Source organism: Bacillus sp. ISL-57 (genome assembly GCF_018613135.1).
Taxonomy (GTDB): domain Bacteria; phylum Bacillota; class Bacilli; order Bacillales; family DSM-1321; genus Peribacillus; species Peribacillus frigoritolerans.
In genome coordinates this window covers 288,357-346,027 of the sequence record NZ_JAGGQV010000007.1, presented here as the reverse complement: position 1 = coordinate 346,027, position 57,671 = coordinate 288,357, and the positions used below count along the sequence as shown (strand labels likewise).

Sequence of the window (57,671 nt, the reverse complement as noted above, 5' to 3'; positions counted from 1 at the left end):
GTGGCGCGTCATATAGCTTCCATTCGATCTTTTCATCAATTTCTTCTAAGGGAAAGAGTGACAAATCAGGATCCGTCCATACATATAGAAACGCCAAAGCCGGAACGAAGCCTTCCAAAGGTGTTAAGCATGGAAGAGGTGGAAGCACTATTGGAAGCCCCGAAGAAAATGGATGAATTCGGATTACGCGATAAGGCAATGCTCGAACTGATGTATGCGACGGGTATGCGTGTCAGTGAGTTGATATCCATGGATGTGAGTGATGTCCATGCATCGATGGGTTTTGTCCGTTGTGTAGGGAAAGGAAATAAAGAGAGGATCATTCCGATTGGACAAACTGCATTGGGTGCGATTGAACATTATATGGAAAGTTCCCGGGGGAAAATGGCCAGCCCAAAGCACAGGACAGATTCACTTTTTTTGAATCATCATGGAAATAGGCTGACAAGGCAGGGATTTTGGAAGATTCTAAAAAAACTTGTAAAATCGGCACAGATTGAAAAAGAAGTTACACCGCATACACTGAGACATTCTTTCGCGACACATCTATTGATGAATGGGGCTGATTTACGTGCCGTCCAAGAAATGCTTGGTCATGCGGATATTTCGACAACTCAAATTTATACCCATATTACGAACGTACGGATCAAGGATGTCTATTCAAAATTCCATCCGCGAGCTTAAAGGATTAATAGAATGATAGAAAGGTTGTGAATTTAACTGCGAGGCAGTTGAAGGAGCAGCCTTTTCTGTGTCGGCGAGACGGCTATAAGGGATGCTGATGATTCTAACGCACATCTTATGGCACTTTGTTTCATTCCGAAATATATTATTTGTCTCCATCATGGTAATCGTTTACAATGTAGAGAGGTCAGACTTCTGACGTTCTTGCGATTTCATTTAAATGAAGAGTAACTGAGCAGAATAAGGGTATTATAGAGAGTATAAAAAGTGATTTACTATTTTAGGAGGAATGACTCATGAAAGGGAATTCAGCATTTAAACGAATATTTGTAATAGTTATGGATTCAGTTGGGATTGGCGAAGCACCTGATGCAGATTTATTCGGCGATAAAGGTGCGGATACACTCGGCCATATCGCAGAAAAAATGAATGGATTGAACATGCCGACTCTCGCAAAATTGGGTTTAGGCAATATCCGTGAAATCAAGGGAATTGAAAAAGCTCAGCAACCTCTCGCATACTATACGAAAATGAAGGAAGCCTCTACAGGGAAAGATACGATGACTGGTCATTGGGAAATCATGGGATTGAATATATCGACTCCATTCCGTGTATTTCCAGATGGTTTCCCGGAATTATTAGTCAATGAACTCGAGGCGAAAATGGGTCGGGGGATTATTGGGAATGTCCCGGCAAGCGGCACGGAAATCATTGAGAGGCTTGGCGAGGAACATATGAAAACGGGTGCGCTGATTGTATATACATCAGCTGATTCCGTATTACAGATTGCTGCACATGAAGATATCGTCCCGATAGACGAATTATACAAGATTTGTGAAATTGCCCGTGAAGTGACAATGGCTGATGAGTACAAGGTTGGACGCGTTATTGCCAGACCGTTCACTGGTGAACCAGGCAACTTCAAAAGAACGCCTAACCGTCATGATTATGCATTGAAACCGTTTGACCGGACAGTAATGGACGAATTGAAAGATTCTGGATATGATGTCCTTGCAATCGGGAAGATCTCGGATATCTTTGATGGGGAAGGTGTCACTGAATCATTAAGGACCGTATCCAATATGGATGGAATGGATAAATTAATTCAAACAGTAGAACAGGATTTCAAAGGGTTAAGTTTCCTTAATCTAGTCGACTTCGATGCTTTATACGGTCACCGCCGTGACCCAGAGGGATACGGAAAGGCATTGGAAGAATTCGATGCTCGCATGCCTGAAGTCCTTGATAAACTGAAAGAGGATGATTTATTGATCATCACTGCCGATCACGGGAATGATCCGGTCCATGAAGGAACCGATCACACACGTGAATATGTACCATTGTTAGTCTATTCCAAACGATTTACAGAAGGTGCCGAACTCCCAATAAGAGATACATTTGCTGATATTGGGGCGACGGTCGCTGCTAATTTTGATGTGAAAATGCCTGCCTTCGGAAAAAGTATATTGGGCGATCTAAATTTAGGGGAGAATAAATAGATGTTTAATAAAATAGAGACTGCTGCGTCATTCATAAAAAGTAAAATTGAAGGCTCTCCGGAGATAGGACTGATTCTTGGTTCCGGACTTGGAGTATTGGCGGATGAAATTGAAAATCCGATAACGATTCCTTACCACGAAATCCCGGAATTCCCGGTATCGACTGTTGAAGGACACGCTGGACAGCTTGTCATTGGACAATTAAGTGGCAAAAAGGTTGTAGCGATGCAAGGACGTTTCCACTTTTATGAGGGTTACTCCATGGAGAAGGTCACTTTCCCTGTCCGTGTAATGAAACTTCTTGGTGTTGAACAGTTAATCGTAACGAATGCTGCCGGAAGCGTTAATGAAAGCTATCAACCAGGTGACTTGATGCTCATTACGGATCATATTAATTTAATGGGGGCAAACCCATTGATTGGTCCTAATGAAGAGCGTTTCGGCCCTAGATTCCCTGATATGTCGGAAGCTTATAATAAAGACCTTCGGACGCAAGCAAAAAAAATAGCAGCTTCACTAGGATTGGATATCAAAGAAGGTGTCTATATCGGTAATACAGGACCGACCTATGAGACACCGGCAGAAGTGAAAATGGCAAGGATCCTTGGCGGGGATGCAGTTGGTATGTCGACAGTCCCGGAAGTTATCGTAGCAAGGCATAGCGGAATGAAGGTGCTCGGAATCTCATGCCTTACCAATATGGCCGCGGGCATTCTGGATCAGCCTTTGTCACATGAAGAGGTAATTGAAACGACTGAAAAAGTGAAAAGCAGTTTTCTTGAATTTGTTAAGCAAATCGTTAAAGACATATAAAACGAACCAAAAAAATACAAGTACACCTTAAGAAAATCGGTGTCTTTAAAAAGTGGGGATTCTAATATGAGAATGGTAGATTTAATCGAGAAAAAGCGTGATGGAAAGGCTCTTACTACAGAAGAAATACAGTTCATCATCAATGGGTTTACCGATGGATCGATTCCGGATTACCAAATGAGCGCTTGGTCAATGGCTGTTTATTTTAAAGGCATGAATGAGCAGGAACGTGCTGATCTAACCATGGCAATGGTCGAATCGGGAGATCAAATTGATTTATCGATGATTGAAGGAATTAAGGTCGATAAACATTCAACAGGCGGTGTGGGTGATACCACAACTCTAGTGCTTGGACCATTGGTTGCTGCTGTTGGTGTTCCAGTGGCAAAGATGTCAGGACGCGGTCTTGGCCATACAGGCGGGACGATCGATAAGTTGGAGTCTGTAAAAGGATTTCATGTCGAAATAGAAAATGACGAGTTCATCCGGCTTGTCAATAAAAATAAGATAGCTGTCATTGGGCAAAGTGGTAACCTGACTCCGGCCGACAAAAAGTTATATGCATTGCGCGATGTTACGGGTACCGTTAACAGTATCGGTTTGATTGCTGGCTCGATCATGAGTAAGAAAATCGCCGCTGGTGCAGATGCAATCGTACTTGATGTTAAAACGGGAGCGGGCGCTTTCATGAAAACTCTCGAAGATTCCGAAGAATTGGCGCATGCAATGGTTAGCATTGGAAACAATGTGGGACGAAACACGATGGCTGTCATTTCCGATATGAGCCAACCGTTGGGTTACGCAATCGGAAATGCTTTAGAAGTGAAGGAAGCAATCGATACGCTTAAAGGAGAGGGGCCGGAAGATTTAACGGAACTTTCTTTAACACTGGGAAGCCATATGGTATACCTTGCCAAAAAAGCAAGCTCGCTGGAAGAAGCAAGAACCTTGCTGGAAAATGCGATCAAGGATGGTTCTGCACTTAACTCATTCAAGATTTTCCTGGAAGCGCAGGGAGGCGATGGTTCGGTTGTGGATCAGCCGGAAAAACTACCGCAGGCTGCTCATACTTTCGAGCTGGAAGCGAAAGAGGACGGATATGTATCGGAAATCATCGCTGATGAAGTAGGAACGGCAGCCATGCTCTTAGGCGCCGGGCGGGCGACAAAAGAATCAGAGATTGATTTGGCAGTCGGACTGGTACTTCGTAAAAAAATCGGGGAGACCGTAGCAAAAGGTGAATCACTTGTGACGATTTACAGCAATTTTGAAGATGTTTCAAAGGTAAAAGAAAAATTGTATGAAAGCATTGCGATTTCCAAAGAGAAAATAGAAAAACCTACATTGATCTATAAAGAGATCATGGAATAAACATTTTCCAAAAAAGGCCGCGCTTTTGAGCGGCCTTTTTACGTTTTTCCCATTGAATTCTTAAAAGAGGATGCCCATGCGCATCCTCTTTTAATTTGGTTCACTTTGTTACCCTATATCCAGTATATGTTCAAAATTCATCTTTATTTGTATAAAAATGGTTTTAATGGAAAAAATAAAAAATATAAAGATTGGAGGGTATGGAGATGAAGCGGATTCTTTCTGTTTTTTTAACCGTTTTGGTAGCATTGGGTTTTAACACCCCGCATACAAAAGCAGCTGAAGAAAAAGGAGTCGAACTGGCGGCAAATGCTAAATCCGCTATTTTGATTGAACGGGATACAGGTACTGTTCTCTATGATAAAAATGCAGACGATCGCCTTTCACCGGCAAGCATGACGAAAATCATGACGATGCTGCTGATCATGGAAGCGATCGATAAAGGCGAACTCAGCATGAAGGAGAAAATCAGGACTAGTGAGTATGCAGCGTCGATGGGCGGTTCCCAGATTTTCCTTGAGCCAGGAGAAGAAATGACCACGGAACAAATGCTTAAGGGCATCTCGATTGGTTCGGCGAATGATGCATCGGTGGCGATGGCTGAACGTCTAGCTGGATCGGAAGAAGAGTTTGTCAGGGAAATGAACAAAAAGGCGAAAGACCTCGGGTTGAAAAATACAAAGTTCCAAAACGCAACGGGACTTCCTGTTAAAGATCATTACAGTTCGGCACATGATATGTCGATCATGGCGAAGGAATTATTGAAATACGATAAGATTACAAGGTTCACGGGTACATATGAAGATTATCTCCGTGAAAATACCGAAAAGAAATTTTGGCTCGTCAACACAAATAGGTTAGTGAAATTTTATCCTGGGGTCGATGGACTGAAAACAGGATTTACAAATGAAGCGAAGTATTGTTTGACAGCTACTGCTAAAAAAGGGAATATGCGTGTCATTGCCGTCGTTTTCGGAGCCGTTTCTCCAAAGGAACGAAACGCTCAGGTTACCAAGATGTTAGATTATGCATTTTCACAATACATCACATACCCTATTTATAAACGCGGTGAGGTGTTAGGTGAAGCCAAGGTAAGTAAAGGGCAAAAGAAAACCGTGGTGGGCGTCACAAGTGAACCTATATCAGTTTTGACAGCCAAAAACGGAACGGCAAAGGACTTTACAAAAAAAATCACGCTTGAAAAAGATTTGGATGCCCCGATTAAAAAAGGTGATGAAATTGGTACGCTTGAATTGAAGAAAAACGGCAAGGTATATGTCGAATCTCCGATTGTTGCGAAGGAAACTGTTGATAATGCCAGCTGGTGGCAATTGTATAAACGGGCTTTCGGCATGTTTACCCAAGCGAAATAGAATAAATTGTCGCATTGCCTGTTAATCGTACTAATTTAGGCGAAACTCCACTAGTTTTGCTAGTAGGGAGGAATCGGCAGGTGAAAAAGAGAATTTGACTCTTTATAAGACAGTGAAGGAGGCTGTATATAATGAGTCTTACGATTAATATGGAGGCGAAAAACCGCGTATTGTGCATTCGTCTCAAAGGTGATTTAGATCATCATACAGCAGAAAAATTGAAGAATCAGGCAGAGGCAGCCATTCAAAAGCATAATATCAAGCATATCATCCTCAACATGGAAGAACTGGATTTTATGGACAGTTCAGGGCTCGGAGTTATTTTGGGGCGTTATAAGCAGGTAAACAAAAAGCAAGGTGAAATGGTGGTCTGTGCAATTTCTCCAGCAGTAAAGCGGTTATTTGAGATGTCAGGGTTGTTTAAAATTGTTAAAATGGAACTATCCGAAAAAAACGCTTTGCAAAGACTGGGGGTTGCCTAATATGAAAAATAAAATGGAAACGAAATTTTCTGCACTTAGCCAAAATGAATCTTTTGCCAGGGTAACTGTTGCGGCATTCATTGCCCAACTGGACCCGACGATGGATGAATTGACAGAGATCAAGACTGTCGTGTCAGAAGCCGTTACGAATTCGATCATCCACGGGTATGAGAGTGACCCGGAAGGTTGGGTCTACATTTCAGTGGTCATCGAAGGCGATACTGTGGAATTGACCATCCGGGATGAAGGACTGGGCATTGAAGACGTCGAGGAGGCTAAACAGCCGTTATTTACGACAAAACCCGAACTTGAACGTTCCGGTATGGGATTCACCATCATGGAAAACTTCATGGATGAAATCAATATAATTTCCCATAAGGGCGAAGGCACGATCATTCGATTAAAAAAGCACTTAACTACAAGCAGAGCTTTGTGCAATTAAGGGAGACTTGCATATGGATGTGGAGGTTAAAAACGAGAAGAGCAAGAAAGGCCAGCCCCATTTAAAAGATGAGGAATTGCGGAATTTAATCCAACGCAGCCAGAGCGGTGACCAAGATGCGAGGAATCTGATTGTCAATAGCAATCTGAGGCTTGTATGGTCAGTAGTGCAAAGATTCCTCAATCGAGGTTACGAACCGGATGACCTTTATCAAATAGGCTGTATAGGTCTGTTGAAGTCCGTGGATAAATTTGACTTATCGTTTGAAGTGAAATTCTCAACGTATGCTGTGCCTATGATCATTGGTGAAATCCAACGTTTTATCCGTGATGACGGAACGGTTAAAGTAAGCCGGTCATTAAAGGAAATGGCGAATAAAATTCGCAGGGCCAAAGAGGAACTTTCAAAGACGTATGGCCGCGTCCCGACTGTCAATGAATTGGCGGAACATTTAGAGCTATCGCCAGAGGAAATCATCATGGCCCAAGAAGCTAGCAGGAGCCCTTCATCGATCCATGAAACGGTTTACGAAAATGATGGAGATCCGATTACTCTTCTTGACCAGATTGCCGACCATAATGAAACATCCTGGTTCGATCAAATCGCTTTGAAAGAAGCCATACATGAATTGAATGAACGTGAAAGGCTGATTGTTTTCCTGCGGTATTATAAAGATCAGACGCAATCGGAAGTGGCGGCAAGGCTTGGTATTTCCCAAGTTCAGGTATCAAGGCTGGAAAAGAAGATTCTTCAGCAAATGAAAAACCACATGAATCAGTGATTCATGTGGTTTTTTTATTGAACTGAAAATAAATACTGATTTTAGGAAAAAGTAAAAGTGATTTAAGATGAAAATAGGGATGGGGTCGAATTTTTAGTTGAATTTAGGAATAAAAACGAATATTATAGTAAAGGTCGCGTTTCTCATTCGTTTTTTTTATCTTTCTTTCAATGAATATTGAACAGTTAAAACGTCGATGCAATACAATATTAGGACACCTTGTCTTTTCGTGCAAACGGTTGTCGGTGATTCCTTTAGATCTGGAGGTCTAAAATGTTTATGGAAAAGTTTTTCTCCCTGAAAGAAAATGGGACGGATGTCCGTACAGAAGTCATGGCGGGTGTTACGACATTTTTAACTATGGTTTATATCCTCATTGTGAATCCGGCTTTATTGTCTTCAATCGGAATTCCATTTGAACAAGTTTTCATGGCAACGGTCATATCAGCGGTGATAGGTACCCTAATCATGGGGCTCGTTGCAAAATACCCGATTGCGATAGCACCAGGGATGGGCTTGAATGCTTATTTTGCCAGTGTGGTGGGGGCACAGGGCCTTTCATACCAGACCGTATTCGGTACGGTTTTCATTGCTGGTTTGCTATTTCTATTAATTAGCGTGACTAGCTTGCGTAAAATGATAATTGATGCGATTCCTAACTCATTAAAATACGGCATCACATCCGGAATTGGTTTATTCATTGCGTTTATCGGATTGAAAAATGCTGGAATCGTAGTGCCAAATGAATCAACGATGGTGACGCTTGGCGATTTACATCAGCCAGGAACCGTTTTAGCGTTAGCAGGCTTATTCATTACCTTGATTTTTATGGCCCGTAATATAAAAGGGGCCATTTTCATTGGCATGATCGTTACGGCAATCATTGGCTACTTTATCGGTTTGCTCAACTTCGATGGGGTCTTATCTGTACCTCCAACCCCGGTATTTTTCGATATCGATATTGCTGGGGTCTTCACGAATTCTTTATATTCGATTGTTTTCGCCTTTTTACTTGTAACGATCTTCGATACGACAGGCACCTTGATTGGCGTGACAGAACAGGCAGGACTAACGAAGGATGGGAAAATCCCTCGTGCCAAGAAAGCCTTTTTAGGTGATGCGATTGCGACTACAGTCGGCTCGATGTTTGGTACAAGCCCATCGACTGCCTATGTGGAATCGAGTACGGGAGTGGCTGCAGGCGGACGTACGGGATTAACCGCTACTGTCGTGGCCATCTTGTTTGCTGCATCGATTTTCTTTTCTCCATTGATATCGGCAATTTCTTCAGTTCAAGCAATCACAGCTCCCGTTTTGATCATCGTGGGATGTTTCATGATGGAAGGGCTGGCTAAAGTCAATTGGAAAATTTTCGATGAGGCATTTCCGGCATTTGCGATCATTTTAACGATGCCGCTTACTTCAAGTATATCTACAGGGATTGCAATTGGGTTCATCACATATCCCCTAATGAAGGTATTCAGCGGAAAAGGAAAATCGGTACATCCGCTCATTTATATTTTTGGGTTGATATTTTTGGTTCAGCTGATTTTCTTCCCCACTCATTAATAGTTGAATGTAAACCAAAAAGACATGCTGTCATTGCAGCGTGTCTTTTTTTGGTTTCAAATTAGTAATATTTGGACATGGTTCACTTCCTGCATTTTCAAACTGCTTCCAATCCATACTACTAGCATAAGGAAATAAAAGGTCGGGATGTGATGATAATGACAGTTGTATATATCAGGATGAGGAACCGTGTACAAGCAAAGGGAAATCAAACGGTGAGGATAAAAGATATTGCAAGGATAATCGGACCTGAAGAAGTGATTACCAAAATTGAAGAAATCATATTATTAACGGTCAAGAAGGAAGATAAGAATATTATTGTCATTGATTTAGCTCAAGTTATCATGTCCATCCGCAAGATGGATCCGACTATTGAAGTGGAAACATTCGGCCCTTCCCAAACGATCATCGAAATCATCCTTTCGAAAAAGAAAATGTCATACCTGACATTCGCCTTAGTTTGGTTTTTGTTATTTGTCGGCGGCGGGATGACGATCATGAATTTTCATGTGGATGTCAGCATGGGGGAAGTGCATCAAAAAATCTTTACTATAATAACGGGAAAAGTGGAAGATAAGCCGTTATTGATCCAAATCCCATATAGCTTCGGCCTTGGTATGGGCATGATTCTATTTTTTAATCATTTCTTTAAAAAACGCTTCAATGAGGAACCTAGTCCGCTCGAGGTTGAAATGTTCAACTATCAGCAGGATTTGGACCGTTATGTAATCATGAATGAAAATAAGGAAAACGTGCGCCACCTTGATGACCGGTAAGATCATCTTCGGAATCTTTGTCGGTTTAGCCGGGGGGTTTGCAACAGGTGCCGGTTTTGTAGCGTTTTTAACTGTACTTGGGGTGATTCCAAGACTGACTCAGCTGACAAAAACAATGAAAATGATACATTACTATGAAGGAGCCATCATTGCCGGAGTTGTCGCAGGAACATGGTTAGGATTACAGGAAACGGAACTTTCCCTTCCGCATTTTCTTTTAATTCCGATCGGTTTGGCTGACGGGATATTTAATGGGATGCTTGCGGCTGCCTTAACTGAAGTCCTGAATGTATTTCCAGTTCTTTCAAAACGAATCGGAATTCAAGAGAAGATCATTTATTTGTTAATGGCACTCGTATTGGGGAAAATAGCCGGATCATTATTCCAATGGATTTATTTTGTCGACTTATAAGTGTAAGAGGTAACTATTCCTGATGATGAAAGGAAGGCCCAAGATGGTGACCAAACGAAAAGTGATATTGATTACGGATGGAGATGAGTATGCGAAACGGGCTGTCGAGCATGTAGCCAAGGAAATAGGGGGAAGATGTATCTCCATGTCCCAAGGTAATCCATCACGATATACGGGATTGGAGTTAGTTGAATTAATAAAAAAGGCGAAGTATGATCCTGTATTGGTCATGTTTGATGATAGCGGTTTTATAGGAGAAGGATCAGGCGAACAGGCAATGAAGGTAGTTGCCGGACACCCTGATATTGATGTCCTTGGCGTGATAGCGGTCGCTTCAAAGACTAGAAGGGAAGAGTGGACCAAGGTGGATATCTGTATTGACCGTGATGGTAATTTGACACCGAACGGGGTCGATAAATACGGCGCCGAGGAATTTGAACTGGGGAAGATAACAGGAGATACGGTGTATTGCATCGATCAATTACATGTTCCCATAGTAGTTGGGATAGGGGATATCGGAAAAATGTCCCATCAGGACGATTTTAAAAGAGGAGCACCGATAACGAAGCTAGCGGTGGAAATCATATTGGAAAGAAGTGGTCATGGTGACTTCAGAAAAACCTGAAAACATGATGCCGATTCCGAGTAGGGTAGCGGAAGTTGACGCATACATGGAAGAGAAAGTAGGTCTAGGCGTTAGCTTTGACTTAGGAGTAAGAAAGATAAAGGTCTTAAGAAAAGATGTACATCTTTACTATATAAACGGACTGACGGATACGGAGTACATCATTGATATCCTCGATTCTCTCATTCATAACAAAAATGCCGATATCGTGTCTACTAAAGTTTTTGATGTAGTCAAAGACTTGCTCGTACACCAATCCGTTCAGGAAATAAAGACGATGGATGAGCTTGTTGATCAGGTATTATCCGGTTTAATCGTCGTTGTTGTTGATGGTAAACCAATAGGGCTGGTCGTGGATGTCAGGAGTTATCCCGGGAGACAGCCAGTAGAACCCGATACCGAAAAAGTCGTCCGTGGATCAAGGGATGGTTTTGTCGAGAATATCATCATTAACACAGCGATAACCAGACGAAGAATCCGGGATGAAAGATTGCGTTTCGAAATGTTGCATGTGGGGGAACGATCGAAATCGGATATATCCATCGGCTACATTAAAGATATTGCCGATCCGGATTTAATAGAAATCGTTCGTAAGGAATTGAATAATATTGAGGTTGATGGCATCACGATGTCTGATAAAACGATCGAAGAGTTCATCGTAAAGCAAAGGTATAACCCATACCCGCTTGTCAGATATACGGAACGGGCCGATGTGGCGGCAACGCATTTGCTTGAGGGTCATGTCCTTATTTATGTGGATACTTCACCGAGTGTCATCATTACCCCGTCCACCCTTTTTCATCACATGCAACACGCCGAGGAGTATCGGCAGGCACCTGCGGTCGGTACCTTGGTGCGCTGGGTCCGTTTTCTTGGGATTTTCGTTTCGTTATTCTTGCTGCCGATATGGTTATTGTTCTGTTTAGAGCCTTCCCTCCTGCCGGAGAAGTTCGAGTTTATCGGGCCGAATGAAAAAACACATATACCCATTGTGATCCAAATCTTCATTTCCGATATTGGGATAGAATTTTTAAGGATGGCAGCCGTCCATACCCCGACCCCGCTTTCCACGGCAATGGGCTTGGTTGCGGCGGTTTTGATAGGACAGATAGCGATAGATGTTGGCCTATTTGTTCCTGAAGTGGTTCTCTATGCTTCCGTAGCGACAATAGGTACATTTGTCACTCCGAGTTTAGAACTAGGAGTTGCAAATAAAATTACCCGTTTAGTATTGATAGTCTTGGTCGCATTATTTAAAGTGCCTGGTTTAGTCATAGGCATCACACTCTATTTGATCATGCTCACTAGTATAAAAACATTAAATACACCTTATTTATGGCCGCTTCTCCCGTTTCAGCCGAAGGCCTTGTCACATATAATATTAAGAAGACCTTATCCTGGTACTATAGAACGTCCGAGCATTGTACATCCCCAAGATCTATATAGACAGCCGAGAAAATCTAAAGGTTGATGTTGTCGAAAAGTTGTGGTAATTTATTTTTATTCGGATAAAGCGATAAAGTTGGGCTTAACAAAGAGATAAAGCTACTATGACTCTTTGGAGTTTAAACAATCTGTCTTTCCCTTCGAACTACTAAGCAGTCATAGATAACAATATTTACATGGGATAATTGATTCGGATGAGGCAGGATTATATAGAGGACCTTTTACAGCGGGTTTTCTTTATTTGAGGCTGCCTCATTTCTTATTAATAGTTTTAAGTCAGGAAGGTGAGGCTATCATGCATTTGTACGGAACCGGTGGTGTCAATGAACGTGGACATCTGGAGATTGGCGGAGTGGACACGATCGAATTGATCGAACAATTTGGAACACCATTATATGTTTATGATGTAGAGCTAATTCGCGAACGGGCGAGGGGGTTCAAGAGAACTTTTGAGGAATTGGGGGTTTCAGCACAAGTTGCTTACGCAAGTAAGGCCTTTTCTTCGATTGCCATGATCCAGTTGGCTGAGCAAGAGGGACTGTCTCTCGATGTTGTCTCAGCGGGGGAATTATATACGGCAATTAAGGCAAATTTCCCAACAGAACGGATTCACTTCCATGGAAATAACAAAAGTGAAGAAGAGCTACATATGGCTTTGGATCATGACATTGGCTGTATAGTAGTCGATAATTTTTCAGAGTTGACACTGTTGGAAGAAATTTGTACAAACCGTGAACAAAAGATGAAAATCCTTCTTCGTGTAACACCGGGTATTGAAGCCCATACGCATGATTATATTTTGACAGGGCAAGAAGATTCGAAATTTGGTTTTGATCTTATTAACGGCCAGGCCGAAGCTGCCCTTCGACAAGCGCTTCATAGTAAGTTTCTGGAAGTTCTTGGATTGCACTGCCATATCGGTTCCCAAATCTTTCAAACGACCGGTTTCCTTCTGGCAGCCCAAAAAATTATCGGCAAGCTGAGTGATTGGCACGGTTCGGTAGGGTTTCAACCACAGGTATTGAATCTCGGAGGGGGATTCGGGATCCGGTATACACAAGAGGATGACCCGCTACCCGCGTCTCAATATGTTGAGGAGATCGTTAGGGAAGTGCAGAACCTAATTGCTGATTCTGATTTAGTGATGCCTGAAATCTGGATCGAACCTGGCCGTTCATTGGTCGGAGACGCCGGTGTGACACTGTACAAGGTGGGTTCTGAAAAGGAAGTTCCTAATGTCCGTAAATATATTGCCGTAGATGGGGGCATGAGTGATAATATACGTCCCGCTCTTTACGAAGCTAAATATGATGCCATTCTTGCAAACCGGCCGCTCGACCCTGTGGAGGAGACAGTGTCCATTGCCGGCAAATGCTGTGAAAGCGGAGATATGTTGATTTGGGATTTACCATTGCCAAAAGCCGGCCGCGGTGATGTCTTGGCGGTATTTTGTACAGGGGCATATGGATACTCCATGTCGAATAATTACAATCGCATTCCGAGACCGGCTGTCGTCTTTGCCGAAAAGGGAGAAGCCCGGTTGGTCATCAAACGCGAAACTTACGAAGATCTTATCCATTTGGACTTGGCCCTTCATGAAGCGGCAGTCGTCAAAGAATAGAAAAAAGGATGGCATTGGCCATCCTTTTTTTATTTGAATCAGCTGAAAAGTGATTTGATCGCGTCTATTAAACTACTGAACACTTCTTTCAATTTATCCAGAAATGATTGACCCTCTTCGGATTCAAGAAAATTGGAAAGTTTATCTTTAGCTGCAGTCAGCTGATCACCGACAGCGTTCCAATCAATATTCAATTCTTTTAGCTTATTGAATAAATCAATTAAACTTTGAATTTGATCTTCATTTAAGGCGATTCCAAGGTCTTTTGCTGAAGACTCGACAACCTCGCGGACCTCTTCAGTATTGGCTGGTGGGTTTGCAGCCATTTCCTCTTTGATTTTCGTAACAAGTGCAGAGGCTTCTTCCGTACCGATTTCGTCACCCAATTTTGCTGTTTTCACCATTTCTTCATTCGCTGCCTGTTTCACATCTTCAGGAATCTTCTTGTCGGCAGATATCTCATAGGCTTTAATGACTCCTGTCAAAGCCGCTGTACCGGAAACAGGTATAGGTGCGGTGACATAAATGGTAGCATCTTTTACTCCTGCAGTAGCCAGTGCATTGATATACATTTCATCGGAAACCCAGTTAATGTTTTTCGACTCCAGTTTAAGACCGGTACCTTTTTCCTCCAAAGTAATCGCAGAGGATGAAATCGCTTTTGTACCGATTAGACGGCTAGCGATATAGTCTCCTAAGTATTCATGTTCCTCCGCATTTGTAACGGTTAAAACCTCAACATCATTGGGTGCTTTCATTTCTGATAAAATCATATTTTTTTGTTCATTTGTCAAATTCTCACCAAGTGTGACGATCATTTCACCAACAGCTGCATCTGCAAAAGCCTTATATGGCAATAATAGACATAATAAAATGGTTACAATGACCCATTTATTCATTTTTTTCATGATAATCCTCCTTAACTTTCCTGCTGAATTGGGAATCTTTCAAAAAAGGGCGGCACTTTAAATCAGATTCATAGTATTTGACGAAACAAAGGCTAAAAAAGATACATATATTCCTGAAAAAAATTTATAGCCAAATAGCTACGTTCATTTTAACGAAGAAGTTGGGTGTATCTTTTGTCTTTTATACCTAAGTTGGCACTCTATGAACCTAGATCACTTTACCAATGTAGTAAAATTGAAGCAAGATTGCAAGGATATTTGTCAGATTGTGTTAAGTTATAGTAGAATGAATTCGTTATTTAAATATTTGGACCATTCATAAAGGGAGTATGGGATGAGGAAAAGTAATAAGACTCTTTTACTTATGATGCTTATTATCGCTTTGATGTGGGGAATCGTATACTGGCTGTTTATCGCTTAGCACATAGCCCATTGATAAATCAAGTGCTGAAAGTGATGTTGAAACGAACGGGATTTTTATGTATGATGTAAATGTTATATGTGAGGATTATTATTCAAAGCAAATTAATTGGAAACAGGAAGATAATAAAAACGTTATTTAGTAACGAGGGATATTATGTTGATTAAGTATAAGAAAAGTTATGAGAAGTTTGCCATGGGATTATTATCTTTCATGCCAAATGAAAAAGAGATAAAAACGCTTCGGAATACGATGAAGAATTATGAAACGGATGAAAACCTACAGCTGTTCTTATGGAAAGATGAAGAGATTACGGGCCTGATCGGTATAGAAGTCTCTCCAACCCACATTGAGATACAACATATATCTGTAAATCCATCCTTCCGGAAGCAAGGTATCGGTAAAACGATGGTCAGGGCCATCAAGGAGCAGTATCCTGACAAAGAATTAAAAGCAAATGAGTTTACGGAAAGCTTTCTTGACAGGTGTGAAGATTTCTGAATATGAAAGCTTGAATGGAGGATCGCCTTTAAGGGCGGTCCTCCATTCTTGTTTTTCGAAGGGATAGCTGTCGAGCCCTTTCTGAAATGACATCCGAACGGTCACGCATTAGGTGCTTATCAACGATCGATGTATTGGTCATGTCGCTATCCGCACCCCATATGGATCCTTCTTGCGAACACATGGATTGGCATTTTTCGATCAGTCTTTGATCCGATATTGGCAGATTGATGCTTTTATATGGCTTTTGTGATAACATTCGCTCATGGGTATCCTCGAGCAATTTGAACAGTCGTTCTGGATCGAGTCCCAACTTCAGGAGCTCGGCCTTTTTTAGGTGGAGATTTGCCAAGGCTTTAGCCAGGGTCCTTGCAGCCCCTTTTTTGTTTCCCCTGCGATCATGATACAGGGCAACCGCAATCTGAATGAGCCCTACCCAATGAGAGTCACGCTCTTTTGGTGCGGTTTCCTTCCAATATTCTTCAAGGATTTCATGACATTCGAAGTAATCCCTTGTTCCATGGAAATGGACAAGGAAAGAAAGGTAGTCTTCCGCGTAAGTCAATAGGAGCACCCCTTTAGTTTGATGGAATCAACTAAGTATGGCAAAAAGCCATTTTCTTATAGCTTAACATCCGCTATGTATACTCACTAAGTTTAGCATAGAATTTTTTCTTGGAAAATAAAGAAAGCTGATTGCAAGGCAATCAGCTGATTCATCAGTCTCCCATTAACACCAAGAAGCACCGACGATAACTAATAAAATGAACAATACTACAATAAACGCGAATCCGCCGCCGTTTCCAAAACCACCTGCACCCATAATGAGTACCTCCTTTGTTCTGCTATTCTTACATTTCTAGGTTATGTTGGATTTCAGAATGTGATTGGGCACCGACCCATTTGACGGTAATCCCAAATAAAAACTTTTCTATGGACAGTAAATTATTATTTGGATAAAGGGCGGCAATCCACTATACTTGATTAGTAAAAGAAATAGGTCTATATCGGCCAATTAGATTTAAATGAGGTAATTTAATGGGTTATAACATAAAAATTGACGCTTTCGAAGGTCCGATGGATTTACTCCTGCATTTGATCAATCGCCTGGAAATAGACATCTACGATATTCCGATGGCTGATATTACAGATCAATACCTAGGTTACATCCATACGATGCAGCATCTGGAATTGGATGTGGCCAGCGAATATCTGGTGATGGCTGCAACACTGCTTGCCATCAAGAGTAAAATGCTGCTTCCAAAGCATGAAGATGAGCAAATGATTGATGAAGATGGGGAAATATTTGAGGAAGATCCACGGGATGAGCTTGTGGAAAAACTATTAGAATATAAAAAGTATAAAAATGCAGCCGAAGAATTTAAAGGGATGGAAGAAGAAAGAAGCTTGATGTTCACCAAACCCCCAAGTGATTTATCTGTTTATGTTAAAGAAGCGGAAAGTGATAAACAAGAGTTGAATATAAGCCTATATGATATGTTGGGGGCTCTGCAAAAATTGCTGAGAAGGCAAAAAATTCAAAAGCCGCTTTACACGAAAGTAACGAAACAAGAGATATCGATAGAGAAACGAATGGATGAAATCAAGATTGAGTTACAGTCCATTAAAGGGAAGAAAAGTTTTTTTGAACTGTTTTCGATCCCGGTCAAGGAGCATATCGTCATCACTTTCATGGCGGTGCTGGAACTGATGAAACTTAATGAAATCATCGTTGAACAAGAAGGTAATTTTTCTGAAATCATGATTGCTGCTAAGGAAGGTGTAGAACCAGTTGGAAGTTATTAATTGGAAAGGGATTCTTGAGGCATTATTGTTTGCTGCCGGAGATGAAGGGCTCTCTGTCAAGCAAATTGCCTCGGTCCTGGAAATTACGGAATATCAAGCAACGGACATCGTTGAAAGTTTAAAGGAAGAATATGTATCGGATGTACGTGGGATTCAAGTGATCGAAATAGCGGGCGTTTATCAAATGACGACAAAAAAAGAGCACTCGGATTACTTGAAAAGACTAGTCGAAACATCAAGCACTCAAGGCTTATCCCAGGCGGCATTGGAAACACTCGCAATCATTGCTTATAAGCAGCCGATTACTAGAGCTGAAATTGATGAAATACGCGGAGTGAAAACGGAACGCCCCATTCATACACTTGTCACCAAAGTCTTAATTAAAGAGGTCGGACGTGCTGAAGGCTCGGGCCGGGCTTATTTATATGGGACAACAAAAGAGTTTTTGGATTACTTCGGCCTGAATTCCATAGATGAATTACCGCCTCTCGCCGATAATTCGGATGATAGCTTTGAAAGTGGTGAAGCCGATTTGTTTTTTGAAAAATTTCAGCAAACAATCGAATAACATTTTTCTTTGAATTGTGATAATATAGAAAAAAATGAATGCGGGGGGATTGCGGGTGCGAATTGTAGCATGCAATGGATTTGGGCTTGAAAAGGAAAAGTCAAATTCACCTGAGGACTTCTTTAATCGATCCGTTATACAATACATAAAGGATGGAGAAGAAAAGGCGCTGAATGTACTGTATCTTCGCTATTTTGATGAGATGGTCACTCTTTGGACCCCATATCCCGCCAACCCCCTATTCAAAAGCCCTAACAGAGATATTTATATGGCTGACATCATCGCCATGGTCTGTCTACTCAAAGACCCGAGCCTGGTTAACCGAAAACGAATATATATAAATGCAGAAAAAGAGCTGGCTGGTTATTTCGAAAATATAGATTTTGAAAAATTGGAGAAAGTGTTTATATCTATTGACCAAGCTAAACCATATGATATAGAATCACATGTTGACTATTATATTCAATCTTAATCAATTTGAGGAGGGTTCACGGTTGGGGAATACATTGGTAAAATCTCAGCTTGAGGATGTAAAGGGCTTTTTGGAAACGACAGTGGCTCAACTGGAAGAATTTATAAATGAGACGACCTATTCTAAGCTGCAAGAAGAAAAAAGCGGGGATGAAACCTATTATAAAGGAATCCTTTCAAGTTTAAGAAGAATGCTTGTAAGTTGTGAAGAGGGCTTGGAGGCTTGCCAAGTCGTTCTGAAAAATGATGTTTTCAATAAAGCTGCAGCTGAAAAGACGCTTTATAGAGTTTATCATCAATGTATCGAAGAATACTTTTCCCCAAAATCAGATCGGTGGTTTGAGGACAGCAGATCTGCCTATACAGGAAAAAACTCGATTAAATTTCACCAAAGTGTACCTGACAGCATAATATCCATTTTGAAGGCCGTGGAAAGTGGATTCCAGACCATGCGTGAAGAATTGGAGTTTTATGAAACGGATTACCGGACGAAAATGTTGCAGTCAAGATAATGAAACAGCAAGGCTTAATAAGCCTTGCTGTTTTTTTTTAGCTATAAATGGAATCTCCGCTTAATCGATACATAAAATACTTTGATGATTTATGTGTATGGGAATAGGGGGAGGTTGCAAGATGTCTGAGGTAAGAGATTATGCTAAAGAGGTAAGTGATTGGGTTGATGGAGTGATGGAATATCTTGAGAAGATTGATATCACCGATTCGCCGTTGCTGTCAAATATTGAACGGCTTTCCGGGTTGGCAAAGAATATGGATGAGGAAGAAATGGATTATGAGGATATGGTCCTAATTGAAGAAGAGATGGCTCGGGTCTACGAGGAAATTGAAGAACTCGCTAGAGAATTCAATATACAGGAAAGGCAATCAGTGCCGATTGGGAAGCATACGCTACCTCCGTTACCTTATGCCTATGAAGCGTTGGAACCGACGATTTCAAGGGAAATCATGTATCTGCACCATGATAAGCATCATCAAGCATATGTCGATGGTCTGAATAAAGCGGAATTGATGATGAAAAAAGCGAGAGAAACGAATGATTTTTCCTTGTTGAAACATTGGGAAAAGGAAGCAGCCTTTCATGGATCAGGCCATTATCTCCATACGCTGTTCTGGGAAGTGATGATTCCGGGAGGGGGAGGACAGCCAAGGGGGGATTTACTTAAACAGATTGAGAAGGATTTTGGAAGCTTTGCAGCTTTTAAAAGTCATTTTAGTGAGGCTGCCAAACAAGTAGAAGGTGTTGGCTGGGCGATATTAGTCTGGTCTCCGCGTGCGCGGCGGCTAGAAATACTTCAATCGGAATTGCACATGGTTTTGACCCAGTGGGATACGATCCCAATCCTTGTTCTTGATGTATGGGAACATGCTTATTACCTGCAATATAAAAATAATCGGGCAGGCTATGTGGACAAATGGTGGGACGTTGTAAACTGGCCGAAAATAGCCGTAAGGTTCACCGAAGCGAAAAAGCTTATTTGGAAAAAGCAATAACCGATAAAATATAGAAATGTCTTTGGAGAACCAATTACAACTAAACGGGCCGTCAAGGTTCGTTTTTTTTGATTGAAATTTCGAAATAAGAATTTTTTAGGGGAAATATGGGAAAGATATGAAGGGAGACCTGAAAATTTTATTTAAAAGCGACTTATGATTCTCATTTGGATATTATAATTAGATTGAAAAGGAGAGGAGATCATCTCACGAAATAATGTGCATGTGTCTTATTTGTATCCTAGAAATAATATTGGAAATGTGTTGAAAATGCTAATTTAAAGTACTATGGGATTTTAAAAATAATTAATTTATATTAATATAAAAACTGTGACCAATTTGTGAACTTAAAAATTATTAAGGTATATTTATTGACTAGTTTCTATTTAATAATTATTATAAACAGGAGCAGATAAAAAAATAGCTATTGGAGGAATTTATTATGTCATTGATCAATAAACAAGTTGAAGATTTTAAAGTACAAGCTTACCATGCAGGAGAATTCAAAGAAGTTACACTTGAAGATGTTAAAGGGAAATGGGCAGTATTCTTTTTCTACCCAGCTGACTTCTCTTTCGTATGTCCAACTGAATTAGCCGATCTTCAAGATAACTATGAAACATTCAAGGAAATTGGTTGCGAAGTTTACTCAGTTTCAACAGATACTCATTTCAGCCACAAAGGATGGGCTGATGCTACTGATACAATCGGAAGAATCGAATATCCAATGTTAGCTGACCCAGCGAACGTTTTATCCCGTCAATTCGGTGTATTGATTGAAGAAGATGGATTGGCTCTACGTGGAACTTTCATCGTAAATCCAGAAGGACAAATTAAAGCATACGAAATTAATGACCTAGGAATTGGCCGTAATGCTGAAGAACTTGTAAGAAAAGTTCAAGCTGCACAATTCGTAGCGGAACATGGGGATAAAGTTTGCCCTGCAAAATGGACTCCAGGTGAAGCTACTCTTGAACCAAGCCTGGACCTTGTAGGTAAACTTTAATTTTTAATGGGATGATCCATTTCTTTGATTAATGGATATATCCAGCAATTGATTACGATTACTGGGACAATTCGTCCGACAAGATCTAATGACAAAAGGCACTTACCTAAAATAAGTGCCTTTTGTTTTTCAAAATAATCAGTTTAGCACGCATTTACTTTCAGCAAGGAGAACAAATATGAAAAAAATATATGATTTATTAATTATTGGCGGCGGTCCTGCAGGCCTCTCAGCCGGCGTTTATGCAGGAAGAGCGAAGCTAAAGACGATAATTCTTGAAAAAGGCACTGGCGGCGGACAAGCTGCAACTACATCGGAAATTGCCAATTATCCTGGTATCCGTCATATATCGGGTCCTAGATTAGTTGAAGAAATGAAGCTCCAAAACGAAGATTTTGGCGTGGAATTCGCCAAAGCTGATGTAACGGGTGTGGATTTCTCCGGTGAGGTGAAAGTGGTTAAAACCCTTGGTGGGGAATACCATGCACTCGCCGTCATCATTGCAACGGGTGCTTCACCAAGAACGCTAGGATTTCCAGGTGAAGAGGAATTCACTGGCCGCGGTGTAGCTTATTGTTCAACATGTGATGGTGAATTCTTTGAAGGGTTGGAAGTTTTCGTTATCGGCGCAGGATATGCAGCCGCTGAAGAAGCGATATTCCTGACACGTTTTGCTACAAAAGTCACAATCATCGCCCGTGAATCAAGCTTCTCGTGTGCCCCATCCATTGTTGATAAAGTAATGGCAAATGATAAGATTGAAGTGAAATTCAATACGGAAATCCTTGGGGTTCATGGAGACGGGATGATTCAAAGTGCACGTTTCATCAATAACGTTACCAATGAAGAATTTGAATATAAGGCGAAGGAAGAAGACAATACTTTTGGCGTATTCGTTTTCATAGGTTACGAGCCGAAAACAGAGATATTCAAGGGCCATATCGAAATGGATGATGCTGGTTACATTTTAACCGATGATGATATGAAGACTAATGTGAATGGTGTCTATGCGGCGGGCGACCTAAGGCCAAAATCCTTGCGCCAGATTATCACAGCTGTATCCGATGGAGCGATTGCAGCAACGGATGCCGGCAAATATATTGAGGAAGAAAAGGATCGCCTGGGAATCAAGGATGAACCTGAAGTTGAAAAACCGGCGAAAAAAGAACAGGCAGCTGTCCCAGCAGGCAAGAGCGCTTTATTAAGTGATGCGTTACGTGGCCAATTAAAGGGAATCTTCGGCAAGATGGAGAGCGACGTTACTATGGTGTCCATTGTCGATGAAAATTTGCCAAAATCAGTAGAATTGAGAGACTTCCTGTTGGATGTTGCGGAATTAGGAGATAAGCTTCATCTTGACTTATACAATAAAGGGGAAAATACGGAAATTGAAGAAAAAATCAATGCGGATAAGTTCCCTGTCGTTGCCCTCTTAAATTCAAATGGTGAATACAGTGGCGTCAAATTCCACGGTGTACCAGGCGGCCATGAGTTGAATTCCTTCATTTTGGCCATCTATAACCTGGCTGGACCTGGTCAAGCATTGGATTCAGCCGTATTGAATTCAATTAAGGGAATCAGTAAAAAAGCGAACATTAAGGTCATGGTTTCATTGTCATGTCACTACTGTCCAGACGTTGTTGTGGGTGCACAGCGCATAGCGATTGAAAACCCTAACGTTGAAGCTGAAATGGTCGATATAAGCAATTTCCAGGAAATCAAGAAGAAATATAAAGTCATGAGCGTGCCGGCCATGATCATCAATGATGAACAAGTGGTATTCGGAGCTAAGAAAATTGATGAAATCGCTGCACTATTAGTATAATAGAACACTAAATCGATAGGGATCCCTATCGATTTTTTTTTGGAAAACTTCCCTTGAAAACAGTAGATATCATGAAGGGTTAGATTCTTTTATTCATAACCCTTGTCCCTTTGCATAAACTTGTACAAAAACAAGTAAAGAGACGAGGGGGCACTCATGCGTTTTCTATATAAAGGGTTATCGAGTATGTGTATCGTCATTCTCCTGTTGTCTTTTATGGCACCTGTACAAAGCGCCAATGCAAATGTATCCGTAAGTGCCCATAGCGCGATTTTAATGGATGAGGATAGCGGAAGGGTCATTTATGAAGTGAATGCTCATGAAAAGAATCGCATAGCAAGCATTACGAAAATAATGACGGCCATCTTGGCTATTGAATCGGGACAAATGGATGAGACAGTGAAGGTGAGCAGCAATGCCTTCGGGACGGAGGGATCTTCCCTTTACTTAAAAGTAGGAGAAAAAATCAAGCTCGAAGATTTGGTATATGGCTTGATGCTTCGTTCCGGTAATGATGCAGCAGTCGCAATCAGTGAAAAGGTTGGCGGAAGCCTGGATGGATTCGTCTGGATGATGAACCAAAAGGCGGAAGAAATAGGGATGAAAAATACCCATTTTTCAAATCCACATGGTTTGGATAATACGAAGAACCATTATTCAACCGCCTATGATATGGCCATTCTCACTCGTTATGCCATGCAAAATGAAACCTATGCAAAGATTGCCGGCACAAAGGAACACAGGGCACCTAATTCCACAGAACAATGGGATTATGTATGGAAGAACAAAAATCGCCTACTTACACAATTATATGAGTATTGCACAGGGGGGAAAACAGGGTATACCAAACTGGCAAAACGCACCTTGGTCACGACGGCAACAAAAAACGAGCATGACCTGATTGCTGTGACATTGAATGGTCCTGATGATTGGAATGATCATATTCACATGTATGAATCCGCCTTTAAGGATTATAAGCCAACAGAAATTTTACCCGCAGGAATGGTGGAAAACATGGAAAATAAAATATATAAAGGTCATGTCTACATTAAAAATGATTTTTCATACCCACTGACAAGCGAAGAAAGAGAATTGGTCAAAGTGAAAATGAAATTGTTGAAGCCCCAGAAGGCCTGGGATGATAAAAGGAAAATCCCGGAAGTTGTCGGCAGAGCATCCATCTATCTTGATGGGAAGAAAATAGGCACTCGGTCAATTTTTTATGGGGAAGCAAAAGAAAGCTTCAAGCAACAATCATTCCAATCTTCATGGGCTGAAGTATTTGAAGCGGTATTGGGAATCGGACGCAATGGTTAATTACATTTGGGTCGGGATGTTCGTGATCGGTATCGTCTTTGGCATGGTTAATGGAACGATGGATCAGGTGAATGAAGCTCTATTTGTCAGCGCAAAGGAAGCGGTCACCCTTTGCCTGGGACTGATGAGCATACTTGTCTTTTGGCTGGGGTTGATGAAAATAGCGGAGGAATCGGGGCTGTTAGATAAACTATCCAACTTGTTCAAGCCGTTCATGAGATGGCTATTCCCTGAAGTGCCTCCTAATCATCCTGCTATGGGGTATATACTTTCCAATATGATGGCAAACACATTCGGGTTGGGGAATGCAGCTACGCCTCTTGGTATAAAAGCCATGGAACAGCTTAAGAAACTAAATGGAGGAAAAGCAACGGTCAGCCGCTCGATGGTCACTTTTTTAGCAATCAATACCTCTAGCGTAACGTTGATTCCGACTACTGTCATTGCAATCCGCATGAACTACGATGCCCACTCCCCGACGGACATCGTATTTCCGACCATAATAGCAACGGCCATTTCTGCCGTTGGAGGAATCGCGATAGATCGATATTTTTATTACAGGAGAAAGAGGAACGGGAGGGAATAGGATGTTGCACTGGATGACCACCATTTCAATTTGGATGATACCGATTTTGATTCTCTGCATATTACTGTACGGCACATTGAAAAGAGTTCCCACCTATGAGACCTTCGTTGAGGGGGGGAAAGAAGGAATCAGCATGTCCTTTTCCCTTATTCCTTTCCTGGTAGGGATGCTTGTGGCGATTTCAGTATTTAGGGCATCAGGGGCCTTGGATTTCATTGTACAATCACTAAACCCCTTACTTTCCTTTCTTCATTTTCCGTCTGAGGTTTTACCACTTGCGATCATTAGACCAATATCCGGAACAGCGGCTTTAGGAATCACCAGCGACCTGATATCGGTTTATGGACCGGATTCCTTTGTTGGCCGCTTAGCTGCCACGATTCAGGGAAGTACGGATACCACCTTCTATGTATTGACCGTTTATTTTGGAGCCGTCGGAATCAAAAAAATGGGTGATGCCCTTAAGGTCGGCCTTTTGGCAGACTTGATCGGAATCATAGCTGCCGTTATTGTCGTCACACTGGTTTTCGGTATGAATTAAAAGGTAGGGAAATGGACGATTCCATTTCTTTTTTTTTGTCTTTTTTCTTAAAAGCAGCCATCCATTATTAAGGTGTATTCAAACTCTCATCAAAAGAAACAATTTTTTGTATGGAAAAATAAGCTATGTTACACTCATTATGGAAACCAACCCATTTAACCGTCCCATTATTGGTGTAATAATAAAAGAAAAGCTCTTAATAGCGAAAAACCTTTTGTTTTTGCCTCTCAATATGTAATAATTGTATGATTGTGTATGTATAGACAATAACAAACGAATGATTATACTATGGGGTGAAGATAGATGGAACGATTACAAAAGGTGATAGCACATGCTGGACTGGCTTCCCGCCGTAAAGCAGAAGAGTTGATTTTAGAAGGTAAGGTAAAAGTGAACGGCAAAGTAGTGAAGGAATTAGGTGTGAAAGTGGGGCCTAATGACAAGGTTGAGGTTAATGAAGTCCCGCTTGAAAAAGAAGCTCCGGTTTATTTCCTATTCTATAAACCGCGCGGCGTCATTTCGGCCGTTTCTGATGATAAGAACAGAAAAGTCGTAACGGACTTTTTCCCTTACATCAATGAACGGATTTATCCAGTTGGCCGCTTGGATTACGATACTTCGGGCTTGTTGATTTTAACCAATGACGGGGAATTCGCAAACACGTTAATGCATCCGAAGCATGAAGTGGATAAAGTGTATGTGGCAAAAGTGAAAGGGATGCCTTTGCGTGAAAGCTTGAAAAAGCTGGATAAGGGTATCAAGTTGGAGGATGGCAAGACTGCGCCGGCCAAGACAAGGGTATTGTCTACCGACAAGAAAAAGGAAACGGCCATAGTTGAAATCACAATACATGAAGGCAGGAATAGGCAAGTCCGCCGGATGTTCGAAGCAATTGGCCATCCCGTCATTAAATTGAAGAGGGAACAATATGGTTTCTTGACCTTGGACGGTTTAACTGCAGGGGATTCCCGGGAGCTGACTCCACATGAAGTTAAATTAATGCGGACTTTAGCAACGACCGAGCCTAAACAGCGGAGAATGTAAGCTAGTATTTTTCCCGTATTGATAGGTTGAAACCACTACCCCATTCTTCCGATGGAAGAAATGGGTGGTGGAAAACAACCTGTAAATACCTTTTCCTTCATGAATCGGGAAAGAATGTCACAAAACCTTCAGAAATGTAAATATAAAGGACATGGCGTTAAATGGTATAATGGTATGGTTAAATTTAGTGTGGCCTTAGGAGGATCTCTATGGATAAAAAGAAGCGACGCCTCATTAGCAGAACCATCATTCTCCTGCTTTTAGGTGCAGCTTTAGTGTTTGCCCTTTATACGAACTTCACTAAAGATAAGAATGAAAGCCTGAGAAAAGGATCCGATGCACCCAATTTCGTCTTGACTGATATGGAAGGTAAAGAGCATAAACTTTCAGATTACAAGGGAAAAGGCGTCTTCCTGAACTTTTGGGGTACATATTGCAAGCCGTGTGAATATGAAATGCCTTATATGGAAAATCAATATAAAAACTTTAAAGACCAGGGTGTTGAGATATTGGCCGTTAACGTCGGGGAATCTGACTATGCTGTCAATAATTTCATTACAAAGCATGATCTTACATTTCCTGTCATGATCGATAAAGGCAGGGAAGTGGAAAATGCTTACCGCGTGGATATATTGCCTGTCTCCTTTTTGGTTGATAAAGAGGGGAAAGTGATAGATATCATCACCGGAGCTTTGACAGAAGAGAGCATCCAAAAGCATATGGAGAGAATTAAACCATAATATTGGGGAGTTTTTGACATGAAAGAAGTAAAATGCGATTGTGGTCATGTAAATCCGTTTGGCACAAAGATATGCGGGAAATGCGGAATGGTGCTTGGTAACGAAAAAGAGAACAAGCTTATTGATATGAGATATGAAGGAAGTGCCAGGCGTTCACAAACATATAAAAAAACGATCATCGATAAAATATGGAATTTCTTTTCTTCCGTTAAGGTCGGGGTGACGCTCATTGTCATTGCTTTGATCGCTTCAGCTATCGGGACGATTTTACCCCAGGAAATGTACATCCCTTCAACCGCGACGCCTGCAGAACATTATGAACTGGAATATGGCTGGTTCGGAAGGGTGTATTATGAACTCGGGTTTCATAACTTGTATAGTTCATGGTGGTATTTGATTATCATAGGCATGCTGGGCATATCACTTTTGATTGCCAGTATCGACCGGTTCTTTCCGTTATATCGATCGTTAAAAAAGCAAGGGGTTACACGTCATGACGGTTTCATGAAACGTCAGCGGATTTATGGGGTGACAAAGCTTGAAGACCACAATATCAACCTTGAGGAAGTAAAGGATAGGCTAAAAAGGCAGCGTTATCATATACGAGAGGAAAACGGTCATATACTTGCCGAAAAAGGTCGTTTTTCACGTTGGGGACCTTATGTCAATCATATAGGACTTATCATTTTCTTAATTGGAGCATTATTGCGTTCCGTCCCTGGGATGTATATCGACAAAGTACTTTGGCTGCGTGAAGGCGAGAGGAAAGAAATCCCCGGTACAAATGGTGAATACTATCTTCAGAATAATGAATTTACCTTAGAGGTGTATGACAAAGAGAGTGAAGAAGATAAGCAGTACAGTGCTGCAATTGATAAAACCGGTACGATCGCAAAAACATATCAATCCGATGTTACGCTATATGAGCGCAAGGGAGAAACCTTACCAGGGGAAAAAGTGGACCTTGATAAGCTTAAAGATTATAAAATCAAAGTCAATGAACCTCTGAAACATGATCATTATGCCCTCTACCAAGTAGACTATAAATTGGATGAGCTGAGTACGATGGCGTTTAATTTGATAAATAAAAAAACCGAAGAGAAATATGGAAGCTTAAAGGTTGATTTGAACAACCCTCAAAAGAAATACGAGTTGAAAGAAGGATATTCCGTTGACTTGATCAGTTACTTCCCTGATTTCGAGTTCGATGAAAAAGGTGAACCTAGAACGATATCGAAGATTCCGAATAATCCAGCATTTATCTTTAAGATGCATACTCCGGATAAGCCAGAGGGTGAAGTCAGTTTCGTAGCGATTAAGGAGACTGTGGAGCCTTTAGGGGAAAACACTTATAAAATGGCTTTTAATGGTGTGGAAACCCAAGATGTCACGGCTTTGACCGTCAGGAAGGATTTAACCCTTTGGATCTTATTCACGGGTGGAATCATCTTCATGATCGGCGTTGTCCAAGGGTCTTATTGGAATCATCGGCGTATATGGATTAAGAGGAAAGATGATGAGATACTTTTGGCCGGCCATACAAACAAAAACTGGCACGGCATTAAAAGAGATATAAAACAAGCGATAGAATCAACATCACTTTCCGAACCAATGGATCAACTTGAAGAGGAGAAATCTTCTAGTAAGGGGGAAGTATTAAATGGCTGAATTAAGCAGTAACCTTTTATATGCAGCTTTCATTTTATATCTGATCGCCACCTTTTTATTCGGGGGATCGATCAAGGATAAACGCGGTGCGGAGGAAAAGAAACAAAACAAATGGGCAAAACTGGGCATTTTCGTCACCATTATCGGGTTTGCTGCGCAAATTGGGTATTTCATCACTAGATGGATTGCTGCCGGACATGCCCCGGTAAGTAACCTGTTTGAATTTACGACCTTTTTCGGAATGATGCTGGTCGGTGCTTTCATATTAATTTATTTTCTTTATAAAACACCTGCCCTTGGGCTATTCGCTTTACCGATTGCATTATTGATAATCGCTTATGCAAGTATGTTCCCTACAGAAATTTCGCCACTCATCCCTGCTTTGCAGAGTGATTGGCTCCATATTCATGTAACGACCGCAGCGGCAGGACAGTCGATCCTTGCCATAAGTTTCGTTACTGCCATCATTTATTTAATCAAGTTCGTTGATCAGACACAATCAAGCAAAAGAACGTTCTGGCTTGAAGTCATCATGTTCACATTGGTCTGCACCATCGGTTTCGTCATCATCACTTCTTCTTTTGCTGCCATGGATTATAAGGCGAATTTTGATTGGGTCGATAAAAAAGGTGCCGAAGTCAAACAGGAATTCAACCTGCCGGCATTGGTAGGTCCCAATGAAGGGAAACTCATCGAGACGGATCGATTTGAACCGCTGGTGGACATGCCTGCACTGATCAATGCCAAGAAACTGAATACTGTTCTTTGGTCATTCGGCATGGGACTTGTCCTGTATGGTTTAATAAGGTTGATTGCTCGCAAAAGAGTGGCAGCTTTGATTAAACCGATCGTTAAAAATGTGAATTTGAATTTATTGGACGAGATTAGTTATCGTTCGGTCCTTATCGGTTTTCCGATCTTTACACTCGGTGCCCTCATTTTTGCAATGATCTGGGCTCAAGTGGCCTGGACACGATTCTGGGGCTGGGATCCGAAAGAGGTCTGGGCATTGGTTACTTGGTTGTTTTATGCGGCTTTCTTGCATCTGCGGATGTCAAAGGGGTGGCAAGGGGAAAAATCGGCTTGGCTTGCCGTCATCGGTTTTGCCATCATCATGTTTAACCTGATTTTCGTCAATCTTGTTATTGCTGGTTTGCATTCATATGCTTGATTCTGTATTGTAATGTTTAGATGAAGGGGGTCTTTTGATAGAAACGTCGAGAGTTGGCTTATCGATTTTTCTAGAGAATGATCCCTTTTTCTGTCAATATCATTCAATATTTCGGGTGAAATAGCATTTATTCATTCTTGATGGACGGTCGGAGTCTTTTTTGTGACAAAATGGTGAAAGGTTCATGGAAGCCTTGTGAAATCGGCTCTTTATCGTACGATGTAAGGAAAAAGTATTAGTCAATGAAGTATTCATTTTGTAGAATATATGATAGGAGGCTGATTACATAATGTATAACGCTATTAAAATTCTCGTGGTGGATGATGAGGAAAGAATCCGCCGGCTGCTAAAGATGTATTTGGAAAGGGAAGAATACATAATCGATGAAGCTGAAAATGGAGATATGGCTTTAACAAAAGCCCTTGAAAATGATTATGATTTAATTTTATTGGATATTATGATGCCTGGGAAAGATGGAATCGAAGTTTGCCGTGAATTAAGGGAAAAGAAAACGACTCCAATTATCATGCTGACGGCTAAAGGGGAAGAAGTGAACCGTGTTCAAGGATTCGAAGTGGGGACCGATGATTATATCGTAAAGCCGTTCAGTCCCCGTGAAGTCGTGTTAAGGGTTAAAGCTCTATTGCGTCGCTCTTCAAGCACAGGTTACATGCAGACGGAAACGACGGCAAAAGATGTGATCGTCTTCTCGCATCTAACAATAGATAATGATGCCCACCGTGTACTTGCTGATAACAAAGAGGTTTCATTAACACCGAAAGAATATGAATTGTTATATTTCTTGGCGAAATCCCCAGATAAGGTTTTTGACCGGGAGCAATTGTTAAAAGAAGTATGGCACTATGAATTCTTTGGAGATCTTCGAACTGTAGACACGCATGTTAAACGCTTGCGTGAAAAATTAAACCGCATATCCGAAAACGCAGCCAAGATGATTGTGACCGTTTGGGGTGTAGGTTACAAGTTCGAAGTCATTAATGACTGATGCTATGGGGCAGTGTTGTAGGGAAGCTATGGGCAACGATCCTATTGCTCGTGTCGTTTGTATTAATTGTTTTAACCGTTCTGCTGGTCGAATTCTTTGAGAATTTCCAAATTGAAAATATTGAAAATGATTTAACCAAAACGGCTGAACAAATCATTAAGGTGACCAATGAACATCAGGGATCCAGCAATGAGGTATTACAAATAGCTTCGGAATTAATAGGCAATGAAACGAAAATGATCATTCTTAATGATGACAAAATGGTATTCTCATCCATCGGTGGAGATAATGAGTTTGAAATCACGCCGGAACTCATTAAAAATGACCCCGAATTGCTCAAGGTTTTTACGGAAAGAAAGACTGTAAAAAAGGAAATGGCGCTATCAGATGATGCGGGAAACGAGGGCTTATCCGCAATCGTGGTAGGCATTCCGCTTGAATTGAATGGGGAACAGGATGAAGTGTTCTTATTTCAATCGTTGGAGTCCATGGAGGAAACCACCAAATCCACTACACAGTTCATTTTATTGGCAGCAGGCATCGCCATTATTTTGACAACGATTTTTGCTTTCTTTTTATCTACAAGAATCAATGCTCCATTGGTGAAAATGAGGGAAGCTGCCCTAGCGATTGCCCGGGGGAAATTTGATACAAAGGTTCCAATACTGACTCAAGATGAAATCGGTGAGCTGGCCATAGCGTTTAATCAGATGAGGAAGCAACTGAAATTCAATATGAATGCACTTAGTCAGGAAAAGGAACATCTCTCCAGCATTCTTAGCAGTATGGCAGATGGGGTCATCACCTTCAATAAAGACGGCACAATTCTTGAAACGAATCCGCCAGCGGAAAGGTTTCTACAATCTTGGTATTTTGAAAAGGGCTATAACCGGGAAGATAATGTGAATGTCCCTTTGGTTTTGATGAATCTTTTTGATGAATCAGAGTCCTTCGATAAGGAACAAGTCGGTGAAATTACCTTGCAGGGCCGCAATTGGGGATTGATTGTCAGTCCGCTATATACAAATGGCGACAATATTCGGGGAGCGGTGGCCATCATAAGGGATATGAGTGATGAAAGACGTATGGACAAACTCAGGACTGATTTCATAGCGAATGTCTCCCATGAGTTAAGGACCCCGATTTCAATGTTGCAAGGATATAGTGAAGCGATTGTAGATGACATTGCGGGCAGTGAAGAGGAAAAGGTGGAAATGGCCCGCATCATCTATGATGAATCTTTGAGAATGGGACGTTTAGTCAATGATCTTCTCGATCTAGCTAAATTGGAATCGGGTAAAATGAATCTTAGCTATGAATGCGTACCTATTTCTCCTTATTTAAAGAGGATTACAAGTAAGTTTTCTGGGCTGGCTAAAGATAAAGGGATTACAATATCAGCCAGCCTGCAAGACAATCAGATTCAATGGCATTTCGATCCGGACCGCATTGAACAGGTTTTGACCAATTTAATTGATAATGCGATTCGTCATACTCCCCCAGGCGGTAACATTGATGTCATTCAGAGGACAAGTGATCGAAGGGGACTGATCATTGATGTGAAGGACTCTGGATCTGGAATTCCCGAAGAAGATCTGCCTTTTGTATTCGAGAGGTTTTATAAAGCGGATAAAGCAAGGACCCGCGGCCGTGCGGGTACCGGATTGGGTTTGGCAATCGTAAAAAATATAATCAATGCCCATGATGGCTACATTTCGGTAAACAGTTTACCTAATAAAGGTACGACGTTCAGTATCATTTTGCCTCGAATTATGGAAAACGCTGAATGAATGACAGGTGGACCGCCAGATAATCTTGATTCATAAAGAACTGCGAAGACAAAGGCAATTGGATTTCTTTCCATTGTCTTTGTTTTTTTAGGAAACAAAATAAGAAGTACCATATGTGGAAATTAACGGAATTTTATAATAAGATTAAAGCCGAAGTATGTAACTTTTGTTCAGGATTGACGACTATATTTATGAACGGATGTGGGGAAATGATGGATTCCGTTTTCCACGATCTTTATGAAAAATATCATCAGGAAATATATCAATTCATTTTTTATATGACTAAAAATCGAGAAACCGCCGAAGACCTTGTTCAGGAGGTTTATATCCGGGTGATGAAGGCCTATGAACGCTTCGAAGGAAAAAGCAGTGAAAAAACGTGGATGTATTCGATTGCAAGAAATGTGACGATTGATCACTTTCGGAAACAAAAAGGGTGGAAAGACAAAATCTTTCCTAATTTTGATTGGGATAGGCAATTGTTAAAAGATGAAGAGCCCATTCCCGAGGAAGTGGCTATCAAGAACGATGAAATCCAAGATATTTACCAATGCTTAAACCGGTGTACCACGAATCAAAGATCCGTGATCATTTTACGATATATTCAGGGATTGTCCATTACGGAAACTGCTGAAGTATTGAATTGGAGTGAAAGTAAGGTAAAAACGACCCAGCACCGAGCTTTGAAGGCCATTAAAAAGTTGATGGAAGATTTATCAGGAAAGGAGGGCCACCGCATTGAGGAGATCCCGTTGGAAAGAAAGCGAAATTGAAGACATGCTGCGCGAACTTCCGAAATTAAAAGATGACCGAACCAAGGCAGAGGTGTATGCGAGAATACATGATAAAAAGAAAAGGAAACACTGGATACCTCTATTCGCGGGTGTTGCCTCCTTATTCTTAATGGTTGTTTTGGCATCATCGTTCATTATAGAAAAAAAAGGAACGACAAGTCGAGAAGACAGCGGCAGCAGTGGGAAATTATCTCTATCTGAAAGTAAGGAAATGGCAGATCTTGAACGGAAGGATACAAGTAACCAAGAAAAGCCCTCAGAAGATAAACAAGAAGACCAAGAGTTTTCGAGTAACCAAGCGAAAATAGAATCCAAAGACAAGTTTTCAGAAATGGAACCGCGAAAAGGGGAAAAGGAAAAAGCATTTGAACAAGCGATCTACCAGGATGACCTTAAAAATGCCTCGATCATTACGATGGGTGTCCCAGATGATCAAATGAATTTCATCGTTCCCATTTCAATTAAACTTAAACATCATGATGAAAGCGATACACTGAATCAGTTAGTTAATCAAATGTCCGATATCGATGAAGCGCAATATGGGCTATCTGACTATTTTCCGCTTGATATAAAGATTAGCCAAGGAAACGATATAAACACTGCCCATATTGATTTTCCAGAAAAAAGCCAACTGTTGGCTGAAGATACACTTTTTCTCCATTCGATGGAAGAAACGCTTTCCTATAACAATATAGAGAAAATGACATTTTCCACAGAAGGTAAGCAAGGTGCCAGGTTTGCACATGCCGGATATTTAAAGGAGATGGATATACCTCATCAAAAAAAACGCACATACCTTCTTTATCAAAGGGATGAGTCCTCTCCAAGTTTCCTTGTTCCAAGCAATATGGGTTATCGGGACTTTGAGGAGGCGCTGCAAGCCGGAAAAGGGGAGGCGGACATCGAGGGAATTTCACCTGCAATCCCCCATGACCTGAAATGGGAAAGGATAAGCTCTAATGGAGATCTTGTGATCATTCACCTATCAGATCAAGCTGTTATTGAAAATAGTGAGGAAACCCTTCAAGCTTTAGAAGCCATACTCTTCATAGCTAAGGATTTTGGTTTTGAAAAAGTGAAGTTTGAAAATGCTCCTATTGAAGAGGTGGGAAAGCTGAAATTAACTGAAGACATAATGGTGCCGGAAGCACCGAACCAAGTGAATTGAATGCATTAACAGAAAAAAGTGCCCACGCTGCGGGCACTTTTTCTTCTTATAATGAAATACGGGCCATGAACGTAATTTCTTCTGTTTCCATTAAAAACTGTTTCATGTTGTCTTCTAAGGGTAAATCGAAGCTCAAAACCATGATGGCTTCACCGCCAGCTTCTTTTCGGCCAACCTGCATGGTGGCGATATTCACTCCATGATCACCCAGGACCTTACCTACGTTACCGATTACACCGGGTTTATCGGTATGCTGGATATAAAGTAAATTCGATTCTGGATGAAAGTCAATTTTGAAACCATTCAAACTTACAATTCGAGAACCGTAATTTTCGATATAGGTCCCACTTATTGTTAATTCTCGGTTGTCACCTTTTACTTTAAGGCTGATCAAATTCGAGTAACCTAAAGAGTCCGTAGAGATTTTTTCACCAATGGTTATGCCGCGCTCTTTTGCGATCAACAAGGCATTCACTTCATTGACTGATGCATCAACTCTTGACCTTAAAAAGCCGGAGATTAGACTTTTTGTAAGAATCGCAGTATCGAAATCCAAAGATTCTCCTGCATATGTAACGGAGATTTCCTGAATTCCTTCATTCATGCACTGTGAAGCAATCGATCCCATTTGCTGAACAAGTTGATGGAATGGCTGTACCTTTTCAAACACCTCTTTGGATATGGCTGGAAGGTTGATTGAACTTGAGACTGGATTTCCTTCGAAATATGTCAATACTTCTTGGGCAACCTGTACGGCGACATTTAATTGGGCTTCTTTCGTGGAAGCACCTAGATGCGGCGTAGCAATGACGCTGTCCAGTTCCAGCAGTTTATGGCCAAGTGGAGGTTCTTCGACGAAAACGTCCAGTGCCGCCCCGGCAACATGCCCTTCAACTATCATTTCATATAAATCATCTTCGTCCAGAATTCCACCACGGGCACAGTTCAGTACATAAACCCCTTTTTTACAGGTAAGCAGTTTTTCTTTATTAATTAATCCTCTAGTTTCATTCGTTAGTGGTGTATGAACAGTAATGATGTCTGCTTTAGGAAGCAATTCATCCAATGACAGGGCCGTTACGGACATTTTCTTTGCTCGATCTACAGTCAGGAACGGGTCATAGACAATGACATCCATGCCAAACGCTTTAGCGCGTTTGGCAATTTCCCCTCCGATGCGCCCAAAGCCAACTATGCCTAATGTTTTACCACGAAGTTCAGTTCCCGTATATGAAGAACGTTTCCACTCCCCATTTTTCAATGAAGCATAAGCTTGCGGAATGTGGCGCATTAATGAAGCCATCATCGCGAATGTATGTTCAGCTGTTGATATGGTGTTGCCGTCAGGTGCATTAACCACGACAATCCCGCGTTTTGTCGCTGCGGGGATGTCTATGTTATCAACACCGACACCAGCGCGTGCAATAATTTTTAACTGTGGCATACGGTTCATTAAATCTTCCGAAACTTTTGTTGCACTTCTCACAAGAATTGCATCGATCTGTTCAAGTTCGTTTGCAGCTTCCTCTACGGTCTTCTGAATGAGATGAATATTGGATGCCTCTGAAAGCGGTCCAAGTCCTTCTGGTTTAATGGCGTCTGCTACTAAAATCCGATACACGTCTAAACACCTTCCTAAGGGAGAATTATCTTAAATTTCAGTTAATTTTACAATTGAAATGCTGATAATGTCAATTTGGCTTATCTGAATGAAAGCGCTTAAACAAATGATTTTCATCTGATCATCCGTTTAAATGTGGCGTTATAAATAGCTTCGTCTCCTTTTGAGAAAAATTTTCGAATGGACATATTGTAAATCCGCTGTTTGTTTTAAGCCGTTCACTGCGACGATCAATATTCATCCTACATGCATCAAATGAGAAAAAATGCTATCAAAAAAAAGGCATTTCAGATATAATAGGAAGTATAAAAAATTTTATAGGTCTATCTTCGGGGCGGGGCGCAATTCCCCACCGGCGGTGATGAAGGAATTTCTACTTCTAAGCCCGCGAGCCTTACAAGGCAGGATTTGGTGTGATTCCAAAGCCGACAGTATAGTCTGGATGGGAGAAGATGGAGGTTCCTTAGTGCGTTTCAACAGTTATTTGCTGAACGTTTGTTTGATGTAACCTTTAATTTATCCCTTTAATTCCATTGGAATTAAAGGGTTTTTATTGAACATCAACATTTTGGAATCCTAACCTCTTTTTCAGGTAGATCGGAAAAGAAGGAGAGAGAACTATGAAAAAGAACAAAGTGAAAAAAATGGTCTCACTTGCCATGATGGGAAGCATTTCGTATTTATTGATGCTTTTAAATTTCCCGTTTCCAGGATTCCCGCCTTTTCTCAATGTTGATTTTAGCGACATACCAGCACTGATGGCGGCATTGATTTTCGGTCCGATGGCTGGAATTCTAGTCGAGTTCATTAAAAACCTATTGGATTTAGTCATGACAGGGACCTTGACTGCTGTGCCTGTGGGGCATATCGCTAACTTTATAGCCGGAATACTGTTTGTCTTGCCGACTTATTATGTATTTCAGAAAATCAATTCAAAAAAAGGAATGACGTTCGCCTTACTTGCGGGAACAGTTTCCATGGCAGTATTCATGAGCGTATTAAACTATTTTGTCTTTTTACCGGCCTATACCTTCTTTATGGGATGGGATGCCATGTCGGCGCCCGAGTCAAGAAAGTTCATTACGACGGCAATCTTGCCTTTCAACGTGATTAAAGGCGTGCTCATCACATCTGTATTCATGTTGCTGTTCATTAAATTACAGACATGGATCAATAAGCAAACATTATATAAAAATGCTTAATGGCATTGACGATAGATATGAAAAAACAACCGGATATTAATATCCGGTTGTTTTTTCATGCCTGTTTTTTTGGTAGGGAAGATGTAATGCGACATTGGCCAAAAGAAAAAGCCATTCTCGATTGAAAATGGCTTGTACTTTTATTCGAATTTTAGTGCATCTCCGTCAAATGCCTCGTCAGCAACTTTGATGGAATCCGTAGGGCATCCTTCAAATGCATCCATCATGTCGTCTATAAGTACATCTGGAATTTCAACGATACCCTCGTTATCGTCAAGGGTAACAAATGCAATCCCTTCGTCATCATAATCATATATATCTGGTGCCGCTGCTCCGCAAGCTCCACAAGCTATGCATGTTTCTTTATCCACAATAGTAAATTTAGCCATGAATATAACCCCTCCTAAGTTGATTAACAACTGATAATCTTTTTATTTCAGATTATTATCTCTTTCTTATTGTAAGACCGAATGCCAAACTTTTCAATAGAAATTGTATTGATAATTACTATCATGTAGCTGAATGTCAACGAAAAACATCGAAATAATTAACTTGGCCCTTTCCATGTTTCGTCATTTAGTCACATAATCTCCGTTGTATTCATCAATAATAACGGCGGTTTTTGCAGATTTTTGTTACAATGGGTTTATTGGTTAAATGAAACAAGGATGTGAGTCCCATGAATAATTATCTACAGGCAATCATTCTATATGCGATAAAAAAATTTCAAGGTGAGCGCTCCATTTATGCTATATACCATATGCTGCAGGGGAAGAAATCGTCACAAACTATCCAAGATGCCCACTTATTCGGGTTAACGGATATTTTTGGGACAATACCTCGATTTACCCGTCAGCAATTAAATCAAAACATTGAACATTCACTTAAGCATGAATTGATTAATTTAACGGATAAACCAGATGCATATGAAATTAGTTTGCAAGGTGAACGAATGTTGGACGATTACTTTAAAATTAATCCTTTTCCGGAATATTTAAATGGTTGGAAGTATCACAATATCACCCCTGTTTTCTGGGAAAGGTTAAACTTACTCATTCAAACCATATCCCATATTGTCCACAATGAAAGACGTTTTTATCCGATACAACGAAATCCCAAAATCCAATTCTTCGTAAAGGAATTTTTACATGCCAATCGTCAGGATCGAGCGTTGATTGCCCAACATCTATATGATGAACTGGTATCCCTTTTAGAAAATCAAAGTGATATGAAACGAGACATTTTCATTTTGAAATTGACCGGGATAAACAGGATTGGTCTAACGTTCGAACAGATTGCAAAAAGGAAAAAGGCGGAAGAAGAGTATGTTCGCTATACATTCCTTGACTCATTGCATCAAATGCTTGCAGAAATGGAAGCGGGTAGTGACTACCCTCTCTTATCCTCCTTAACCAATGATTGGAAAAGGAGTGGCAATCCTCATTTGACACAATCTACAAAGACTACTTTACGATTCATCCAGGAAGGGAAAAGCCTCGGTGAAATAGCTGAAATCCGCAGATTGAAAGTCAACACCATCGAAGATCACCTTGTAGAAATTGTTTTATCGGAAAAAGATTTTCCGATTTCCGATTATGTGACAATCGAGGATGAGAGGGAAATTGCTGAAGCGATTAAGGAACTTGGTACAAAAAAACTTAAAGCTATCAAGCAGATGGTCGATAATAAACAAATAAGCTTTTTCCAAATAAGACTTGTACTTGCGAAAATAGGTGAGAGATGATGAACATAGAACGAGTCCTCAAAGAAAAATTCGGTTTTGATGAATTCCGTCCAGGACAGAAGGAAGTGGTTGAATCATTGATGTCCGGCCGTCATACATTAGCGATGCTCCCGACCGGGTCAGGTAAATCATTATGTTATCAGCTGCCGGCTTATCTGGTAAATAAGACTGTCATAATTGTCTCCCCGTTATTATCTTTAATGCAGGATCAAGCGGATCAGCTGAAGATGAGCGGAGAAAAAAGTGTATTGACCCTTAACTCTTTTTTGACGCTTAATCAAAAAAGGAAAGCTTTCGATAGGTTACATAGTTATCGATTTATCTTTTTATCTCCCGAAATGCTTAGCATCGATGGTGTGATAAAATCCTTGAAATCCATAGAAATAGGTTTGTTCGTCATAGACGAAGCACACTGCATTTCACAATGGGGGTACGATTTCCGTCCGGATTATTTGAATTTAGGAGTAGTGAGGCGTGAACTGAATAATCCGTTGACGCTTGCCCTGACGGCAACTGCAACCCATGAGGTCCGGAGGGACATCGTTGTTAAACTTAACATTGGGCAGGTCGAGGAAATGGTCTCATCCGTTGATCGTGAAAATATTGCCATTATTATCGAGCGAATGTTCAGCTACGATGAGAAGCTAGCCCGTGTGCTGGAGCTTGTCAGGAAATTTACCGGAAGCGGAATTATTTATTTTTCCTCTAAAAAAGTGGCGGAATCAGTCGCGGGGTTTTTACAGGATAACGGGATCGATAGTGTCAATTATTATCACGGTGGAATGGAGCAGGAACAAAGGATGCTCATTCAGCAGCAATTCATTTCCGGCCAGTTGAAAATCATATGCGCAACAAGTGCTTTTGGAATGGGTGTGAATAAATCGGATGTCAGATATGTTATCCATTTTCATATCCCGTCCACGATGGAAGCATATCTTCAGGAGATTGGCAGGGCGGGGCGAGACCGAAAACAAAGTGTGGCTGTCTTATTATATAGCGAAGGGGATGAAGGGCTTCCCCTTCATTTGATGGAGCAACAGTTGCCTACGGATTCGCAAATCGATGGTGTATGTTCTTTCCTTAATCAATCACAAAAGAATCTGGCGAATTTGACCCCCTCAGAAAAAGAGCAGCTGTCGCAATCCTTTTCGTTGAACGAAATCCAGCTCCGTTTTTTTACCCAGTTTATTATGGGCAATAACCAGGATCAAGTGGCAGAGATGAAAGAGTATTGTCAAAAGAGGAAAACCAGTAATCAAGAAAAGCTGCATAAATTCCTTCACTGGATATATGCACAGGAATGTCGCCGTTCAGGGATACTGGACTATTTTGGAGAAAAGCATCGGGACGCTAACCCCATCTGCTGTGATATCTGTGGGATGGATGCCGAAAAAATGGCTGATGTATGGCCGGAAGTCAAGGTGGATCCGGCCAATTCCTTTTCCACTTGGAAAAAGGAATTGGCTAATATCTTACTAAAGAAGGAAAATGGCAATGAAAAATAAGCAAGCTGAATTAATTAAACAACTTACTAATAGACAGTTGCTATATAATTTGTTCCTTACACAAATTATTCTCTTAACGTTAGCCATCTTTTTAGGTATTATTTTATTTAAAGACCGTTCTGCTTTTTTCGACTTATTTATCTTTGATGACCTGAACATTTTGCTGATTGGTGTTCCTGCTGGGGTCATTGTCGTGTTAATTGACATATTGCTTATGAAAGTGACACCATCTTCCTATCAGGATGATGGCGGTATTAACGAACGCATTTTCAGTAATTTGTCATACCCGATGATATTTGTCGTAGCTTTAGTGGTAGCGATAGGTGAAGAAGTATTATTCCGTGGAGTGTTGCAAACACATTTTGGTTTGCTTCTTACGAGCCTCATTTTTGCTGCCGTTCACTATCGTTACCTTTTTAATTGGTTTTTATTTTTAAATGTATTGGTTTTGAGCTTCTTTATCGGGTTTCTATTTGAAATGACTAATAATATCATCGTGACGATTACGGCCCACTTTTTGATTGACTTTATCCTTGGTATTTTAATCAGGAACAAAAAGCAAAGAGGGTTTAGCAAGAAAGGGGGTGACTTGAATGAGCCGGGTGCAAAAGAATAAAAAAGAAAATGATCAGGCTGGTGAACTTCGATCGCGAATTGAACGCCAGAAGGCTAAGTCATCATTGCCCAAACGGAGCAAAGTCCACCGGAATAAAAAGAAAAAAAGTAAAGTGAAGATTAAACTTCCAATTATACAATTATTAGCGTTATTTTTCATTTTGCTTCCAATTGGATTTTACAGCCTTTATACATATCTTCAGGAAAGGCCTTTACCTGTTACTAAAAGTGACCAAGTCGTCTTAAAAGAGGAAGAGAAAGAATCGATTCCAACTACAGCAACGGCAGAGGACTTAAAGGAAAAAGAGTCGGCAAAGGCTAAAGCGGAGAAAGAAAAAGAAGAAGCAGAGGCTAAAGCCAAAGCCAAAGCCAAAGCGCAGCAGGAAGCTAAGGAAAAAGCCAAGGCAAAGCAAGAAGCTGAAGAAAAGGCTAAAGCGCAGCAAGAAGCTAAGGAAAAAGCCAAGGCAAAGCAAGAAGCTGAAGAAAAGGCTAAAGTGCAGCAAGAAGCTGAGGCTAAAGCCAAAGCACAGCAAGAAGCTGAGGAAAAGGCTAAAGTGCAGCGAGAAGCTGAGGCTAGGGCCAAAGCTCAGCAAGAAGCAGAGGAAAAGGCAAAGAAAGCAGCAGCAGAGAAGAAAAATGTACAAGCCGCTAAATCAGATAAAGAGGAATACAAAGTTGTCTTACATACTGTTCAAGGTCAAGAAACTTTATTTCGCATTTCCATGAATTACTACAAATCACAGGAAGGGATTGCTCTGATCAGGGAGTGGAATGGGCTGAATGGAAATGAAATTTCCAAAGGTCAGGTATTGAAAATTCCAATCAAGAAATAATGATGGCACCTTTAGAAAAAATCAAGTTTTTAAATCCTTCTATTTCAAAACAAAAAAAGACTTTAGGCAACAGGAGTTCTACCTTAATGTTAAAGTAAAGTTGATTGGGACGGAAGGTACGGAACTCCTGCGGGAAAAGCGCGTCCAAGGGAGACCCCCGCATGCGGGCGCTGAGGAGGCTCCCGGACCGCCCGCGGAAAGCGAGTGCCTGAAGTGAAAATCAACATTCAAATTTTAAAAACCTAAAAAAGCTGGAGACAAACTCAATTATTATCGAGTTTCTCCAGTCTTACCCTGTCTTTATAGGCAGGGTATTTTTAATATTGTTCAACTTGGTTAAGTATGAAGGCAATCGTTACAGATACATTAACATTTTTTCCTCTGCTCTTTCATATCATGATTTGAAAGAGCAGAGGAGGAAATGCGATGGAATCGACAATCATTTTACTGGATGAGAAAACGGATCAAGCAACAAAACAAATGCTGCAAAATGTCGTGGATCGGAAGAAAAAATTCGAGGCACTTAAAAAGAAGCATCTTCAAAGCTTATGGGCAACCATGATTGTTGCTGTCCTTTTTATGATTTATCTTTATTTTTATATCGTTGTACCTTATTCCTATTCCTTTTTCAGTATGTTTAGTGTTTTCGTCGACCATTTTAGCCATTTCCTTTTTTTGGCGGCAGCGATTGGTCTATATGGATATATGGTTTTAATTAAAAAAAAGCTAGATAAAGCTGAAAAGGAGTTTCAACTGCTACGCTGTGAAATCATTAATAAAAGTAAGCAACTGTGGGAAAAAGAGGAAGAATGGAAAAATCGCCATAAGGTTTTTGAAATGATGAAGAAGAATTATGATATTAACTTATATCATGAAAATAAATGAATCATATTTAATTGCGGGTAATACCGTTTTATGGTTATATGGAAGTACGTTTGGATAAGGATGGAAAGAAGGTTTAACGAAGATGTTATGGTTATCTGGATTATTTTTAATCATCATCCTGCTGTCATTTGCCATGGTCTTTTACATGTGGCGTACGGCTATGCAAGATAGGGTGATTTCTCAAGACCTATATTTCAAAGACTTTCCTGAAGGCTTTGGCGATGTGCGGATTTTTTTTATATCCGATCTTCATCGGCGTATCGTTGCGGATAAGATGATTGAGGAAACACGTGACAAGGCAGATTTGGTGATAATCGGCGGTGACATTAGGGAAAGCGGGGTTCCCTTAGAACGTGTGGAAAAAAATATATTGAAACTAAAAGAACTTGGTCCCCTTTATTTTGTTTGGGGTAATAATGATTATGAAGGAGACTTCCATGAACTGGATGCGACTCTTTTGAAACATGGGGTGAAGATCCTTGATAATACAGCTGTTTCTTTTGAGTCTCAGAATGGCAGCAAAATCGCTCTTCTGGGCATTGATGATATATCGGAAGAACGTGATAGGCTTGACCTTGCCCTGTCGGATTGCGGGAATGAAGATTTCCGGATTTTGGTGAGCCATAATCCATTGGTCAAGAAACAGTTGACTCCGGAACACCATATTAGTCTTGTCCTGTCAGGTCACACCCATGGCGGGCAGATTCGCATATTCGGATTCGGGCCCTATCAGATCGGAAGCGTTAAAAAAGAGGGGGGATGTATATATATGACGAGTAATGGTTATGGTACAAGCGCAGTGCCTTTAAGGCTTGAAGCAAAGCCTGAAACGCACCTCTTCACCCTGAAAAGGGGGACAGACACTGAAATAGGAGAAGCTGTGGAAAAAACCTATTAGGCTGCTTTTAAGCGAGCATACCGGGATTTTACAGACCTTGAAGAATCCACTATAATTTCATCAAATGATCGTCAGTTATTGGAGGCCTTGTAAAACCATGCAAGAAGGTAAATATAATATAAAGGCAGTTTCAAAACTGCTGGACATTCAGTCGGGAACCCTTAGGGCTTGGGAAAGGCGCTATAAATTTATCGAACCTGTGAGGAATGAATCGGGGCACCGGCTGTATACTGAAAAACATCTGCAAATCCTTAAGTGGCTCATTACTAAAACAAAGCAAGGTTTTACAATAAGCCAAGCCGTGTCACTTCTCGAAAGTACTGGCACTCTAGCGCCTGGAGTTCCTGAAACGAACCGTAAGGATGGACAAGCGATTAAGTTATCGGATGAATTAATCGAAGCTTTATTGAATTTCAATGAAAATAAAGCCCATATGCTGATAAGCCAAGCGTTCAGTATGTATACAATCGAACAAACCATAGTGGATGTACTCGGTTCAATATTGGTTCAGATTGGAGATAAGTGGGAAAGGGGAGAAATTACTTCCGCTCATGAACACTTTGCTTCGAACATAATTAAATCCAGGATCAGTTCGGTTATGCATACAATTCCTACTAATGGTTTTCTTCCGAAAGCCCTTACCGTTTGTGCTCCCGGTGAAAAACATGAATTTGGACTATTAATCTTCACCATTTTTTTGAAGCGGAAAGGGTATGAAACCATTTATTTAGGAGAATCCATTGCTGATAAGGACCTTTTCACCGCTTTAAACATCATTAAGCCCTCTTACCTATTCATGTCATGTTCACTGAAAGAGAATCTTGCTGGAACATTTAAGCTGGTTGAAGCGTTAATGAAGGATTTTCCGGATTTGAAGGTGGGCATTGGCGGTGCGGCTATGAGCCTTATTTCTGAAGAAGACAGAACTGCCTTCGGCGGAGTCTTAATGGGGGACACGCAATCTAAATGGGAGGAGTGGCTGAAAGGTTAGGACGGCCGTATTAGGAGAAATAATGGATATGCACTCTAAGACCAAGGCTTCATATGATGTATGAAGATGGTAACCAGGGGGCATTTTTTTATGAAGCTGGAACGATTAACTAATAATAAAATCAAGATTTTTTTGACCCTTGATGATTTAATTGATAGAGGCATAACGAAAGAAGATATTTTAGGGAATTCCTTAAAGGTCCACAAGCTATTTCAGGATATGGTCGAAGAAGCGTGCGAAGAACTCAGCTTTAAAATGAGTGGCTCCATTGCAATCGAAATTTTCTCCTTGCCTGCACAAGGGTTGATAATCATTGTGACAAAGGAAGAAGAGGAACTATTGGCAGACGAAGAGGAATTTTTGGATTTACAGGTGAAAATTGATGATTTCCCCCATATTCTTTATGTTTTCGATGACTTTGAAGATATCGTCCAATTATCTCATAGATTATCTTTTCAAGGTTTGCTTGATAGTACCCTTTATCATTTTGAGGGTAGATACTATTTACTTATCGAAAATGTTAAAGACACGACATATGACACGGTCATATCTCTAGCGGCTGAGTATGGCCATGCATCTACATTGACACTCAGCCGCATCAATGAATATGGAACATGTATCATCGAAAATGAAGCGATACATGTTTTGCTCAAACATTTTAGCTGATGTAAAACAAAGAAGACAAGGCAGCCGCATTACCGTAAAAAAATGTGGTTTGCCTTTTTTATGTCAACTTTCGGCCGAACAAGATATACGGTAAAAGAGTAAGAAAGCAGTTGATATGATAACGTTTTCATTTTTAGAATATTTCCAACTTTTAATTTCCCATTTTTACTCTTGCATAAATGTAACGAAGGTGTATACTAGCACATGAAGAGGACTATTTGTACATTATAATTTTATATATGGATGAGATATTCTAGGAGGTACTTTTAATGGAATCGGCAAAAGGCAATAGCCAAGTTAATGAAGAAGAAAAACACGACGTACTGAGGTCAACCCAAACTGTAATACATAAAGCTTTGGATAAGCTGGGTTACCCGGAAGAAGTTTTTGAGCTCTTGAAGGAACCTTTGCGTTTATTGACGGTGAAGATACCGGTACGCATGGATGATGGATCGGTTAAAATTTTCACGGGTTACCGTGCGCAGCATAACGATGCTGTTGGGCCTACTAAAGGCGGTATCCGTTTTCACCCTAATGTAACGGAACGTGAAGTGAAGGCATTATCCATTTGGATGAGTTTGAAATGCGGCATCGTAGATTTGCCATACGGCGGGGGTAAAGGCGGAATCGTTTGTGATCCTCGTAATATGTCATTCCGTGAGCTTGAAAGGCTGAGCCGGGGCTACGTTCGCGCAATTAGCCAAATCGTGGGGCCGACTAAAGATATCCCGGCACCTGATGTATTTACAAATTCCCAAATCATGGCTTGGATGATGGATGAATACAGCCGTATGGATGAATTCAACTCGCCAGGATTCATTACGGGTAAGCCGCTAGTGCTTGGTGGTTCTCATGGCCGTGAATCAGCCACTGCTAAGGGTGTAACGATCTGTATCAATGAAGCTGCCAAGAAACGCGGCATCGATATTAAAGGGGCACGGGTCGTCATTCAAGGTTTTGGTAACGCAGGTAGTTTCTTAGCTAAGTTCATGCATGACGCAGGTGCTAAAGTCATTGGTATTTCAGATGCATACGGTGCACTCCATGATCCGGAGGGATTGGATATCGATTATCTTCTCGATCGGAGAGATAGTTTTGGAACCGTAACGAAATTGTTTAAAAGCACAATTTCAAATAAAGAACTGCTTGAATTGGAATGTGATATTTTAGTTCCGGCTGCAATCGAAAACCAAATCACTGAAGAAAATGCTGCGGATATCAAAGCATCGATCGTTGTCGAGGCAGCTAACGGACCTACAACAATTGAAGCGACACAAATCCTGACGGATCGCGGAATCCTTCTTGTTCCTGATGTGCTTGCTTCTGCTGGCGGTGTAACGGTTTCTTACTTCGAATGGGTACAAAATAATCAAGGGTATTACTGGTCTGAAGAAGAAGTGGACGAAAAGCTGGAAAAAATCCTTGTCAAATCTTTTAATAACATTTATGAACTTGCCCAATCAAGACGCGTTGATATGCGCCTAGCGGCATATATGATCGGCGTTAGAAAAATGGCTGAAGCTTCTCGCTTCCGTGGTTGGATCTAAAAGGATTCAAATCGGTTTTAATATATAGTTAACATCATGTTCATTGCTTTATCATTGAAAAGAATTGTAAAAACTCCTATCATGTATTGATAGGAGTTTTTATTTTTAGACGAACGTATCACATAGTGGATGGAAAGGCAGTGGAGAATAAAGATGAATGTTGAAGAAGTCATTATCATAGGTGGGGGCCCGTGTGGATTGGCTGCTGCGATCGCTCTTAAAGAAGTGGGAATACAGTCCCTGATCATTGAAAAAGGAAATGTGGTTGATTCCATTTACCGTTATCCGACACATCAAACATTTTTCAGTTCGAGTGAAAAACTGGAAATTGGTGATGTCGCTTTTATAATCGAAAATCGAAAACCGGTCCGCAATCAGGCGCTAGCCTATTATAGGGAGGTAGTCAGAAGGAAAGAATTGCGGGTCAATACATTTGAAAAAGTGGAAAAAGTGGAAAAAAGAGAAAATGGCAAGTTTTTAGTCAAGACATCGAAGGGGGACTATACAGCTCTGCATGTAATCATATCGACCGGATACTATGACCATCCTAACTATATGTGCATACCGGGCGAACAGCTCCCTAAAGTGTTTCATTACTTCAAGGAGGGCCATCCCTACTATAATTGTGATGTTGCAGTCATCGGTGGCAAAAACTCAAGTGTGGATGCAGCTTTGGAATTGGTCAAATCAGGAGCAAGGGTATCAGTCCTTTATAGAGGGTCGGATTACTCTCCAAGTATCAAACCTTGGATTCTTCCGGAATTCGAATCATTAGTCCGCAATGGAACGATCAAGATGGAATTTAATGCGAATGTCGATAGCATAACGGAAGACAGCGTGATTTATCATGTAGGTGATGAGGAAAAGGTCATTAAAAATGATTTTGTATTTGCAATGACTGGTTACCATCCTGACCATTCCTTTTTAGCTGCAATGGGCATAACTATTGATAAGGAGACTGGAAGGCCTGCATATAACGAGGAAACGATGGAAACGAACGTTAAAGGTCTTTATATTGCAGGAGTTCTGGCAGCCGGAAATAATGCGAACGAAATCTTCATCGAGAACGGCAGGTTTCATGGTGGATTGATTGCCTATCATTTGGCCGTTAAAGAAAAGTGAATGATATAAATGAGGAGCTGTGACCGTATGGGAAAAATTTCATTAATAACGACTGGTGGGACTATTGCCAGTAAAGAAACTGTGAATGGGATGTTGGCCTCTGGTGCATTGACTGGCCATGAGTTGGCATCTCTTTGCGAATTGCCCAGCGATATCGAGGTTAAAGTGGTTGATCTTTTCCAGATTTCAAGCATGTCCATGTCCTTTGAAAAAATGCAGCAGCTTAAATCAGCCATACAAAAGGAATTGGAGGATCCAGATGTTACGGGAATCGTCGTGACACACGGTACGGATACACTTGAAGAAACGGCATACTTCCTTGATGTAACGAGTAATGATCAACGTCCAATCGTATTAACCGGCTCCCAACGTTCTCCTCAAGAAGTGGGCACCGATGTATACTCCAATCTAAGGAATTCGATATTATGCGCTGCGAGTGATCTTATTAGGGATGTTGGGGTAGTGGTCGTTTTTAATGAGCGGATCTATTCAGCAAAGTATGTCAAAAAAGTTCATGCTTCCAATTTACAGGGATTCGAATCTTTTGGCTATGGATATTTGGGGATAATTGATAATGATGTCGTGAGCATCTATCAAAAACCTTTACATAGGGAGTGTTTTGATATTCAGAATCGCATCCCAAGGGTGGATATCATCAAGTGCCATACAGGAGCTGACGGCCTCTTTATTGATGCTGCGATCGCAAACGGTGCGAAAGGCATCGTGCTCGAGGGTGTAGGAAGGGGACAAGTCACCCCTATAATGGTAACCTCCATACAAGCTGCAATCGATAAAGGAATAACGATCATCATGACTACAAGTGCAGAAGAAGGAAAAGTATACCCAGCTTATGATTATGAAGGCAGCGCATTTGATCTAAAACAACGCGGTGTGATTTTAGGCGCTGATTATGATAGCAAGAAGGCACGAATAAAGTTAGCTGTCATGCTGGCAAGCGAAAACCCTATAGATGAGACCTTCTTTAAGTACTGAAGGATTAAATAAAATATGGAAGAGTTGATTCTTGGATTCAGTTTTTCTTCATTCCATGGTACGATTAAGGAAACGAAGATGAAAAGAGGGTCAGCTAATGCTGGTCATGTTGTCAGCGGCTATTGCGCCAGGATTGGCGCTATTGAGCTATTTCTATTTGAAAGATCAATATGAGACCGAACCGATATCGGTTGTGGTCAAAACATTTATATTCGGTGTTTTTCTTGTATTGCCGATTATGTTCATACAGTATGTGCTCGAAACCGAGCAAATCTTGAATACGGATTTAGCAAATGCTTTTTTATGGGCTGCACTGCTTGAGGAATTCTTCAAGTGGTTCATACTCATTTACGTTATTTATCAGCATGTGGCATTCGATGAGCCATATGATGGGATTGTCTACGGAGCTGCAGTCTCCCTTGGATTCGCCACAATGGAGAATATTTTGTACCTGCTGGCCAACGGGGTGGAACACGCTTTTCTAAGGGCCGTTCTCCCTGTATCCAGTCACGCTTTGTTCGGTGTGATCATGGGATATTATTTGGGCAAGGCGAAATTTTCGGCTTCGAATAATAGGGTCTATTTATTATTGGCATTGATCATACCAATTTCGTTACATGGGATTTACGATTATATTTTGGTTTCCCAAAAATTTTGGGTGTACTTTATTATGCCATTCATGATTTATCTATGGTGGTTAGGCATGAAAAAAGTAAAGAAAGCACGTTTGTTGTCTGACTTTCACGCAGAAAAACTTTCACACAATAACTACCTTAGCAAATGACGAATACTATCAAAAAACGGAGTGCTGGCATATTTTGCCCGCTCCGTTTTTTTTATGTTTGGAATAAAAAAGCCAGTAAAGAAGAAAATAGAATTACATTAATTCAAGAAAAAGAGGAGTGTTTTTGATGAAAGGAATTTCGTCAAAATGGAAATGGCTTTTGCTGTTTTCGTGTATAACTATATGTTTCGGAATTTACCCGGAAACAAGAACAAATGCCTTTTCGAGCCAGGTCATCCAAAAAGGTGCGGTTGGAGATGATGTAATTGAACTGCAGGCACGTCTGCAAAACACCGGTTACTATAAGGGAAAGATTGATGGAGCCTATGGATGGGGCACTTATTGGGCACTTCGAAACTTTCAACAAGATTTCGGGCTGCCAATCGATGGTTTAGCAGGGACTACAACAAAACAGAAGTTGGCGAATGCGTCTAATTTCAATAAAGCTTGGGTTCATGAGCAAATCAATAAAGGAAACGAGTTCACCTATTATGGGGGAGTCCCCATTGAAAAACAAGTAAAAGCGAAAGGGAATGGAACTGGAGGAACCGCTACCGGAAAGGCCCCTTCCAAACCAACGACATCTGCCAATCTTCCAGGGGGTTATTCTCAAAACGATATACAGCTAATGGCCAATGCCGTTTATGGAGAGGCGCGAGGGGAGCCATATACAGGCCAGGTTGCCGTTGCAGCTGTAATCCTGAATAGGGTGGAAAGTGCTGCATTTCCTAATACCATTTCGGGAGTGATTTTTGAACCTGGGGCGTTTACGGCTGTTGCGGATGGACAGATTTGGCTAACACCGAACGAAAGGGCGAAAGAAGCCGTGGTGGATGCTATCAATGGGTGGGACCCAAGTGGTAATGCAGAATATTATTTTAATCCCGATACGGCAACAAGCAAATGGATCTGGTCAAGGGAACAAATTAAAAGAATCGGAAAACATATCTTTTGTAAGTAAAGAGGTGAAGGAAAATGATCAGGAATATAGTGATTGCCCTGCTTGTTGTAGTTATTGCGGGAACTGCATTCTGGGGTTATCAAGAACATAAGGAAAAAAATGCTGTATTAATCAACGCGGAAAATACGTATCAGCGAGCCTTTCATGATTTAAGCTATCAGGTGGATTTATTGCACGATAAGGTCGGCAGTACTTTGGCCATGAATTCACGTTATTCATTAAGTCCGGCGTTAACAGATGTTTGGCGTATCACTTCCGAAGCCCAAAGTGATGTCGGGCAGTTGCCATTGACCTTGCTTCCTTTTAATAAGACAGAGGAATTTTTATCAAAAATTGCGGACTTCAGTTATAAAACAGCGGTACGGGACCTTGAAAAAGAACCATTGAATGATAAGGAATATGCGACACTGCAATCCTTGTACACACAGGCAGGAGACATCCAGGGCGAGTTAAGGAAAGTGCAGTATCTAGTCCTTAAAAACAATTTAAGGTGGATGGATGTCGAAATGGCTCTTGCATCAGGGAAAGAAAGTTCGGATAACACGATCATTGACGGATTAAAGACGGTAGAGAAAAAAGTATCTGGGTACGGGGAAACGAATGAGATGAACCCGACTTTTACTTCTGCACAGCAGAGGGATGAAAACTTCAAAAATTTGCAAGGTGAAACCATTACGAAAGAAGAAGCAATCGCGACAGCAAAAAACTATGCACACTCAAAAAGCAAAAATTTGAAGGTGAATGTGGAAGAAAACGGAAAAGGTTCTGATTATGGATTTTATAGTGTGAGCATCCTTGATAAAGATTCCGGTACTGAATTGAATATGGATTTGACAAAAAAAGGCGGTTACCCTATTTGGTATATCAATAATAGAGATGTGAACAAAACCAATATTGATTTGAATCAAGCCTATACAAAAGCCGAAGCTTTTTTAAAGGAACATGATTTCAGTTCACTTGAATTATTTGAAAGTGCCCAATACGATAATATCGCATTATTGAATTTCGTAACCTCAGAAAATGGAGTCAAGATTTATCCAGATTCAGTCAAGGTCAAAATCGCATTGGATGATGGAACCGTTATAGGTTTTTCAGCTGATGAGTATTTGAAATCACATAAAACCAGGGAAGTAGGGAATCCGAAAATGTCCGAGAAAGAAGCTAAGGACAAAATCAACAGCAATGTAAAAATAATGGAAGAAGGCAAGGCGTTAATAACCAATGATATTGGTGAAGAAGTTCTTTGTTATGAATTTCTCGGTACGATTAAAGACGATACCTACCGTATTTTCATTAATGCAGATACCGGTCAAGAAGAAAAGGTTGAAAAATTAAAAAATTCCGAACCGGTATACGAGAATTTAATTTAAAAAAAAATCGTCAATCATGTAGGGAAATGTGCTTAGTCACTTTCCCTTTTTCTTATTTCATGACATAATAACTTCATCATTATTGGATTATATAGGAATTTAATAGGTAATATTATGTGTTTTCCTACTATCGAAAAGGACGTGGACGACGATGTTTAAAATTGGTGATATATTAATGCTCGAACCAAAATACACACCACAGAAGGAAAAGTTCAATTGTATGGTTGTGGAAATGGGAACGGGTTGTTTCTATACGGACTTTCCCATCGATGTTGAGACTGGAAAAATTGCATTCCTTATGGATGGGACACAGTTCAATGTCACATTTTCCAATGAAGAGCAGGCTGTTTATGTATTCGAGTCTGAAGTGCTTGGAAAAGTGAAAGGTAGAATACCCATGATGCAACTATTGCTGCCCGAAGCAGAAACGTTTGTTAAAATCCAGCGGAGGCAATTCGTACGCCTGGATGTAACCTTGGATACGGCCATTCACCCAGAACATTCCGAGTTTACTCCTTTTCGCACATTAACGGAGGATATCAGCGCTGGCGGGGCTTCCATAAGGCTTTTAAAAGGCACCGCAATTCAATCGGTTTCGCAATTATACCTGTGGATGGCGCTTACGTTGAAATCAGGTGAGATTCATTATTTAAGGTTAAAAAGCAAAGTCATTCGCGTAACGGAAAAAGAGCATGGAAATATGCTTTTGCACGTCCAATTTCTTGAACCTTCAAAAAATGATATACAGACATTAATGAGGTTTATATTTGAAAAGCAGGTGGATTTAAAGAAAAAAGGCTTGCCTGTTTAACAGGATTGAATGAAAAACAGCGATTCCATCCATACTGCTAATATAAACGGATGGAGGGTGCGGCTTATATGAAAACATTTGAAAGACTATTAATTAAAGTGATCATCATCCAATTGGCCTGCTTATTTTTTTTCCAATTCCTTTTGAGCAGGGAGGATCAAATCTTTGATTTGACCAAGCTCTCGAGGTATGAAGGTGTCACCAGCAATAATTATACGAAAATCATTGAAACTTTCAATGGGACCCATAAGTAAAAGCGGTGATCCGCTTTTTTTTGTAAGAAGATTTTCAATAAAAGGATAACCTTTTGATGGCTGTAGGGATCAAAAAAAGAACAAAGGTGATTTTGAACGTACACATCCCTTTTATTAATGATTTTCCCGCTAGTTGTGATAAAATGAAAAGGTATTAAATAATCAGCATGATTGTAGGATTCTTGGGAGGATTTATGAAAAAAAAAATATCAGTCGCAATCGATGGACCAGCTGCTGCTGGAAAAAGCACGGTTGCTAAAATTGTAGCAGAAAAGTTCAATTACATATATGTGGATACAGGGGCGATGTATAGGGCCATTACCTATAAGGCCCTTAATCAAAAGATTCTTCTTGATGATGAACAAGCATTATCAGAAGTTCTCATCAATACGGAAATCGAATTAAGACCAAGTGAAAATGGGCAGTTGGTTTTCTTGGATAACGAGGACGTGACATCCCAAATCAGGAACAATGAAGTGACTGGTTCCGTTTCGGAAGTGGCCAAGCACCGGAGCATCCGGGAGGAATTGGTTCGCAGGCAGCAAATCTTAGGTGAAAATGGCGGTGTCGTCATGGATGGCAGGGACATCGGTACGCATGTGTTACCAAACGCCGAAGTAAAGGTATTTCTAATCGCTTCCGTTGATGAAAGGGCACAGCGGAGGCATCAGGAAAATATATTGAAAGGTTTTCCATCAGATATCGAAAAATTAAGGGAAGAAATCGCAACAAGGGACAAGCTGGACTCCGAACGCGAGGTATCGCCATTGAAAAAGGCAGCTGATGCTATCGAAATCGATACGACCTCATTATCGATTCAGGAAGTTGCAGAAAGTATCATGTCTTTAATAGAAGAGAGGAAAAGATGACATTGGATTTTTACACATTTGCCAAGAACATCGTAAAAGGCGTTTTAACGCCTTCGTTTAGGGTTAAAGCACTCGGAAAGGAACATATCCCTAAAGAGGGCGGGGTTTTGATCTGTGCCAATCACATTGATAATTTGGATCCGCCCGTAGTTGGCATGACGTCTCCAAGGGATATTCATTTCATGGCGAAAGAAGAGTTGTTTCATGCGCCTGTTTTAAAGGGTATATTACCAAGAGTAAATGCATTTCCCGTGAAACGCGGCAATAGCGATCGGGAATCCCTTAGGAAAGGCTTAAAGCTTTTGAAGGAGGGCAAGGCGATTGGTCTGTTTCCCGAGGGAACCAGAAGCAAGACTGGTCAATTGGGAGAAGGTTTGGCGGGGGCCGGATTTTTTGCGTTGCGGTCTGATGCCGTTATCATACCGTGTGCAATCATCGGCCCATATAAATTTTTACGTCCATTGAAGGTCGTTTACGGTCCTCCAATAAATTTTACCGAATATCGTGAACAGAAAATATCAGCCGATGACGCCACCAAGATCATCATGGAGCATATTGGGAAATTGATTTCCGAACATAAATAGTCCTTCATACTTGACAATTTTCTGATTTTGTTAGAATTTATAAAATAAGGGTATTGTTCCTTATTGCCGATGAAAAGGAATTATAACTTTATTACTCTTAAAAAAACTGTTTTTATCTTTATTAGGAAAGTGTTTTTATTGAACCACTTTAAATAAAATATGTGGCCGATGAAGAGGAAATTTGCTGATCAGTCATGGGTTAAGGAGGAGTTAGTAATGACAGAAGATATGAACCAAGTAGAAGTGAACAATTACAAAGTTGGGGATCAAGTTAAAGCAACCGTTTCAAAGGTAGAAGAAAAACAGGTCATTGTCGATGTGGAAAACAGCAAGACTGATGGAATCATACCTATCAGTGAGCTTTCAAGCCTGCATGTCGAAAAGGCTTCAGATGCCGTTTCGGAAGGTGATGCATTGGAGCTGAAAGTCATTAAAGTCGAAGAAGAAGCTCTCATTCTATCAAAACGTAAAATTGACGCTCTTAAGGCATGGGATGACCTGGAATTGAAATTTGAAAATGGAGACGTATTTGAGGCTGAAGTTAAAGATGTCGTCAAAGGCGGGCTTGTCGTGGATCTAGGCGTACGTGGTTTTGTTCCAGCTTCTCTAGTAGAAGACTATTTCGTTGAAGACTTTTCTGATTACAAAAACAAAACTTTAACATTCAAGATCGTTGAACTTGAGAAAGACAAAAATCGCTTAATCCTCTCACATCGGGCAGTGGTCCAGGACCAAAAGGAAAAGCAAAAAGCAAACGTCTTGGATAAGATTGAAAGCGGGCAAGTGCTTGAGGGTGTGGTCCAAAGGATTACCGATTTTGGTGCGTTCGTGGATATTGGTGGCGTAGACGGCCTTGTCCACATTTCCCAGCTTTCCCATCAGCATGTCGACAAGGCATCCGATGTTGTGTCCGAAGGGGATAAGGTTCAGGTGAAAGTGTTATCCATCGATCGTGATAATGAAAGGATTTCACTTTCCATCAAGGATACCCTTCCTGGACCTTGGGCAGGAATTGCAGAAAAAGCTGCCAAAGGCTCTACACTGGAAGGTATCGTCAAACGCCTTGTTTCTTTTGGTGCATTCGTGGAAATTTTTCCAGGCGTAGAAGGTCTTGTCCATATATCACAAATTTCACACAAGCATATTGCCACACCGCAAGAAGTACTTAAAGAAGGCCAGTCTGTCGAAGTGAAAGTGCTGGAAGTCAATGAAACGGATCAGCGTTTATCATTGAGCATCAAGGAACTTGAAGAACCTCAATCCAATTACAACACATCAGATTATGAGATGCCTGAAGAATCGAAGGGTTTTCAGCTAGGTGAAATGATCGGTGATCAATTGAAAAAACTAAAATAAGATAATAATGGTGATGGCCTTGGAGAGAAAACAACGAAAATTAGATCATATAGAATTTGCGCTTAAGACAGGACAGCAGCAACAAACCGGACTAGAAGATATTTCGTTTATTCACCAAAGCTTACCAGGTATTTCCTTGAATAATGTGAACCTCACAGCAGAAGTTGGCGAACTTGAATTAAGTTCGCCAATTTTTATAAATGCCATGACCGGAGGCGGAGGCCCTGAAACGGAAAAATTGAATGGTGACCTAGCCATTGCTGCAAGGGAAACGGGAATCGCCATGGCGGTAGGATCGCAAATGGCAGCCATCAAAGATCCTAGCCAGCAAGCTTCTTTCAAAGTTGTAAGGAAGGAAAATCCTGATGGTGTGTTGATTGGTAATCTCGGTGGTGAAGCAACAGTCGAACAGGCTAAGCGGGCAAGCGAAATGATCGGGGCCGATGCCCTTCAAATACATATTAACGTCATCCAAGAATTGACGATGCCTGAAGGGGACAGGGATTTTGCGGGTACCCTTTCGAGAATAGAAAAAATCAATAAAACGATCGGAATTCCTGTCATCGTAAAAGAAGTTGGATTTGGGATGAGTATGGAAACGGTGCGGCAATTACATTCGGTAGGTGTTTCAATCATTGATGTAGGCGGGTTTGGCGGAACGAATTTTGCTAAAATCGAGAATGAAAGACGAGCAAAAATACTCGGCTATTTTAATGAATGGGGCATACCGACAGCCGCTTCGATTGTCGAAGCAGTGAATGTTTCGCCACAGCTTTCAGTCATTGGGTCGGGTGGCATTCAAAGCCCTTTGGAAATTACAAAAAGCCTGGCGCTAGGAGCGAAAGGTGTCGGATTGGCTGGACATTTCCTCAAGCTCTATAAAGAGTTGGGCTTGGAGCATTTGATTAAAGAAATACATTACATACATGAAGATTTAAAGGTCATCATGACTGCACTCGGATGCGGTAATATCTCAGAGCTAAGAAAATCGAAATTAGTCATCAAAGGAAATACCTATCATTGGTTATCTCAAAGAGGCATTGATTGTTCCGCGTATGCTAAATAAATGACCCACAAAAAGGAAGCATCTCATTGGATCGAATGGAGATGCTTCCTTTTTGTTCATGGATAGACTTAACTATTCCTTTTTCGTGCCTCTTCAGGGCTTTCCATTCTTGTTGCCCCTTTAAGACCCAGTGATTGGTCCCTGTCGGACTCCACCCGTTTACTTTCTCTCAATTTCTTCTCTTGTCGATCTTTTCCCATGTTCACACCTCCTTTTTAAATGAATGGGGTATGGTTTCCTCATTAAATGCCGTGCCTAAC

Annotated in this window: 60 protein-coding genes and 1 riboswitch (1 of these 61 only partly in view); of the genes, 54 read left to right on the top strand and 6 right to left on the bottom strand. The window is 40.9% G+C overall.

Annotation, left to right across the window (positions count from 1 at the left end):
• The 14 genes from xerD to lysA form a co-directional block, all read left to right on the top strand.
• Positions 1-684, top strand: partial view of a site-specific tyrosine recombinase XerD gene (gene xerD / locus J7I90_RS13045; protein ID WP_214772124.1) — the 3' portion only. 210 nt of this gene lie to the left of the window's left edge; only the last 684 of its 894 coding nucleotides appear in the window; its start codon lies beyond the left edge, outside the window; it ends in the stop codon at positions 682-684.
• Between the two features lie 296 nt (positions 685-980).
• The gene (deoB, locus tag J7I90_RS13040; RefSeq protein ID WP_214772123.1) at positions 981-2,183 is read left to right on the top strand and encodes a phosphopentomutase; all 1,203 of its coding nucleotides are present in this window, start codon (positions 981-983) and stop codon (positions 2,181-2,183) included.
• Positions 2,184-2,996: a purine-nucleoside phosphorylase gene (locus tag J7I90_RS13035; protein ID WP_048680164.1), complete on the top strand. Its 813-nt coding sequence runs from the start codon at positions 2,184-2,186 to the stop codon at positions 2,994-2,996.
• Between the two features lie 66 nt (positions 2,997-3,062).
• Positions 3,063-4,367, top strand: a complete 1,305-nt coding sequence (locus J7I90_RS13030; protein WP_048680161.1) for a pyrimidine-nucleoside phosphorylase — start codon at positions 3,063-3,065, stop codon at positions 4,365-4,367.
• A gap of 206 nt (positions 4,368-4,573) precedes the next feature.
• The gene (locus tag J7I90_RS13025; RefSeq protein WP_214772122.1) at positions 4,574-5,740 is read left to right on the top strand and encodes a D-alanyl-D-alanine carboxypeptidase family protein; all 1,167 of its coding nucleotides are present in this window, start codon (positions 4,574-4,576) and stop codon (positions 5,738-5,740) included.
• A 131-nt stretch (positions 5,741-5,871) separates the two neighbouring features.
• Positions 5,872-6,222 carry an anti-sigma F factor antagonist gene (spoIIAA, locus tag J7I90_RS13020; protein WP_034308142.1) on the top strand — a complete coding sequence of 117 codons (351 nt, stop codon included), beginning with the start codon at positions 5,872-5,874 and terminating at the stop codon, positions 6,220-6,222.
• Between the two features lies 1 nt (position 6,223).
• Positions 6,224-6,664, top strand: coding sequence for an anti-sigma F factor (gene spoIIAB, locus J7I90_RS13015; protein WP_034308139.1), 441 nt, complete (start codon positions 6,224-6,226; stop codon positions 6,662-6,664).
• Positions 6,665-6,677: 13 nt separating this feature from the next.
• Positions 6,678-7,445, top strand: a complete 768-nt coding sequence (gene sigF / locus J7I90_RS13010) for an RNA polymerase sporulation sigma factor SigF (protein WP_034308137.1) — start codon at positions 6,678-6,680, stop codon at positions 7,443-7,445.
• Positions 7,446-7,724: 279 nt separating this feature from the next.
• Positions 7,725-9,014, top strand: a complete 1,290-nt coding sequence (locus tag J7I90_RS13005; protein WP_048680228.1) for an NCS2 family permease — start codon at positions 7,725-7,727, stop codon at positions 9,012-9,014.
• 158 nt (positions 9,015-9,172) lie between these two features.
• Positions 9,173-9,790, top strand: a complete 618-nt coding sequence (locus J7I90_RS13000; protein WP_311315203.1) for a stage V sporulation protein AA — start codon at positions 9,173-9,175, stop codon at positions 9,788-9,790.
• Complete coding sequence (locus J7I90_RS12995) at positions 9,780-10,202, top strand: stage V sporulation protein AB (protein WP_034308131.1); 423 nt, start codon at positions 9,780-9,782, stop codon at positions 10,200-10,202. Before J7I90_RS13000 ends, J7I90_RS12995 begins: the two co-directional genes overlap by 11 nt.
• A gap of 43 nt (positions 10,203-10,245) precedes the next feature.
• Positions 10,246-10,827 (top strand): stage V sporulation protein SpoVABEA, encoded by a 582-nt coding sequence (spoVAEA, locus tag J7I90_RS12990; RefSeq protein ID WP_214772121.1) that lies wholly within the window; start codon positions 10,246-10,248, stop codon positions 10,825-10,827.
• A gap of 4 nt (positions 10,828-10,831) precedes the next feature.
• The gene (locus J7I90_RS12985) at positions 10,832-12,298 is read left to right on the top strand and encodes a spore germination protein (protein WP_251025269.1); all 1,467 of its coding nucleotides are present in this window, start codon (positions 10,832-10,834) and stop codon (positions 12,296-12,298) included.
• Positions 12,299-12,568: 270 nt separating this feature from the next.
• Complete coding sequence (gene lysA / locus J7I90_RS12980) at positions 12,569-13,894, top strand: diaminopimelate decarboxylase (RefSeq protein WP_214772118.1); 1,326 nt, start codon at positions 12,569-12,571, stop codon at positions 13,892-13,894.
• Between the two features lie 38 nt (positions 13,895-13,932).
• On the opposite strand, the gene J7I90_RS12975 is transcribed toward lysA, so the two are convergent.
• Positions 13,933-14,802 carry a DUF1002 domain-containing protein gene (locus J7I90_RS12975; protein WP_251025251.1) on the bottom strand — a complete coding sequence of 290 codons (870 nt, stop codon included), beginning with the start codon at positions 14,800-14,802 and terminating at the stop codon, positions 13,933-13,935.
• A 577-nt stretch (positions 14,803-15,379) separates the two neighbouring features.
• Here J7I90_RS12975 and J7I90_RS12970 point away from each other — a divergent pair.
• Complete coding sequence (locus J7I90_RS12970; protein ID WP_034308124.1) at positions 15,380-15,724, top strand: GNAT family N-acetyltransferase; 345 nt, start codon at positions 15,380-15,382, stop codon at positions 15,722-15,724.
• Between the two features lie 28 nt (positions 15,725-15,752).
• On the opposite strand, the gene J7I90_RS12965 is transcribed toward J7I90_RS12970, so the two are convergent.
• Together J7I90_RS12965 and J7I90_RS12960 are read right to left on the bottom strand one after the other, a co-directional pair.
• Entirely contained in the window at positions 15,753-16,289 is a 537-nt protein-coding gene (locus J7I90_RS12965) for a DUF309 domain-containing protein (RefSeq protein ID WP_214772116.1), read from the bottom strand.
• Between the two features lie 165 nt (positions 16,290-16,454).
• Positions 16,455-16,547: a YjcZ family sporulation protein gene (locus J7I90_RS12960; protein WP_072273196.1), complete on the bottom strand. Its 93-nt coding sequence runs from the start codon at positions 16,545-16,547 to the stop codon at positions 16,455-16,457.
• 215 nt (positions 16,548-16,762) lie between these two features.
• Here J7I90_RS12960 and J7I90_RS12955 point away from each other — a divergent pair, with 215 nt between their 5' ends.
• From J7I90_RS12955 to J7I90_RS12870, 18 genes are all read left to right on the top strand, one after another.
• The gene (locus J7I90_RS12955) at positions 16,763-17,530 is read left to right on the top strand and encodes a segregation/condensation protein A (RefSeq protein ID WP_063590677.1); all 768 of its coding nucleotides are present in this window, start codon (positions 16,763-16,765) and stop codon (positions 17,528-17,530) included.
• Entirely contained in the window at positions 17,517-18,098 is a 582-nt protein-coding gene (gene scpB, locus J7I90_RS12950) for an SMC-Scp complex subunit ScpB (protein ID WP_034308120.1), read from the top strand. Before J7I90_RS12955 ends, scpB begins: the two co-directional genes overlap by 14 nt.
• Positions 18,099-18,153: 55 nt before the next feature.
• A complete protein-coding gene (locus tag J7I90_RS12945) occupies positions 18,154-18,570 on the top strand; it encodes a hypothetical protein (protein ID WP_096337639.1) in 417 nt (138 codons plus the stop codon).
• A gap of 22 nt (positions 18,571-18,592) precedes the next feature.
• Positions 18,593-19,081, top strand: coding sequence for a YpuI family protein (locus J7I90_RS12940; RefSeq protein ID WP_214772114.1), 489 nt, complete (start codon positions 18,593-18,595; stop codon positions 19,079-19,081).
• Positions 19,082-19,202: 121 nt separating this feature from the next.
• Complete coding sequence (locus J7I90_RS12935) at positions 19,203-20,078, top strand: superoxide dismutase (protein WP_048680134.1); 876 nt, start codon at positions 19,203-19,205, stop codon at positions 20,076-20,078.
• A gap of 442 nt (positions 20,079-20,520) precedes the next feature.
• A complete protein-coding gene (gene ahpC, locus J7I90_RS12930) occupies positions 20,521-21,084 on the top strand; it encodes an alkyl hydroperoxide reductase subunit C (RefSeq protein WP_214772112.1) in 564 nt (187 codons plus the stop codon).
• 178 nt (positions 21,085-21,262) lie between these two features.
• The gene (locus tag J7I90_RS12925; RefSeq protein ID WP_214772109.1) at positions 21,263-22,909 is read left to right on the top strand and encodes an FAD-dependent oxidoreductase; all 1,647 of its coding nucleotides are present in this window, start codon (positions 21,263-21,265) and stop codon (positions 22,907-22,909) included.
• Positions 22,910-23,065: 156 nt separating this feature from the next.
• Positions 23,066-24,226 (top strand): D-alanyl-D-alanine carboxypeptidase family protein, encoded by a 1,161-nt coding sequence (locus J7I90_RS12920; RefSeq protein ID WP_214772107.1) that lies wholly within the window; start codon positions 23,066-23,068, stop codon positions 24,224-24,226.
• Positions 24,219-24,812 carry a nucleoside recognition domain-containing protein gene (locus tag J7I90_RS12915; protein WP_063575727.1) on the top strand — a complete coding sequence of 198 codons (594 nt, stop codon included), beginning with the start codon at positions 24,219-24,221 and terminating at the stop codon, positions 24,810-24,812. The genes J7I90_RS12920 and J7I90_RS12915 overlap by 8 nt, the downstream gene beginning before the upstream one ends.
• Before the next feature lie 13 nt (positions 24,813-24,825).
• Positions 24,826-25,353: a spore maturation protein gene (locus J7I90_RS12910; RefSeq protein ID WP_396020432.1), complete on the top strand. Its 528-nt coding sequence runs from the start codon at positions 24,826-24,828 to the stop codon at positions 25,351-25,353.
• Positions 25,354-25,656: 303 nt separating this feature from the next.
• Positions 25,657-26,397 carry a 23S rRNA pseudouridine(2605) synthase RluB gene (rluB, locus tag J7I90_RS12905; protein WP_034308106.1) on the top strand — a complete coding sequence of 247 codons (741 nt, stop codon included), beginning with the start codon at positions 25,657-25,659 and terminating at the stop codon, positions 26,395-26,397.
• A gap of 209 nt (positions 26,398-26,606) precedes the next feature.
• The gene (resA, locus tag J7I90_RS12900) at positions 26,607-27,137 is read left to right on the top strand and encodes a thiol-disulfide oxidoreductase ResA (protein WP_034308103.1); all 531 of its coding nucleotides are present in this window, start codon (positions 26,607-26,609) and stop codon (positions 27,135-27,137) included.
• A gap of 18 nt (positions 27,138-27,155) precedes the next feature.
• A complete protein-coding gene (gene resB / locus J7I90_RS12895; protein WP_214772105.1) occupies positions 27,156-28,805 on the top strand; it encodes a cytochrome c biogenesis protein ResB in 1,650 nt (549 codons plus the stop codon).
• A complete protein-coding gene (ccsB, locus tag J7I90_RS12890; RefSeq protein WP_034308099.1) occupies positions 28,798-29,976 on the top strand; it encodes a c-type cytochrome biogenesis protein CcsB in 1,179 nt (392 codons plus the stop codon). The genes resB and ccsB overlap by 8 nt, the downstream gene beginning before the upstream one ends.
• A gap of 289 nt (positions 29,977-30,265) precedes the next feature.
• Positions 30,266-30,982 carry a response regulator gene (locus tag J7I90_RS12885; protein WP_034308096.1) on the top strand — a complete coding sequence of 239 codons (717 nt, stop codon included), beginning with the start codon at positions 30,266-30,268 and terminating at the stop codon, positions 30,980-30,982.
• Positions 30,979-32,772 carry an ATP-binding protein gene (locus tag J7I90_RS12880; protein ID WP_214772174.1) on the top strand — a complete coding sequence of 598 codons (1,794 nt, stop codon included), beginning with the start codon at positions 30,979-30,981 and terminating at the stop codon, positions 32,770-32,772. The genes J7I90_RS12885 and J7I90_RS12880 overlap by 4 nt, the downstream gene beginning before the upstream one ends.
• Positions 32,773-32,984: 212 nt before the next feature.
• Positions 32,985-33,545 carry an RNA polymerase sigma factor SigX gene (sigX, locus tag J7I90_RS12875; RefSeq protein ID WP_048680217.1) on the top strand — a complete coding sequence of 187 codons (561 nt, stop codon included), beginning with the start codon at positions 32,985-32,987 and terminating at the stop codon, positions 33,543-33,545.
• Positions 33,511-34,734 (top strand): GerMN domain-containing protein, encoded by a 1,224-nt coding sequence (locus tag J7I90_RS12870; RefSeq protein WP_214772103.1) that lies wholly within the window; start codon positions 33,511-33,513, stop codon positions 34,732-34,734. The genes sigX and J7I90_RS12870 overlap by 35 nt, the downstream gene beginning before the upstream one ends.
• A 46-nt stretch (positions 34,735-34,780) precedes the next feature.
• Here the strand turns inward: J7I90_RS12870 and serA are convergent, their stop codons facing one another.
• A complete protein-coding gene (gene serA, locus J7I90_RS12865; protein WP_214772101.1) occupies positions 34,781-36,355 on the bottom strand; it encodes a phosphoglycerate dehydrogenase in 1,575 nt (524 codons plus the stop codon).
• 321 nt (positions 36,356-36,676) lie between these two features.
• Positions 36,677-36,813: riboswitch (FMN riboswitch) on the top strand.
• A gap of 162 nt (positions 36,814-36,975) precedes the next feature.
• Here serA and J7I90_RS12860 point away from each other — a divergent pair.
• Entirely contained in the window at positions 36,976-37,557 is a 582-nt protein-coding gene (locus J7I90_RS12860) for an ECF transporter S component (protein WP_214772099.1), read from the top strand.
• Positions 37,558-37,697: 140 nt separating this feature from the next.
• Here J7I90_RS12860 and J7I90_RS12855 read toward each other — a convergent pair whose 3' ends face one another.
• Entirely contained in the window at positions 37,698-37,946 is a 249-nt protein-coding gene (locus tag J7I90_RS12855) for a ferredoxin (protein ID WP_034308087.1), read from the bottom strand.
• 290 nt (positions 37,947-38,236) lie between these two features.
• On the opposite strand from J7I90_RS12855, the gene J7I90_RS12850 reads away from it, so the two are divergent.
• The 20 genes from J7I90_RS12850 to fni all read left to right on the top strand — a co-directional run bounded on the left by J7I90_RS12850 (position 38,237) and on the right by fni (position 57,411).
• Positions 38,237-39,301, top strand: coding sequence for a YpbB family protein (locus tag J7I90_RS12850; RefSeq protein WP_214772097.1), 1,065 nt, complete (start codon positions 38,237-38,239; stop codon positions 39,299-39,301).
• Positions 39,301-40,806: a RecQ family ATP-dependent DNA helicase gene (locus J7I90_RS12845; RefSeq protein ID WP_214772095.1), complete on the top strand. Its 1,506-nt coding sequence runs from the start codon at positions 39,301-39,303 to the stop codon at positions 40,804-40,806. Before J7I90_RS12850 ends, J7I90_RS12845 begins: the two co-directional genes overlap by 1 nt.
• Entirely contained in the window at positions 40,796-41,422 is a 627-nt protein-coding gene (locus tag J7I90_RS12840) for a CPBP family intramembrane glutamic endopeptidase (protein ID WP_214772093.1), read from the top strand. The genes J7I90_RS12845 and J7I90_RS12840 overlap by 11 nt, the downstream gene beginning before the upstream one ends.
• A complete protein-coding gene (locus tag J7I90_RS12835; RefSeq protein WP_214772091.1) occupies positions 41,400-42,254 on the top strand; it encodes a LysM peptidoglycan-binding domain-containing protein in 855 nt (284 codons plus the stop codon). Before J7I90_RS12840 ends, J7I90_RS12835 begins: the two co-directional genes overlap by 23 nt.
• Before the next feature lie 426 nt (positions 42,255-42,680).
• The gene (locus tag J7I90_RS12830) at positions 42,681-43,139 is read left to right on the top strand and encodes a YpbF family protein (protein WP_034308074.1); all 459 of its coding nucleotides are present in this window, start codon (positions 42,681-42,683) and stop codon (positions 43,137-43,139) included.
• Positions 43,140-43,221: 82 nt separating this feature from the next.
• Complete coding sequence (locus J7I90_RS12825) at positions 43,222-44,037, top strand: metallophosphoesterase (RefSeq protein WP_214772090.1); 816 nt, start codon at positions 43,222-43,224, stop codon at positions 44,035-44,037.
• A 97-nt stretch (positions 44,038-44,134) separates the two neighbouring features.
• Entirely contained in the window at positions 44,135-45,028 is an 894-nt protein-coding gene (locus J7I90_RS12820; RefSeq protein WP_251025250.1) for a MerR family transcriptional regulator, read from the top strand.
• Between the two features lie 90 nt (positions 45,029-45,118).
• Positions 45,119-45,694: a genetic competence negative regulator gene (locus J7I90_RS12815; RefSeq protein ID WP_214772087.1), complete on the top strand. Its 576-nt coding sequence runs from the start codon at positions 45,119-45,121 to the stop codon at positions 45,692-45,694.
• A 269-nt stretch (positions 45,695-45,963) separates the two neighbouring features.
• Positions 45,964-47,241 carry a Glu/Leu/Phe/Val family dehydrogenase gene (locus J7I90_RS12810; RefSeq protein ID WP_053535610.1) on the top strand — a complete coding sequence of 426 codons (1,278 nt, stop codon included), beginning with the start codon at positions 45,964-45,966 and terminating at the stop codon, positions 47,239-47,241.
• 153 nt (positions 47,242-47,394) lie between these two features.
• Positions 47,395-48,363: a YpdA family putative bacillithiol disulfide reductase gene (locus J7I90_RS12805; protein WP_214772086.1), complete on the top strand. Its 969-nt coding sequence runs from the start codon at positions 47,395-47,397 to the stop codon at positions 48,361-48,363.
• A gap of 27 nt (positions 48,364-48,390) precedes the next feature.
• Positions 48,391-49,356, top strand: coding sequence for an asparaginase (locus J7I90_RS12800; protein ID WP_214772085.1), 966 nt, complete (start codon positions 48,391-48,393; stop codon positions 49,354-49,356).
• 97 nt (positions 49,357-49,453) lie between these two features.
• Positions 49,454-50,140, top strand: a complete 687-nt coding sequence (gene prsW, locus J7I90_RS12795) for a glutamic-type intramembrane protease PrsW (RefSeq protein ID WP_214772084.1) — start codon at positions 49,454-49,456, stop codon at positions 50,138-50,140.
• 136 nt (positions 50,141-50,276) lie between these two features.
• Entirely contained in the window at positions 50,277-51,101 is an 825-nt protein-coding gene (sleB, locus tag J7I90_RS12790; protein WP_396020131.1) for a spore cortex-lytic enzyme, read from the top strand.
• Between the two features lie 14 nt (positions 51,102-51,115).
• On the top strand, positions 51,116-52,471 hold the full coding sequence (ypeB, locus tag J7I90_RS12785) for a germination protein YpeB (protein ID WP_214772081.1): 1,356 nt from the start codon (positions 51,116-51,118) through the stop codon (positions 52,469-52,471).
• A gap of 151 nt (positions 52,472-52,622) precedes the next feature.
• Positions 52,623-53,282, top strand: coding sequence for a flagellar brake protein (locus J7I90_RS12780; protein WP_214772079.1), 660 nt, complete (start codon positions 52,623-52,625; stop codon positions 53,280-53,282).
• 68 nt (positions 53,283-53,350) lie between these two features.
• A complete protein-coding gene (locus J7I90_RS12775; RefSeq protein ID WP_048681726.1) occupies positions 53,351-53,536 on the top strand; it encodes a YpfB family protein in 186 nt (61 codons plus the stop codon).
• Positions 53,537-53,730: 194 nt separating this feature from the next.
• Positions 53,731-54,405, top strand: a complete 675-nt coding sequence (gene cmk, locus J7I90_RS12770; protein ID WP_214772077.1) for a (d)CMP kinase — start codon at positions 53,731-53,733, stop codon at positions 54,403-54,405.
• Entirely contained in the window at positions 54,402-54,989 is a 588-nt protein-coding gene (locus tag J7I90_RS12765) for a lysophospholipid acyltransferase family protein (protein WP_214772075.1), read from the top strand. The genes cmk and J7I90_RS12765 overlap by 4 nt, the downstream gene beginning before the upstream one ends.
• A gap of 216 nt (positions 54,990-55,205) precedes the next feature.
• On the top strand, positions 55,206-56,345 hold the full coding sequence (gene rpsA / locus J7I90_RS12760; protein ID WP_214772073.1) for a 30S ribosomal protein S1: 1,140 nt from the start codon (positions 55,206-55,208) through the stop codon (positions 56,343-56,345).
• 19 nt (positions 56,346-56,364) lie between these two features.
• Complete coding sequence (gene fni, locus J7I90_RS12755; protein ID WP_214772071.1) at positions 56,365-57,411, top strand: type 2 isopentenyl-diphosphate Delta-isomerase; 1,047 nt, start codon at positions 56,365-56,367, stop codon at positions 57,409-57,411.
• Positions 57,412-57,479: 68 nt separating this feature from the next.
• On the opposite strand, the gene J7I90_RS12750 is transcribed toward fni, so the two are convergent.
• The gene (locus J7I90_RS12750; protein WP_095389675.1) at positions 57,480-57,611 is read right to left on the bottom strand and encodes a YpzI family protein; all 132 of its coding nucleotides are present in this window, start codon (positions 57,609-57,611) and stop codon (positions 57,480-57,482) included.
• Positions 57,612-57,671 lie beyond the last annotated feature (60 nt).

Excerpts from the sequence above, each read along its gene's own strand:
- deoB (WP_214772123.1), top strand. The coding sequence starts at position 981 with ATGAAAGGGAATTCAGCATTTAAACGAATATTTGTAATAGTTATGGAT.
- J7I90_RS13035 (WP_048680164.1), top strand. The coding sequence starts at position 2,184 with ATGTTTAATAAAATAGAGACTGCTGCGTCATTCATAAAAAGTAAAATT.
- J7I90_RS13030 (WP_048680161.1), top strand. The coding sequence starts at position 3,063 with ATGAGAATGGTAGATTTAATCGAGAAAAAGCGTGATGGAAAGGCTCTT.
- J7I90_RS13025 (WP_214772122.1), top strand. The coding sequence starts at position 4,574 with ATGAAGCGGATTCTTTCTGTTTTTTTAACCGTTTTGGTAGCATTGGGT.
- spoIIAA (WP_034308142.1), top strand. The coding sequence starts at position 5,872 with ATGAGTCTTACGATTAATATGGAGGCGAAAAACCGCGTATTGTGCATT.
- spoIIAB (WP_034308139.1), top strand. The coding sequence starts at position 6,224 with ATGAAAAATAAAATGGAAACGAAATTTTCTGCACTTAGCCAAAATGAA.
- sigF (WP_034308137.1), top strand. The coding sequence starts at position 6,678 with ATGGATGTGGAGGTTAAAAACGAGAAGAGCAAGAAAGGCCAGCCCCAT.
- J7I90_RS13005 (WP_048680228.1), top strand. The coding sequence starts at position 7,725 with ATGGAAAAGTTTTTCTCCCTGAAAGAAAATGGGACGGATGTCCGTACA.
- J7I90_RS13000 (WP_311315203.1), top strand. The coding sequence starts at position 9,173 with ATGACAGTTGTATATATCAGGATGAGGAACCGTGTACAAGCAAAGGGA.
- J7I90_RS12995 (WP_034308131.1), top strand. The coding sequence starts at position 9,780 with ATGACCGGTAAGATCATCTTCGGAATCTTTGTCGGTTTAGCCGGGGGG.
- spoVAEA (WP_214772121.1), top strand. The coding sequence starts at position 10,246 with ATGGTGACCAAACGAAAAGTGATATTGATTACGGATGGAGATGAGTAT.
- J7I90_RS12985 (WP_251025269.1), top strand. The coding sequence starts at position 10,832 with ATGATGCCGATTCCGAGTAGGGTAGCGGAAGTTGACGCATACATGGAA.
- lysA (WP_214772118.1), top strand. The coding sequence starts at position 12,569 with ATGCATTTGTACGGAACCGGTGGTGTCAATGAACGTGGACATCTGGAG.
- J7I90_RS12975 (WP_251025251.1), bottom strand. The coding sequence starts at position 14,802 with ATGAAAAAAATGAATAAATGGGTCATTGTAACCATTTTATTATGTCTA.
- J7I90_RS12970 (WP_034308124.1), top strand. The coding sequence starts at position 15,380 with ATGTTGATTAAGTATAAGAAAAGTTATGAGAAGTTTGCCATGGGATTA.
- J7I90_RS12960 (WP_072273196.1), bottom strand. The coding sequence starts at position 16,547 with ATGGGTGCAGGTGGTTTTGGAAACGGCGGCGGATTCGCGTTTATTGTA.
- J7I90_RS12955 (WP_063590677.1), top strand. The coding sequence starts at position 16,763 with ATGGGTTATAACATAAAAATTGACGCTTTCGAAGGTCCGATGGATTTA.
- J7I90_RS12935 (WP_048680134.1), top strand. The coding sequence starts at position 19,203 with ATGTCTGAGGTAAGAGATTATGCTAAAGAGGTAAGTGATTGGGTTGAT.
- ahpC (WP_214772112.1), top strand. The coding sequence starts at position 20,521 with ATGTCATTGATCAATAAACAAGTTGAAGATTTTAAAGTACAAGCTTAC.
- J7I90_RS12925 (WP_214772109.1), top strand. The coding sequence starts at position 21,263 with ATGAAAAAAATATATGATTTATTAATTATTGGCGGCGGTCCTGCAGGC.
- J7I90_RS12920 (WP_214772107.1), top strand. The coding sequence starts at position 23,066 with ATGCGTTTTCTATATAAAGGGTTATCGAGTATGTGTATCGTCATTCTC.
- J7I90_RS12915 (WP_063575727.1), top strand. The coding sequence starts at position 24,219 with ATGGTTAATTACATTTGGGTCGGGATGTTCGTGATCGGTATCGTCTTT.
- J7I90_RS12910 (WP_396020432.1), top strand. The coding sequence starts at position 24,826 with ATGACCACCATTTCAATTTGGATGATACCGATTTTGATTCTCTGCATA.
- rluB (WP_034308106.1), top strand. The coding sequence starts at position 25,657 with ATGGAACGATTACAAAAGGTGATAGCACATGCTGGACTGGCTTCCCGC.
- resA (WP_034308103.1), top strand. The coding sequence starts at position 26,607 with ATGGATAAAAAGAAGCGACGCCTCATTAGCAGAACCATCATTCTCCTG.
- resB (WP_214772105.1), top strand. The coding sequence starts at position 27,156 with ATGAAAGAAGTAAAATGCGATTGTGGTCATGTAAATCCGTTTGGCACA.
- ccsB (WP_034308099.1), top strand. The coding sequence starts at position 28,798 with ATGGCTGAATTAAGCAGTAACCTTTTATATGCAGCTTTCATTTTATAT.
- J7I90_RS12885 (WP_034308096.1), top strand. The coding sequence starts at position 30,266 with ATGTATAACGCTATTAAAATTCTCGTGGTGGATGATGAGGAAAGAATC.
- sigX (WP_048680217.1), top strand. The coding sequence starts at position 32,985 with ATGGATTCCGTTTTCCACGATCTTTATGAAAAATATCATCAGGAAATA.
- J7I90_RS12860 (WP_214772099.1), top strand. The coding sequence starts at position 36,976 with ATGAAAAAGAACAAAGTGAAAAAAATGGTCTCACTTGCCATGATGGGA.
- J7I90_RS12855 (WP_034308087.1), bottom strand. The coding sequence starts at position 37,946 with ATGGCTAAATTTACTATTGTGGATAAAGAAACATGCATAGCTTGTGGA.
- J7I90_RS12850 (WP_214772097.1), top strand. The coding sequence starts at position 38,237 with ATGAATAATTATCTACAGGCAATCATTCTATATGCGATAAAAAAATTT.
- J7I90_RS12845 (WP_214772095.1), top strand. The coding sequence starts at position 39,301 with ATGAACATAGAACGAGTCCTCAAAGAAAAATTCGGTTTTGATGAATTC.
- J7I90_RS12840 (WP_214772093.1), top strand. The coding sequence starts at position 40,796 with ATGAAAAATAAGCAAGCTGAATTAATTAAACAACTTACTAATAGACAG.
- J7I90_RS12835 (WP_214772091.1), top strand. The coding sequence starts at position 41,400 with ATGAGCCGGGTGCAAAAGAATAAAAAAGAAAATGATCAGGCTGGTGAA.
- J7I90_RS12830 (WP_034308074.1), top strand. The coding sequence starts at position 42,681 with ATGGAATCGACAATCATTTTACTGGATGAGAAAACGGATCAAGCAACA.
- J7I90_RS12825 (WP_214772090.1), top strand. The coding sequence starts at position 43,222 with ATGTTATGGTTATCTGGATTATTTTTAATCATCATCCTGCTGTCATTT.
- J7I90_RS12820 (WP_251025250.1), top strand. The coding sequence starts at position 44,135 with ATGCAAGAAGGTAAATATAATATAAAGGCAGTTTCAAAACTGCTGGAC.
- J7I90_RS12815 (WP_214772087.1), top strand. The coding sequence starts at position 45,119 with ATGAAGCTGGAACGATTAACTAATAATAAAATCAAGATTTTTTTGACC.
- J7I90_RS12810 (WP_053535610.1), top strand. The coding sequence starts at position 45,964 with ATGGAATCGGCAAAAGGCAATAGCCAAGTTAATGAAGAAGAAAAACAC.
- J7I90_RS12805 (WP_214772086.1), top strand. The coding sequence starts at position 47,395 with ATGAATGTTGAAGAAGTCATTATCATAGGTGGGGGCCCGTGTGGATTG.
- J7I90_RS12800 (WP_214772085.1), top strand. The coding sequence starts at position 48,391 with ATGGGAAAAATTTCATTAATAACGACTGGTGGGACTATTGCCAGTAAA.
- prsW (WP_214772084.1), top strand. The coding sequence starts at position 49,454 with ATGCTGGTCATGTTGTCAGCGGCTATTGCGCCAGGATTGGCGCTATTG.
- ypeB (WP_214772081.1), top strand. The coding sequence starts at position 51,116 with ATGATCAGGAATATAGTGATTGCCCTGCTTGTTGTAGTTATTGCGGGA.
- J7I90_RS12780 (WP_214772079.1), top strand. The coding sequence starts at position 52,623 with ATGTTTAAAATTGGTGATATATTAATGCTCGAACCAAAATACACACCA.
- J7I90_RS12775 (WP_048681726.1), top strand. The coding sequence starts at position 53,351 with ATGAAAACATTTGAAAGACTATTAATTAAAGTGATCATCATCCAATTG.
- cmk (WP_214772077.1), top strand. The coding sequence starts at position 53,731 with ATGAAAAAAAAAATATCAGTCGCAATCGATGGACCAGCTGCTGCTGGA.
- J7I90_RS12765 (WP_214772075.1), top strand. The coding sequence starts at position 54,402 with ATGACATTGGATTTTTACACATTTGCCAAGAACATCGTAAAAGGCGTT.
- rpsA (WP_214772073.1), top strand. The coding sequence starts at position 55,206 with ATGACAGAAGATATGAACCAAGTAGAAGTGAACAATTACAAAGTTGGG.
- J7I90_RS12750 (WP_095389675.1), bottom strand. The coding sequence starts at position 57,611 with ATGGGAAAAGATCGACAAGAGAAGAAATTGAGAGAAAGTAAACGGGTG.